Raw genomic sequence first — 56,829 nt, 5'->3', positions numbered from 1 at the left:
CTGCCGCTGGATCCCGCCGTCGCGCTGCGCGAGGTCGCGCTCGGGGATCCCGAGTTCGTGGCCGAGCCCTACGATCTGATCGCGGCGATGCCCGGCTTCTCCTGGCCCACCGCGGTGCTTTCGGGCGGCCGCGACCTCACCACACCGCCCGCGGTCGCGCGCCGGATCGCCGGACTCATCCCGGACGCGACGCTGGTGGACCTGCCGACCGCCGGGCACAGCATGTTGGACACCCGCGAGCGGGCCGCGTTGCGGGTCTGCCGCGCCGTCAGCACGGGCGAGACCGGCGAGCTCACATCCCGGGCAGCCGAACTCGACGCGCTCCCGGCCAATCGCAGCATCCGACTGCTGGTGCGCGGCGTCGAACTGGCCGCCAAGGCAGAAGCTGTGGTGCCCGACGGGGCACCGCGCCTGGCTACTTCATGAAGCCCATCGTCGAGTAGTTGATATCCCCGATGCCGGTCGGGCCGTAATTGGCCAGATTGCTGCGCACCGCCATGTTGCCGGGGGCCTGGAACAGCGGCAGGCTGTGCCCGACGTTCCAGATCAACTTGTCCAGCTCGTTGGCCTGTTCGCGGGCCTTGGCCGGGTCGAGCTCGGCCAGCGTTTCCTCGATCTTGGCATCGACCTCGGGGCTGCCGATCTTGCCGTAGTTGCTCTCACCGCCGGAGGCGTAGATCTGGGTCAGGCTCGCCACCGGGAAAGCATCGCCGCCCCAGGCGAATTGGGCGATATCGAAGTTCCCGGTGGTGACGTACTTGGGGAACAGATCGCCGCCGGCGGCGGGAACCAACTCCAGGTTGATCCCGATCTGGGCCAGCTGATTCTGCGCGATCTGTGCCACGGCGCGGGTGCTCTGGCCGTCATAGAAGACGTTGCGGATCTTGAGCTGGCGGCCGTCCTTCTCCCGGAACTGCCCGTTCATCTTCCAGCCGAGGGAGTCGAGATCGGCCTTGGCCGCCTCCGGATCGAAGGCGATGCTGTTGTCCTGGTAGCCCTCCTGGCCGGCCAGGTAGATGTGGTTGTTCAGCGCCGCCGGGGTGTCGGCCAGCCCGCGCTGGGTGACCTGGGCGATGGCCTGGCGGTCCAGCCCCTTGGCGATCGCGGTGCGCAGTCCGGGGTCGGACAGGATCGCGCCGTCGGCGCCGTTCATCGTGAGGTGGTACCAGTTGGGGGCGGGAGCGCGGCGGATCGTGACACCGGGGGTGCGCCTGGCGTTCTCCAGATCGTCCAGGGAGGCCAGCCCGGCCGCGTCGAGCGCGTTGTTCTGCAGGGCCGGGATCACTGCGGCGTCGTCGAGTACGGAATAGGTGATGGAGTCCAGCAATGGCGGGGTGCCCCACCATTTCGGGTTGCGGGTCAACACGATCCGCTGCGCGGCGCGGTCCACGGTGCTGATCATGAAGGGCCCGGCCGATGCCGAGGGGCCGTTGAGGAAGCCCCGGTTGAATGCCTCCGGGTCGGAGGTGACGGACTTGGGCGCCAGCATGGCGTTACCGGCGAACATCCCGCGCCAGTCGGCGAAATGCTTGCTGAAGGTGATGACGGCCTGGCGGTCGTCGACACCCTTGGTCACCGATTCGACGCGCTCGCTGCCATTGGGGGAGGCGAACAGGAAGCGCTTGTCCTTACCGCTGGTGGCATTGATCTGGGCGGCCATGTCCTCCCAGGTGATGGGGGAGCCGTCGGTCCACTCCGCCTTGGGATTGATCGTGTAGGTCACCACCTGCGGGTCGGTGCTGGTGAGTTCGACGTCGGTGAAGTAGTCGCTGTTGACCGTCATCTGACCGTCGGGCTTGATGACGAAGGCCCGCGGCAGGGTGGCGCGCAGCATCCTGCCGAGCTCGCCGAGGTTGCCGTCGATGTGTAGATAGTTGAAGTTGGGCGGGAATCCGGTCAGCGGAAGACGCAGGTTGCCGCCCTGTTGCAGGGTCGCCGGGTCCTGCGGGTTGATGTCGGCGGTGGCGCCGATCTCGGCATTCCCGCCCGCCGAGGGCACCGAGGTGTCGGGGCTGGAACAACCGGTCAGGGCCAGCGCCGCCACGGACGCCACGGCGAGCAGACGCGAAATCGCACTCATGCGATCTGACTCTAACGGTGATCGGGTGCGGGGCGGGGGACCGCCGACAACAGACGACGCGTGTATTCGTGCTGGGGGTCGGTGAAGACCTGTTCGCTGTCGCCCTGCTCCACGATGCTGCCCCGATGCATGACGGCCACCCGGTGGGCGAGATGACGCACCACCGACAGATCGTGGGAGACGAACAGATACGCCAACCCGAACCGCTCCTGCAGGTCCAGCAGCAGGTTGATGATGCCCGCCTGGATCGACACATCCAGTGCCGACACCGGTTCGTCGAGCGCGAGGATCTTCGGTTGCAAGGCCAGTGCCCTGGCGATGCCGATACGTTGCTTCTGTCCACCGGAGAAGTCGGCCGGGTACCGGCCGGCGTCGGCGCGCCGCAGCCCGACCAGCCCCAACAGCTCGGCGACGCGATCCTGGGTATCGGCTTTGTCGAAGCCGTTGGCACGCAGTGGTTCTGCCAGGACATCGAATACCGGCATGCGGGGATCCAGGGATGCCACCGGATCCTGGAACACCACCTGCAGGTCACCGCGTAGGGCGCGCCGGCTCCGGCGATCCAGGGTGGCGACGTCGGTACCGAGAATCTCGATGCGACCGGACTCCGGTGCGCTCAGGTCGAGGATCTGGTGCAGGGTGGTCGACTTGCCGGAACCGGACTCGCCGACGATGCCCAGCGTGCGGCCCTGCTCCAGGTCGAAGCTGACGCGATCGACGGCGCGCACCTCGCCGATCCGCTTGCGCAGCACCACCCCCTTGGTCAGGGTGTAGGTCTTGGTCAACTCGCGCACCGACAACACGATGTCGCCGACCTCGGCGGGCACCGTCGGGTCGGTCGGCTCGGCAGGCGTGGACACCCCGTAGATCTGCGCGGCGCTGCGGCCGGCGACCTGCTCGTGCCTGATGCAGGCGACCTGATGAGCGGGACCGACGCTGACCAATTCCGGTTCGGCGCTGACGCATTCGTCGACGGCCAGCGGGCAGCGCGGCGTGAACGGGCAACCGCCGGGAAGCGCGGCCAGTGACGGGGGAGCACCCGGTATCGGCACCAGCCGTTCACCCCGTGGCGCATCCAGTCGCGGAACCGATCCCAGAAGTCCTGCGGTGTAGGGCATTCGGCGGTCGCGGTAGAGCCGGTCCACCGGTGCGGTCTCGACCGCGCGCCCGGCGTACATCACCAAGGCCCGGTCGGCGAACTCGGCGACGACCCCCAGGTCATGGGTGATGATCAGCACCCCGGCCCCGGTGACATCACGCGCCGTGCGCAGCACGTCGAGGATCTGCGCCTGCACGGTGACATCGAGGGCGGTGGTGGGCTCGTCGCAGATCAACAGGTCGGGATCGTTGGCGATCGCGATCGCGATGACCACCCGTTGCCGCTCACCGCCGGACAGTTCGTGGGGAAACGCCCTGGCGCGTCGGTCCGGTTGGTTGATCCCGACGAGCTCGAGCAACTCGACCGCACGGCTGCGGGCCTTCCTGGCGTCGGTATCGCGCTGGTGGATCCGGATGGCCTCGGCGATCTGGTCACCGACGGTGTACACCGGGGTCAGGGCCGACATCGGATCCTGGAAGACGGTGCCGATGCGTGCGCCCCGGATCCGCGACATCGCGGTGTCGCCGAGCCCGATCAGTTCCTGGCCCTGCAACCGCACCGACCCCGACACCGCGGCGAATTCGGGCAGCAGCCCGACGACGGCCATCGCACCGGCGGACTTACCCGCTCCCGATTCCCCGACCAGGGCGACGACTTCACCGGCCGCCACCGTGTAGTTCAGGCCGCGCACCGCCGCGACCGTCTCGGTCTCGCCGGGGAATTCGACGCGTAGATCGCGCACCTCCAGCAGCGTCATGCCCGTCGCCTCCCCGGTCGGGCCGCCGGGTCCAGCGCATCGCGCAGACCGTCACCGACCAGGTTCGCGCACAGCACGATCAGTACCAGCACGCCGGCGGGGAACAGGAACACCCACGGGAATGTGGTGACCGACCTGGTGCCGTCGGCGATCAGCGTGCCCAGCGACACATCGGGGGGCTGCACACCGAAACCGAGGAAGCTGAGCCCGGTTTCGGCGAGGATTGCCAGCCCGACATTGAGGGCGGTGTCGATGATCAGGATGGAGGCCACGTTCGGCACGATGTGGCGGACGATGATCCGCCAGTTCGGGACACCCATATAGCGTGCGGCCGCGACGAATTCGCGTTCCCGCAGGCTCATCGTCATCCCGCGCACGATGCGTGAACTGATCATCCAGGAGAAGCACGCCAGCAGCACGATGAGCCACAGGATGGAGCCCGATTCTCGGGTCCGCGGTGTGACGATGGCGATCAGCAGGAAGCTCGGTACCACCAGCAGCAGGTCCACGATCCACATCAGGGTGCGGTCGCGCCAGCCACCGAAGTACCCAGCGATCGCACCGACGGTGGCGGCGATGATCGTCGAGATGAACGCGACCGCCATCCCGATCAGCAGGGACTTCTGCATTCCGCGCAGGGTCTGGGCCAGCAGGTCCTGGCCGATGGCGTTGGTGCCGAACCAGTGCGTGGTGGACGGAGGTTGCTGCAGCGCGTAGTAGTCCAGATCGGTGTGCGAGTAGGGCAGCAACGGCGGCAGCAGCCAGCAGCCCGCGAAAAGCAGGCACAACACGGCGACCGCGACGACGGCGGGCCGGTTGCGCAGGAACCGGCGCAGCACCAGGGTGCGACGTGAGACGAACTGATAGTCGGTATCGGTCACGAGACACGCACCCGGGGGTCGAGGGCGGCGTAGATGATGTCCGAGAGCAGACCGGCCAGCAGGATCGTCACGCCGGTGAACACGGTGATGGCCACCACGATGTTCGTGTCCTGGGTGCTGATGCCCTGAATCACCCACTCGCCCATGCCATGCCAGCCGAAGATCTTCTCCACGAAGACCGCTCCGGTGAACAGTCCGCCCACGCTGTAGGCGAACAGCGTGGCCATCGGGATCAGGGCGGTCCGCAGCCCGTGTTTGAACAGCGCCTGGCGTCTGGTGAGTCCCTTGGCGCGGGCGGTCCTGATGAAATCCTGCCCGAGCACGTCGAGCATGGCATTGCGCTGGTACCGGCTGAAGCCGGCGATGGCGGCCAGCGCGAGGGTGAAGGTGGGCAGCACCAGATGCTGTAACCGGTCGACGAGTTGATTCCAGAATCCGCCCACCGCATCGGACGACGTTTCTCCGGTGTATTCGAACAACTGCACACCCAGCACCGAATTGACCTTGAGAGCGCCCAGGATCAGCAGGTTGGCGACGACGAAGGTGGGCGCGCTGAGGATCAGTAGCGATACGACCGTGATGGCGCGGTCGGAGAATCGGTACTGCCGGATGGCGCCCCACGCTCCGACCACGACGCCGATCACGGTGCCCAGCACCGATCCGATCAGCACCAGCCGCAGGCTCACCCCGATGCGCCGCCACAGTTCCTCGCTGACGGGCTGGCCGGTGACGGTCGTTCCGAAGTCGCCGCGCACCGCACCGGAGACCCAGTCCAGGTAGCGGACCGGGATCGGCTTGTCCAGGTTCAGCTCGGCGGCCTTGGCGTCGATGACGGCCTGCGGGGGGCGCGGGTTGCGTTCCAGCAGGCTGTCCAGCGGGGAGAAGGTCAGCGAGGTCAGCGTGAACGTCAGCACCGACGCCAGGGCCAGCAGGATGGCGTAGTTCAGCAGCCGGCGCATCAGGAAGCGGGTCATGTGGTGGCTCCGCCGCGGTGCTGCATCCCGACAGGTTAGGAGATCTGTCCGGTTCAGGTGCGTTGACCCATGTCCGGCGCGTCGAACGGGTTTTCGCGGGCCGGGCCGCGGGTAGTCCTTGGCGCATGACATCCAACAAGCTGAAGCTGATCTTTGCCGGTGCGGGGGTGGGTGCCGTGCTGGGGATGGCGGGCCTGACGGTTGCCACCCAGATGCCCACCCTGAGCGCCGAGCCCACCGAACCCACGGCCGTCACCACCCCGAGCTCACAGGAGCCGGCCGCGTGGCCGCCCACCGATGGTGCGGCGCCCGAGGTGGGGCCGGTGCCCGAGGAGACGGTCATCCCGACCACGACCACCACGCTGCCGCCCGCGCCCTGACCCGAGGTTTCATAGCGGGCTCACAGGAACGGCACATGTCGCGCCCACCTGGGCGTCGATAATGGAAGGCATGTCCCCCTCAGCCCGCGGGTCGGCCCACGACGCTCCGGTGCGCGCGACGATGCGCAGAGCCGACGGCAAGCCGATCCAGGTGCTGGTTGTCGATGACGAGCCGGTGCTGGCCGAGCTGGTGTCGATGGCCCTGAGATACGAGGGGTGGGACATCGCCACCGCCGGTGACGGTGCCGCGGCGCTCGCCCTCGCGCGTGACAACCCGCCGGACGTCGTGGTGCTCGATGTGATGCTGCCCGATATGAGTGGGCTCGATGTGTTGCGATCGCTGCGCGAACGCCAGCCCGGACTGCCGCTACTGCTGCTGACCGCCAAGGATTCGGTGGAGGACCGCATCGCGGGGCTCACCGCAGGCGGCGACGATTACGTCACCAAACCCTTCAGCATCGAAGAGGTGGTGCTGCGGCTGCGCGCGTTACTGCGCCGCACCGGAGTGGCCGATGATGCCAGCGACGCCCAGCTGGTCGTCGGCGATCTCATCCTCGACGAGGACAGCCACGAGGTCAGCCGGGGTGGCGAGCCGATCACGCTGACCGCCACGGAGTTCGAGTTGTTGCGGTTCATGATGCGCAACGCCAAACGGGTGCTCAGTAAGGCTCAGATCCTCGATCGGGTGTGGAGCTACGATTTCGGCGGCCGGTCCAACATCGTCGAGCTCTACGTGTCCTACCTGCGCAAGAAGATCGACAGCGGTCGCGAGCCCATGATCCACACCCTCCGCGGCGCCGGTTACGTCCTGCGCCCGCCGCGATGAGGCGGATTTTCACCCCCCGGGCTTGGTCGCTGGGTACGCGCCTGGTCGTCAGTCTGGTGACCCTGTTGGCGGTGGTCTGCGTCACCATCGGCGTGGTCAGTGAATTTGCCTTGCAACGCTTCCTGATGCGTCAGCTGGATGGTCAGGTGGTCGAGGCGGCCAATCGCTCGGCGGCCATCCTGGAGCTGCCACCGCCATTCTTCCGCTATCCGCCGCACCCGGGAAGCGTCCCACCCGACCCGGAGGTTTCCGGCGATCCCAATCCGTTCCGGTTCGATCCCGAACGAGGGCCCGGACCCGGTTTTCTCAACGCACCCGGTCAGGCCATTTACACGGTGGGCGTGGTGACCGGCGGGGGGCGGACGGATGCGGGCGTCATCACCGCTGCCGGATCGACCGCCGATATCAGCTCGGCCGCAACAGAACAACTGACGGCGGTTCCTCCGAGCCAGGTGCCCGTGAGCCTGAAGATCGACGGTCTCGGTTCCTATCGGGTGATCGCCATACCTGCCCGGCACGGCCCACAGACTCTCATCGTCGGACTGCCCACCGCCGTCGTCGACGACACCCTGCTGTGGGTGCTGGTGATGTTCTGCGCGGTCTCGGCGATCGCCCTTGCCGCGGCGACCATCGTCGGAAGTGTGATCATCCGACGCCAGATGGCACCCCTGGAGCGGGTGGCGGCGGCGGCCCGCGATGTCGCCGATCTCGAACTCGACACCGGAGAGGTGCGCCTGCCGACGACGATCGTCGCGGTGGACCCGGTCAGCGCGCATACCGAGGTCGGTCAGCTCAGCGCGGCCCTCAACCGGATGCTCAACCGCATCGCCGCGGCGCTGCGGGCGCGCCACGACAGCGAGACCAGGGTGCGACAGTTCGTCTCCGATGCCAGCCATGAGCTGCGCACCCCGTTGGCCGCCATCCGCGGGTATACCGAACTGGCCCAACGCAAGAGCGCCGGGTTGCCGAATGATGTCGCGCACGCGATGAACCGGGTGGAATCCGAGACGCGGCGGCTGACCACGCTCGTCGAGGACATGCTGTTACTCGCCCGCCTCGACGAGGGTCGACCGCTGGAAAGTGAACCGGTGGACCTGGCCCAGGTGGTGCTCGATGCCGCCGGTGACGCGCACGCCGCGGGCCCCGATCACGACTGGACGCTGGACCTGCCCGATGAACCCGTGTACGTCACCGGCGACCGAGCCAGGTTGCATCAGGTCTTGACCAATCTGCTCACCAATGCGCGGGTGCATACGCCGGCGGGAACCACGGTGACCACGTCGGTCGCGACGGACGGTACGGGCGAGGTCGTGCTGACCGTGGCCGATGATGGGCCGGGTATCCCGGATGCATTGCAGCCGGAGGTGTTCGAACGGTTCGCCCGCGGTGACTCCTCGCGGTCGCGCCGGGGCGGCAGCACCGGCCTGGGGCTGGCCATCGTGGCCGCCGTCGTCAAGGCCCACCGCGGTCGGCTGGAATTGCACAGCGTGCCGGGCGATACCCGCTTCGTGGTCACTCTGCCGGCTCATAGCTGAGTCACAGCAGGCTCAAATCGGTCGCGTAGCCATGGTTGCCACGATGAGGGTGATGACTGCCGTCCGGAGTGCCCCGCAACGCCTTGCCCCGCAACGCATTGCCCGGCAACGAATTGCCCTCGGTGCCCTGCTGGTCCTCACCGGCGCGCTCTACCTGTGGAATCTGTCGGTCAACGGCTGGGCCAACACGTTCTACGCCGCCGCGGTGCAGGCGGGCAGTCAGAACTGGACGGCGTTGCTGTTCGGGTCCAGTGATCCCGCCAACGCCATCACCGTCGACAAGACGCCCGCGGCGCTGTGGGTGATGGGTCTGTCGGCGCGGATCTTCGGATTCAACTCGTGGTCGCTGCTGGTGCCGCAGGCGTTGATGGGCGTCGCGTCGGTGGCACTGCTGTACGCGTCGGTGCGTCGGGTCAGCGGCCCGGCGGTCGCCTGGTTGGCAGGCGCGGCCCTGGCGGTGACGCCGGTGGCCACGCTGATGTTCCGCTTCGACAATCCCGACGCCCTGCTGGTGCTGCTGTTGGTGGCCGCCGCCTACTGTGTGCAGCGCGCGTGCGAGCCCGAGGCCGGACGCTGGTGGTTGATGGGCGTCGGTGCGCTGTGCGGATTCGCCTTCCTGGCCAAGATGATGCAGGCATTTTTGGTATTGCCGGCCTTCGCGGTCACCTACCTGGTCTGCGCGGCGGTTCCGCTGCGAACCCGACTGCGGCGGCTGGCCGCGGCAACGGCGACGCTGGTGTTGGCCGGCGGTTGGTATCTGGTGTTGGTGGAATTGTGGCCCGCCGCCGAGCGGCCGTATATCGGTGGCTCACAACACAACAGCATCGTCGAACTCGCCCTCGGCTACAACGGTGTGAGCCGATTGACCGGCGCACAGGCCGGCGGACTGGGCAACCCGAACTTCGATGTGGGCTGGGCGCGACTGGTCGGTCCGGGCATGGGCGCCGAGATCGGCTGGCTGCTGCCCGCGGCGCTGATCGGCATGGTCGCGGGATTCGTGGTGTGCCGACGCGCGCCCCGCACCGACCCGGCGCGGACGGCGCTGATCGTCTGGGGCGGTTGGCTGGTGGTGACGGCCGGGGTGTTCAGCTTTGCCAACGGTATCGTGCACCCGTATTACACCGTCGCGCTGGCGCCCGCGGTGGCCGCCTGCGCCGCCATCGGTGCAGATCTGTTGTGGCGCAAACGAAGCCAACGGTGGTGCCGGTTGGTGATGACCGCCATGGTGGCGGCCACGGCGGGTCTGGCCTTCGTGCTGCTGGCCCGGCTGCCGGATTGGCTGCCATGGTTGCGGTGGCTGATCGTGGTGGCCGGCGCGATCACGGTGGTGCTGGTGATGACGCGCACGCTCGCGCCGGTCGCGGCCGTCCTGGGCGTCGCGTGTGCGCTCGCCGGGCCCGTCGCGTACTCGGTCGCCACCGCGGTCACCCCGCACACCGGTGCGATCCCGACGGTGGGTCCCGCCCACTCCGGCCCGCCGTTCGGCGGACCCTTCCCGGGTCCGCCGCCGGACGGGCCCGGTGACGGTGGTCCCGGCCACGGGGGTCCATCCTTGTTCGAGGGCGGGCCGTTCGGGGGCGGGTTGTTCGCGGCCCCGACACCCGGACCCGATCTCGTCGCCCGGCTGAAGGACGATGCCGACCGTTATACCTGGCCGGCTGCGGTGGTCGGCTCGACCAACGCCGCTGGTTACCAACTGGCCGCCGACGTGCCGGTGCTGGCCGTGGGGGGTTTCAACGGCACCGATCCCGCGCCGACGCTCGACCGTTTCAAACAGCTGGTGGCCGACGGCCGGATTCACTACTTCATCGACGCGCACCTGATGGGCGGCCGCGGTGACCATGCGGGCAGCCACGACGCGGCCGATATCACCGCCTGGGTACACCGCAGTTACACCCCGGTTACCGTTGGCGGCGCCGTCATCTACGACCTGACGGACTCATAGCGTGCACACAGGTCGGTCCCACCGGCGGCACACCCTGAGATCCGACGATGGGGACATGACAGACACCGTCTCCATCGCGCTCCCCAGCGCCGTCCAGGTCGGTCGCGATACCGGCGTCCCCGTCGTCGACGTCGTGGTCCCGGTGTACAACGAGCAGGCAGCACTGCAGAGCTCGGTGCGCAGGCTGCATCAGCACCTACAGGACAGCTTCACCTTCCCCGTCCGGATCACCATCGCCGACAATGCCAGCACCGACGACACCCCGCGCATCGCGGCGGACCTGGCCGCCGAACTCCCCGGTGTGCGGGTCGTCCGGCTCGACGAGAAGGGTCGCGGCCGGGCGCTGCACCACGTCTGGTCACTCTCCGACGCCCCGGTGCTGGCCTACATGGATGTGGACCTGTCCACCGATCTGGCCGCCTTCGCACCGTTGATCGCTTCGCTGATATCCGGGCACTCCGACCTGGCCATCGGCACCCGGCTCAACCGCAGTTCGCGGGTGGTGCGCGGAGCCAAACGCGAGATCATCTCGCGCTGCTACAACCTGATACTCAAATCGACTCTGCGCGCTCATTTCTCGGACGCCCAGTGCGGATTCAAGGCGATCCGCGCCGATGTCGCCCGTCAGCTGTTGCCCCATGTCCGTGACACCGGGTGGTTCTTCGACACCGAGCTGCTGGTGCTCGCCGAACGCAGCGGGCTGCGGATTCACGAGGTGCCGGTGGATTGGGTCGACGATCCGGACAGCCGCGTCGACATCGTGGCGACCGCGAAGGCCGATCTGCTCGGTATCGGTCGACTGCTGCGTGGTTTCGCCGGAGGCAGCATTCCGATCAACTCCCTTGCCGCACAGCTCGGTTCCCGCCGTGCCGCCGCACCGGGATCATTGTTGCGGCAGACGGTCCGATTCGCGGGAATCGGGGTGCTGTCCACCGTCGCCTACCTGGTGCTGTTCCTGGTGCTGCATCCATTGCTCGGTGCGCAACTGGCGAACTTCGCGGCGTTGCTGATCACCGCGATCGGTAACACCGCCGCCAACCGGCGGTTCACCTTCGGCGTGCGCGGATCGAAAGCCGTTGCCCGTCATCATGTCGAAGGGCTGATCGTCTTCGCCGTCGCGTTGGCGATCACCAGCGGTTCGCTGGCCGGGTTACACGCCATCGCCGAGCATCCCGGCAAGGTGCTGGAGACCACCGTGCTGGTGGCCGCCAACCTCATTGCCACCGCTGCTCGCTTCGTCCTGTTGCGCGGCTGGGTGTTCCACCCCCGTCGCTGATCCATTCCACGACCTGAGGAACGCCACAATGACATTGACAGTCGAAGAGCCGAGTGCCACCACCGAGCCGGAAAGCCCGCGCGCCCGCTGGGAGCGCCCGGGCCTGCTGGCCCTGCTGACCGGCACCGCGGTGCTCTACCTGTGGGGGCTGGGATCCAACGGGTGGGGCAACAGCTTCTACGCCGCAGCGGCGCAGGCGGGAACTCAGAACTGGAAGGCCTGGCTGTTCGGTTCGCTCGATGCCGGTAATGCCATCACAGTCGACAAGCCGCCCGCCGCGATGTGGGTGATGGCACTGTCCGGCAGGCTCTTCGGGTTCAACGAGTTCACCATGCTGCTACCGCAGGCGTTGATGGGGGTGGCGGCCGTCGCGGTGCTCTACTTCACGGTTCGCCGCAGCGCCGGTGCGGCCGCCGGCCTGATCGCGGGCGCCGCGTTGGCCATCACTCCGGTCGCAGTGGCGATGTTCCGCTACAACAACCCCGATGCATTGTTGGTCCTGCTGCTGGTGGTCGCCGCATACTGCATGGTGCGGGCCACCGAGGGCGGCAGCACCCGCTGGGTGGCGCTGTCCGGCACCGCTTTGGGATTCGCCTTCCTGACCAAGATGCTGCAGGCCTTCCTGGTGGTCCCAGGACTGGCGCTGGTGTTCCTGATCGCCGCGCCCATCCCGTTCTGGAAACGCGTCACATCGTTGCTCGCGGGTGCGGCAGCCATGGTCGTCTCGGCAGGCTGGTACATCGCGTTGGTCAGCGTGTGGCCCGCGGATTCCCGGCCCTATATCGGTGGCTCGACCGATAACAACCTGCTGCAGTTGGCTTTCGGTTACAACGGCATCGACCGCATCGTCGGTCGGGGTCAGCCGGGCGGCGGACACGATGCAGGTCCGGGCGGTCCCGGTGCCGAGACGCATCAGTTCTTCGGCGGTCAGCCGGGAATCGGCAGATTGTTCGGTTCGGCGATGGGCACCGAGGCGTCCTGGCTGCTGCCGGCCGCCCTGCTCGGGCTTGTCGCCGTGCTGTGGGTGACGCGCCGGGCCGTGCGGACCGATCCGGTGCGCGCCGCGGCGGTGCTGTGGGGTGGCTGGCTGCTGGTCACCGGTGTGGTGTTCAGCTTCATGGACGGCACCATCCATCCGTATTACACCGTGGCGCTGGCCCCGGCCGTGGCTGCGCTGGTCGGGATTTCGGTGGTCCAGTTGTGGCAGCGCCGGGCGCATCTTGCGGCGCGCACCACGCTGGCGCTGGGCCTGGCAGGTACCGGCGGGTGGACGTTCGCGTTGCTGGCCCGGCACGCGGACTGGTGGCCGGCGGTGCGGTGGACGGTGCTCGTCGCCTCGGTGGTGCTCGCGGTCGCCATCGCCGTCGGCGTGCAGAGGTTCGGCCGCGCCGGCGTCGCGGTCGTGGCGGCGGCACTGCTGGCCGGAGCGGGTGGCAGCGTCGCGTGGTCGGTGGCGACGGTCGCCGACGGCGGCAGCGGGGGACCGATGGCCACCGCCGGGCCCGCGCTGCAGCGCGACATGGCCTTCCCGGGTGCACCGGATGGGCCGGGTGGACCGGGCAGGCCGGGTGCGCGCATCGACGACACCGCGCTCGCCCAGATGATGACCGGGCTCGACAACCGTTGGGCCGCCGCGACGGTCGGCTCGATGCTGGCCGGTGACCTGGAACTCAAATCCGGTGCGTCGATCATGGCGGTCGGCGGATTCTCCGGTGGGGACAACTCACCCAACCTGCAGCAGTTCCAGCAGTACGTGGCCGACGGGCAGGTGCGTTACTTCCTCACCGAGCCCTTCGGGATGCACCGGGAGCAGCGCGACGGCGCGGCGACCCAGATCACCGCATGGGTAGAGCAGAACTTCACCGCGGTCGACGTCGACGGGGTGCAGGTGTACGACCTGCAGCCCTGACCCGCGAGCAGACGTGAACCTGCCGGTATCGCGCCGATACCGGCAGGTTTGCGTCTGCTCGCGCGGGGGCGGGAGGCAGGGCGCCGTTGTGGGGCGTTGACAGCACTGGATCGCAGCGGTTTAATACTCAACCATGCTTGCAATTCTGGTCAAATCTACCAACTTTATGGAGATGTGATGACGACCTCCGCCGATCTCGACCCGGCCGCCGCCCGGTACGAGCTGAGCCATCTACGCGCGCTGGAGGCCGAGGCCATCCACATCATCCGAGAGGTCGCCGCCGAGTTCGAGAAGCCGGTGCTGCTGTTCTCCGGCGGTAAGGACTCGATCGTCATGCTGCACCTGGCCATCAAGGCGTTCGCGCCGGGCCGGTTGCCCTTCCCGGTGATGCACGTCGACACCGGCCACAACTTCGACGAGGTCCTGCAGGTTCGCGACGAACTGGTGGCCGAGCACGGGGTGCGCCTGGTGGTGGCCAAGGTGCAGGACGATATCGACGCAGGCCGCGTCGTGGAGACCATCCCGTCGCGCAACCCGATGCAGACCTTCACGCTGCTGCGGGCCATCCGGGAGAACAAGTTCGACGCCGCGTTCGGCGGGGCGCGGCGCGACGAGGAGAAGGCCCGGGCCAAGGAGCGGGTGTTCAGCTTCCGTGACGAGTTCGGCCAGTGGGACCCCAAGGCGCAGCGGCCCGAACTCTGGAATCTCTACAACGGCAGGCACAAGAAGGGTGAGCACATCCGTGCGTTCCCCATCTCGAACTGGACCGAGTTCGACATCTGGTCCTATATCGGGGCCGAGAAGATCACGCTGCCGTCCATCTACTACGCCCACCAGCGCCAGGTGTTCGAGCGCGACGGGATGCTGCTGGCGGTGCACAAGTTCATGCAGCCGCGTAAGGACGAACCGGTGATCGAGAAGACGGTGCGGTTCCGCACGGTCGGCGACGTCACCTGCACCGGCTGCGTGGAGTCGCTGGCCGGCACCGTGGCCGAGGTGATCGCCGAGACCGCGGTGTCCAGGCTGACCGAACGCGGCGCGACCCGCGCCGATGACCGGATCTCCGAGGCCGGGATGGAAGACCGCAAGCGCGAGGGGTATTTCTGACATGGCAACACTGCTTCGCATCGCCACCGCCGGTTCGGTCGACGACGGCAAGTCCACCCTGATCGGGCGGCTGCTGTTCGACTCCAAGGCCGTCATGGAGGACCAGCTGGCCGCCGTCGAGCGGACCTCCAAGGAACGCGGAAACGACTACACCGACCTGGCTCTGGTGACAGACGGCCTGCGCGCCGAGCGGGAGCAGGGCATCACCATCGATGTCGCCTACCGCTATTTCGCCACGGCCAAGCGCAAATTCATCATCGCCGACACCCCAGGCCACGTGCAGTACACCCGCAACATGGTCACCGGTGCCTCGACGGCGCAGTTGGTGATCGTGCTCGTCGACGCCCGCCACGGCCTGCTCGAGCAGTCCCGCAGGCACGCCTTCCTCGCCTCGCTGCTCGGCATCCAGCACATCGTGCTGGCGGTCAACAAGATGGACCTGGTCGACTGGGATGAGGAGCGTTTCAACCAGATTCGCGATGACTTCCACGAGTTCGCCGCGCGTCTGGACATCCACGATGTCACGACCATCCCGATGTCGGCACTCAACGGCGACAACGTCGTCACCAAATCGGACGTGGCGCCTTGGTATGAGGGCCCGGCCCTGCTGAACCATCTCGAAGAGGTGTACGTCGCCGGCGACCGCAATCTGGTCGACGTGCGATTCCCGGTGCAGTACGTGATCCGGCCGCAGACCCGTGAACATGCCGATCACCGCAGTTACGCGGGCACGGTGGCCGGTGGAGTCATGCGCGTCGGCGACGAGGTCGTGGTCCTGCCCGCCGGGAAGTCCAGTCGCATCACCGATATCGCCGGCCCCTCCGGACCGGTGGAGGAGGCGTTCGCGTCGATGGCGGTGTCGATCAGCCTCGCCGACGATATCGACATCTCCCGCGGCGACATGCTCGCCAGGCCCAACAATCAGCCCGATGTCACCAGTGAGTTCGATGCGACGGTGTGCTGGATGGCCGACGGATCGGCGCTGGAGCCCGGCCGCGACTACATCATCAAACACACCACCCGCACCACGCGGGCCCGGGTGTCGGCGCTGGACTACCGACTCGATGTCAACACGCTGCACCGGGATAAGAGTGCAACGGCGTTGAAGCTCAACGAACTCGGCCGCGTGACGCTGCGTACCCAGGTGCCGCTGCTGCTCGACGAGTACTCCCGCAATCCGGCGACCGGTTCGTTCATCCTGATCGACCCGGACACCAACGGCACCGTCGGGGCAGGCATGGTGCGCGATACCACCCCGGCCGCCAACCGGGCCGCCAGCCCGAACGCGGTGCGCCACCAGAACCTGGTCACCGCCGATGACCGACTGTCGAAGGGGTCGACGGTCTGGTTCACCGGATTGTCCGGCTCCGGGAAGTCCTCGGTGGCAATGCTCGTGGAGCAGAAGCTGTTGGCGGCAGGCCGTCCGGCCTATGTGCTCGACGGAGACAACCTGCGCCACGGGCTGAACGCCGATCTCGGTTTCTCGATGGACGACCGGGCCGAGAACCTGCGCCGGTTGGCCCACATCGCGACGTTGCTCGCCGATTCCGGTCAGATCGTGCTGGTGCCGGCGATCAGCCCGCTGGAAGCGCACCGTGAGCTCGCCCGCACCGTGCACGCCGAGCAGGGTTTCGACTTCTTCGAGGTGTTCTGCGACACCCCGCTCGAGGACTGCGAGCGCCGGGACCCGAAGGGTCTCTACGCTAAAGCTCGCCGTGGTGAAATCACCCACTTCACCGGCATCGACAGCCCCTACCAGCGGCCGAAGAACCCCGATCTGCGGCTCACGCCCGATCAGTCGCCGGAGGAGTTGGCCCAACAGGTGGTCGACCTGCTAAGCAGTCGGTCGTGACCGATCACGAGTTGGCGGCTCGGCTCGCCACCGAAGCCGGCGAACTGCTGCTCAGGGTTCGGGAGGAGTTCGCCGAGGCCGAGGCCAAGGATCGGAAGGCCGCAGGGGACAAGCGGTCCCACGACTTCCTGATGTCCGCGCTGGCCGAGCACCGGCCCGGTGACGCCGTTCTTTCCGAGGAGGGCGCCGATGACCTGGTCCGGCTGAACTCCGAACGGGTGTGGATCGTCGATCCGCTCGACGGGACCCGCGAGTTCTCCGAGCTCGGGCGCACCGACTGGGCCGTGCACGTGGCGCTCTGGGAGGGCGGTGAGCTGGTCGCCGGCGCGGTCGCGCTGCCCGCACAGGGTGTCACGCTGGCCACCCCGACGGTGGACACCCCGGCCGCCGAGCCGGGTCCGCCCCGGGTGGTGGTCTCACGCACCCGTCCGCCTGCGGTGGCGCTGGCGGTACGCGACGCACTGGGCGGAGTGCTCGTCGAAATGGGTTCGGCAGGAGCCAAAGTCGCCTCGGTGGTGCAGGGCATCTCCGATGTGTACGTGCACGCAGGCGGACAGTACGAGTGGGATTCGGCGGCCCCGGTTGCGGTCGCGCGGGCCGCCGGGCTGTTCACCTCCCGCATCGACGGTTCACCGTTGGTCTACAACCAGTCCGATGTCTCGCTGCCCGACCTCATCGTGTGCCGGCCCGAGTTGGCCGAGGCGGTGCTGACGGTCACCAAGCTCGAGTGAGATTTGGCCTGCGGCGACGCTCTCCGGGCAACAAAGCGAGTTGAACCGTGGTACTGCCGGTAGTACTGGCCCGCCAGTGATACTGCCGGTAGTACCACGCCTCGCAACGCATTCTGCTCCGGGGGTTACCGGCCGGTCGAACCGTCGATCAGCTCACGCAGGATGTCGGCATGCCCGGCGTGCCTGCCGGTCTCCTCGATCATGTGGGTCAGCGCCCATCGCGCGCTGGGCGACTTCTTACCGGTCACCACCGATTCGGTGAGGTCGGCGCATCGGTCGAGCACGTCGTTGGCCTGCGCCACCGTCGCCCGGTAACGCTGCACCACGTCGGCGACGGTGTCATCGGAGGCGGCGGTGAAGGTCGCCGACCAATCGGAGACGTTGGCGCCGAGGAAGATCCACCGCTCCACGAAGATCAGGTGGTTCAGCAGACCCAGCAGGTTGGTGCCCGAGGGCACCAACGCGGTGCGCACCTGCGGTTCGGGAGCGCCGTCGACCTTGGCCGCGATGGAGGTGCGCAGATAGTCGAGGAACCCCCGTAACACCTCGATCTCACTGCCGCCGGTGCGCGGTGGTGGGGTATCGGTCATCGTCCGAGTCTTGCAGAGGCGGGACGGACCATGCCGCGAAACTAGCCGTTGAGGGAGTACTACCGCGGAACGCACCTCACTAGGCTGAGGCCATGAGTCGCCCCACCCTGCGCAACCTGGAAGATCTGCCCGCCGCACCGCGGCCGCTGAAGGACTCGGCGCTGGTGCTGGTCGACTGCCAGAACACCTATACCTATGGCGTGATGGAGCTCGACGGTGTACAGGCCGCGCTCGAGCAGACCGCGGTACTGCTGGATCGCGCCCGCAGCGCGGGCATCCCGGTGATCCACATCCAGCACAACGGCGGGGTGGGTTCGCCCTACGACATCACCGCCGAGGTCGGCGCGATCGTCGACGCGGTCGCGCCTCGCGACGGTGAGCCGGTGGTGGTCAAGCAGTACCCGAACTCGTTCGTCCAGACCGATCTCGACGACCGGCTCAAGGCCGTGGGCGCCACCGATCTGGTCGTGGCCGGGTTCATGACGCACATGTGCATCAACTCCACCGCGCGCGGCGCATTCAACCTCGGATACGCGCCGACCGTGGTGGCCGCCGCGACGGCGACCCGGTCGCTGCCGGGTCCCGACGGCGCAGACGTGCCCGCCGCGGCACTGCAATCGGCAAGCCTGGCCGCGCTGAGCGACCTGTTCGCGATCGTCGTTCCCGACGCCGCAGCCATACCTGACTGAGAAAACCCGGTGCGAAACCCGCCCGGACCGGCCAAGCTGTGCAGCGTGAGCACCGAAACGCCCTCCACCACGGTCACCCGGTTGCGGGAGAAGCAGCGCACCGACCGCGCCGGTCTGGATCAATTGCTCGACAGCACACCGCTGGCCACGGTGGCATTGATCCGCGACGGACACCCCGTGGCGTTCCCCATCGGATTCGCCCGCCTCGGTGACGATCTGGTGATCCACGGGTCCACCGGGTCACCGTGGCTGCGCGCGCTGTCCGCCGGCGTACCCGCCGCCGTCTCGGTGACGACGCTCGACGGCGTCGTGATCGCCCGCAGCGGCTTCGAATCCTCGTTCCACTACCGCAGCGCCGCCCTGTACGGCAGCTTCGAACCGATCGCCGACGCCGACAAGCTGCCGGTGTTGGAGGCGCTGACCGACGCGTTCATCCCCGGCCGGGTGTCCGAGCTGCGCGTCAGCACGCGCCGCGAACTCGCCGCGAGTCTGGCGCTGCGGTTGCCGATCACGGCCGACAACTGGTCGCTCAAGGTCAGCGATGATTGGCCGGAAGATCCGGACGAGGACATCGCCGCCGGGGCGTGGGCCGGTGTGGTGCCGCTGTCGGTCACCTACGGCACCCCGCAGCGTGCGCCCGACTGCGATCCGGGGATCCCCGAACCCGCGTCGGTCCGGTCGATGACCGGCGAGCTGCGGAGCTGGGCCAACCCGGTATGACATTACGGTCGATCGGGTAGCCGCGCCGCCAACAGTTGCGCAAGGTGCAGTCCGCGCCGGTCGGACAGATCCGAGAGCTGGGTGCGGCACGAGTAACCGTCGGCCAGTACCGCGGTATTGGGGTCCGCGGCCCGCACGGCGGGGAGCAGTTGCTGCTCGGCGACCGCGACCGACACCTCGTAGTGTCCCTTCTCCACACCGAAATTGCCGGCCAGGCCGCAACATCCGCCGAGTCGGACCACCTCGGCACCGGCGGTGGTCAACAGCGCGGCATCGTCGGCCCACCCCATCACGGAGTGGTGGTGACAATGCGGCTGCGCCACGACCCGGCTGCCCTGCATCGACGGCGGCGCCCAGCCGCGCGCGGTCAGCAACTCGGCCAGCGTGCGCGTCGCCCCCGCAACGGTGGCGGCGGCGGGGGAGTCCAGCAGTTCGGCGGCATCGGCGCGCAGTACCGCGGTGCACGAGGGCTCCATGCCGACCACCGGCACACCGCGATCGGCGAAGGGCCGCAACGCCGCCACGGTGCGTCCCAGCACGCGGCGCGCGGTATCGAGTTGGCCGGTCGATATCCAGGTCAGCCCGCAGCATTGCCGTCGGCGGGTCAGGCGGGGCGAGTAACCGGCGTCCTGCAGCACCCGCACGGTGGCGACCCCGACCTCCGGGGTGAAGTGGTCGGTGAACGTGTCGACGAAGAGCACCACCTCGTCACCGGGAGCGTCGGCGGGCACGTTGGCGGCGAACCAGGACCGAAAACTCCTGGGCGCGAACGCCGGGATATGCCTGCGATGGTCGACACCGGCGGCGGCCAGCCCCGCCCGGCCGCCCCAGCGGGCGGCGGTGTTGACCACACCGGGAGCGATGCGGGCCAGCGCCGCCCAGCGGGGCAGCCAGCCCAGTGAGTAGTGCGACGCCGGGCGCAGCCGACCCCGGTAGCTCTGGTAGAGGACCTCGGACTTGTAGGAGCCCATATCCACACCGGTCGGACAATCGGAGGCACATCCCTTGCAGGACAGGCACAGGTCCAGTGCCGCGTGCACCTCGGGTGCGCGCCATCCGCCGCGCACGTCGGTGCCGTTGATCATCTCCTGCAGCACCCTGGCCCGCCCGCGGGTCGAGTCCTTCTCCTCACGGGTGGCCAGATACGACGGGCACATCACGCCGCCGGTGCCGGTGTTGTCGGCGCGGCACTTGCCGACTCCGGTGCAGCGGTGCACGGCCTGGGTGAAGTTTCCTCCGTCATGGCGGTAAGCCAATGCCAGCTTCTGGCGCACCAGCGGGGCCGCCGGGATGCGCAGGTCGGCATCCAGCGGTGCCGGATCGACGATCACCCCGGGATTGAGCAGGTTGCCCGGATCGAAGGCCCGCTTCACCGCGGCCTGCAAGGCCAGCGCCTCCGGGGAGTACATCTTGTCCAACAGTTCCGAGCGGGCGCGGCCGTCGCCGTGCTCTCCGGACAGCGATCCGCCGTAACCGACCACCAAATCGGCTGCTGCGAGCAGGAATTCACGGAACACCGCGGTGCCGCCGGGGCGGTCCAGCGGCAGGTCGATGCGCACGTGCATGCAGCCGTCGCCGAAATGACCGTAGGGCATTCCCGTCACGTCGAACTCGGTCAACAGGGCGTCGAAATCGCGCAGGTAGGCGCCGAGTCGCTCGGGCGGGACGGCGGCATCCTCCCAGCCCGCATGCGCGGGCCGGTCCCGCACGCTGCGCGCCGACAGGCCGGCGCCGTCCTCGCGGATGCGCCACAGCGCCGCCGCCTGCACCGGATGGTCGACCACAAGGAAATCGGTTGCTGCACAGCTGGTTCCCACACGTGCGGCTCGCTGTTCGACCTCGGCGTGGGTGTCACCCACGACCTCGACGAAAACCCAGGCCGCCCCGCCGGGTAACGGCGGCACGGCGCGGGGGCCCTTGCGTTCCCTGACGATGTCGACGATGCGCGAGTCGATTCCCTCACAGGCGGTGGGGCGGTGCTCGAGGATGGCCGGTGTCGCGTCCCCGGCGGTCGCGATATCGGGGTAGCCCAGCACGACAAGCATGCGGTGGGCGGGTTCGCCGACCAGTCGCACCGTGGCCTCGGTGAGCACCGCCAGGGTGCCCTCGCTGCCGGCCATCAGCCGCGCGACGTCGAAGGTGTTCTCCGGCAGGAGGTTTTCCAGGGCATAGCCCGAAACCTGCCGACCGAACCGGCCGAATTGGGTGCGGATGGTCGACAGGCCGGCGCGGGTGATCGCGGCCAGCTCGTCGAGCGCCGGCGATGTCGACTGTCCGGGGCCCAGGACGAGTTCGTCACCGGCGGCGGTGAGCACCCGTAGCCCGGCGATGTTGTCGGAGGTGCGGCCGTAGCCCAGCGCCCGTGACCCGCAGGCGTTGTTGCCGATCATGCCGCCGATGGTGCAGCGGGTGTGGCTCGACGGATCGGGGCCGAAGCGCAACCGGTGTGGTGCGGCCGCCCGTTGCAGCGCGGCCTGCACGACACCGGGTTGCACGACGGCGATACGGCTTTCCGGGTCGACCGAGACGACCTTGTTGAGGTGGCGGCTGAAGTCCAGCACCACGCCGGGCCCGACGGCATTACCGGCGATGGATGTGCCGGCGCCGCGGGCGGTCAGCGGAACACCTCGATCGCGACATACCGACAGGGCCGCGGCGACCTCGTCGGGGTGGGCGGGGAAGACCACGGCCTGCGGGGTGACGCGGTACAGCGAAGCGTCGGAGGAGTACAGGGCTCGTGAGGTGCCGTCGACACGGACGTCTGCGATGCCCGCCGCCCGCAGAGCGTCCCGTAGCATGCTACAAACACTAGCATGCTACGAACTGGCGGATCGGGGGAAGACATGGCCGTGGCCGGGTGCCGATGACCGGCCCGCCGCCGCTGGATCTGGCGCCGCTGCCCGCTTCCGACGGCCGTCGGGCCGAGCAGGTCATGGAGGCCGTTCGGGAGGCGCTCGACGCCGGGGTCATGCAACCGGGGGTGAAGTACTCGGTGTACCAGCTGGCCGCCGCCCTGGGCGTGTCCCGCACTCCCGTGCGCGATGCGCTGCTGCGCCTGGAGGAGGTCGGCTTGATCGGCTTCGAAGCGCGCCAGGGCTTCCGTGTCCGGCTGCCCGACCCTCGCGAGATCGCCGAGATCTTCGCCATCAGGTTGGCACTGGAACCCCCGGCCGCGGCCCGCGCCGCGAGTGGCTGCGACGACGCCCTGGCCGGCCGGTTACGCGACCGGATGGCGGCGATGCAGGCCGCCGCCGACAGCGGCGACGCGCGGATCTTCGCCCACCAGGATCAGCTGCTCCATGACGACATCCTGGTCGCCGCGCACAACGGGCGTGCCCGCGCCATCGTCCGGTCGCTGCGCGAGACGACACGGCTGCTCGGCGCGACGACCGAACGCACGATGTCCGATATCGACGCCGAGCATCGGCCCGTCGTCGACGCGATCATCGCGAATCGACCCTCGGATGCACTGCGCGCCATGCGCTCTCACCTGACCTCGACCGGAGTGCTGCTCGTCACGCAGGCGGTGCGCGATCAGCGTTATCCCATCGACGCCGAGCAGATCTGGGCCGGCGCGGTCGGGGAACCGCAGTAACCGATCACGCAGATGGCACAATTCGCGGTATGCGGATGTCGGCGAAGGCGGAGTACGCCGTCCGTGCCATGATCCAGCTGGCCACTGTGGACGCCGGTGAGCTGGTCAAGACCGACGACCTGGCCAAGGCGCAGGGCATCCCCGCGCAGTTCCTCGTCGACATCCTCTCCGACCTGCGCACCGACCGGCTGGTGCGCAGCCACCGCGGCCGCGATGGCGGCTACGAGCTGGCCCGCCCGGCCGCCGAGATCAGCATCGCTGATGTGCTGCGCTGCATCGACGGACCGCTGGCCAGCGTGCGCGATATCGGTCTCGGGGACCTGCCGTACGCCGGGCCCACTGCCAAGCTCACCGACGTGTGGCGGGCGCTGCGCGCCAGTATGCGTGCAGTTCTCGAGGAGACCAGCCTCGCCGATGTGGCATCGGGTGCGCTTCCCGATCATGTCGCTGCGCTGGCCGGAAGCTACCTCAACCAGGAGGCCCAGCGCGGCCACGGCTGATCGTCGACCGACGGGAGCGCACTGGTGGTCTCGATGGTCACCGCGCCGTTCTCGGTGCCGGCGTTGACCTCGGCCACCGCGGCTGCGGCATCGGTGGTCTCGGGCACGCGCACCCGGGAGGGCCCGTTGGCCGACTGCGCATGCACCAGATAGGGCCCCGGCGCGGGCAACGCGACGGAGACTTCACCGTTGCGGGTGGTGGCGCCGATACGTGGCGGAGCATCGGCGAAGCGGACCTCGACACTGCCGTCGACGGTGCTGGCATCGAACGATTCGGACACCGAGATCGGTTGGCGAGCAAGGACGTCACCGTTCTGGGTGCGAATCTCGCTGCGTCGCAGCGTCCCGCGCAGGAGCACCGACGCGTCCGTCGCGGTGGCCGTCAGTTCGTCGAGATCAGCGTCGACCATGAGCATTCCAGTTTCCTGGCGCACGGTGACGGCCAACCGCCGCCCCAGCTCGGGGGGTAACGTCACGGTGACCTCGCCGGGGTCACCCCAGGCCAGAAAGCTCGTCTGGCCCTCGACGCGCAACACCGTGCCGCCCGGCTCGTCGGTCACGGTCAGTTCCTGCCGGTCGGCGCGGTCGGTGGTGAGCATCCGCACGTCGGCCCGCGGTTCGGTGGCATTGCTGTCGGCGATGATGCGCACGGCCACCGGCGAATCCGCCGTGTCGACGGTCAGCACCCGCATGGCGGCGGGCAGGCTCCGGTGGTCGGTCACCAGGCGGAAGGCACTCAGGCCGGCCGCTCCGGTGGCCAGCAGCGCCAGGGTGCCGGCCAGGATGGTGACACCCGTGATCACCAGCATGGCGCGTACCGCGGTGCGGCCGCCGGGTGACAACTGCGGTGGTGCGGGTGCGGGTGCGGGCGGATCGGTCAGGGTGGTGGTCACGATGTCCCTCTCGGGTCGGGCGGAGCGGATCAGGATTCCAGGTAGCGCAGCACGGCCAGAACGCGCCGGTTCTCGCTGTCATCGGGCGCCAGTGCCAGCTTGGTGAAGATCGACGCGATGTGCTTCTCGGCAGAACCCACCGAGATGTACAGGGCCGCAGCGATCGCCGAGTTCGTCTTGCCCTCGGCCATCAGCTGGAGCACCTCACGTTCGCGAGGGGTCAAGGCGTCCAGGGTCGCGCGCCTGCGGGAGCGGACCAGGATCTGGGACACCACCTCCGGGTCGAGCACCGTGCCGCCTGCCCCGACCACCTCCACCGCGTCGAGGAAGGCGGGGACGTCGGCGACCCTGTCCTTGAGAAGATAGCCGAAACCCTTTGTGTCCGAGGCGATCAGATCGGCGGCGTAGCGTTCCTCGACATAGTGTGAGAGGACGAGCACCGGTGAGTCCGGGTTCTGCGAACGCAGCAACGCGGCGGCGCGTATTCCCTCGTCGGTGAAGGTCGGTGGCATCCGGACATCCAGGATGGCCAGTTGGGGGCGATGCTCGTTGACGATGCGCAGCAGTTCGGTGGCATCGGGCACCCCGGCGACGATCTCGTGGCCGGCGTCGGCCAGGATGCGTTCGATCCCGGCCCGCAACAGCGCCGAATCCTCGGCGATCACGATGCGCATGGCAGCACCGCCGTCACGATCGTGGGACCCGTTGCGGGGCTGGAGACCTCGAACGTGCCGCGGGCGGCTCGCACCCGCTCGGCCAGGCCGCGCAGCCCGGTGGCATCCTCGTCGACACCGACCTGGGCGCCGCCGCGCCCGTCGTCGAACACCGTGACATACAGCGCATTCGATATCGGGTCGAGGCGGACCGTGACGACAGCCTGGCCGGCGTCGGCGTGTTTGGCCACGTTGGTCAGTGCCTCGGCCACCACGAAGTAGGCGCACGCCTCGACCTCGGCGGGCAGACGGTGCGGCAGGCTGATGTCGAGTGTGGTCGGCACACCGGCGATCTCGGTGCGCTGGACCACCGCGGATAGTGCGGCGTCCAGGCCGCGGTCGGACAGGATGGTCGGCGCGATGCCCCGGACCACATTGCGCAGCTCTGCCAGCGCGCTCATCGCCTCGGTGTGGGCTTCGGCGATCAGCGTGCGCGCCGCCGGGGGATCGCTGTCGAGCTTCGTCTGTGCCAGCCCGATCGTCATCGCCAGCGACACCAGCCGGGGCTGCACGCTGTCATGCAGATCGCGTTCGATGCGATGCCGTTCGGTCTGCGCCGAGGTGAGTGCTCCCTGCCGGGCTCGAGACAGCGCCCGCACCTCGTGCTTGAGCGCCGCGGTGGGTGAAGCGGCCAGCAGCCAGCGGTCGATTCGCGCGTCGAGGGTAGGCGCCAGCACCAGGATGGCGACCGCGGCGACGGCGGCGAGGATGGCGAGCACCCAGGACAGCGGGGGCGAGATGAATCCGAGTCCGGCGTCGGCATCGCTGCGCTGGACGGCCGTTGCCGCCGCAGGCCCGAGGAAGGCAAAGCCCAGCAGTGCGGTTGCCATACCCACCGCGATCAGGTCGTAGGTCATGCGCAGGAAGTGCTGTGCGGTGGCCTTCCAGAAGCGGATACCGCTGAAATCGAGCCACAGCTGATGGGCCCATCCCTGTATTCCGGTGTAGCCGGTGATCGGCCGCGGCGGCACCGGGATCTGCATGCCGAACACCGCTTCGCTGCGTATGCGCTCGACCCACTCGACCGCACGCATCAGGTAGACGAAGACGACCGCCGATATCAGGAAGCCGATGATCGAGAAGATCGACGACACCCCGATGATGACGATCGTCACCGGGACCCAGAACCACACGATGGCCAGGAAGGCGTTGGTGAGCATCGAGGCCGTCGGGACGATCCCGATGTGCTCGATGCGACGGCGGGCCGGTGGTTCCACGACATCGGTGACCGGTTGCTCGGGGCTTATTGCGACCATGGGAACAACCTATGGACTGCCGAGCCGGGAGGACACCGCGTTTCCCCGCCGGTCCGGTGGGGGATAACCCCCGGTTTTCGCCTTCCGGGATGGCACCGCGTGCCAGAATCGCCGACGTGCGAGTCGGAATGACGATGCCGGTGATGGAACCGGACCTGAATGCGGCAACCCTGCGGACGTGGGCCGAGGTGATCGACGAGGGTCCGTTCTCGTCACTGTGCTGGGGTGAACGCGTCGCCTTCGACAACCCGGATTCGCTGACGCTGCTCGGCGCGGTGGCGGCCTGGACCGAACGGGTGCGACTGGTGACGACGGTGATCGTGCCGCAACTGCACAATCCGGTGGCACTTGCCAAGGCCCTGGCCACCGGTGATGTACTCAGCGGCGGGCGGTTGACGGTCGGTCTGGGTGTCGGGGGTCGGCATGAGGACTATCTCGCCGCCGGCGCCGATCCGGCGACCCAGACGATCCGGGGGATGAACGAGCGGATCGCGGTGATGCAGCGGGTCTGGGCGGGGGAGAAGGTCACCGATTCGGTGCTGCCGGTCGGCCCGGCCCCGGTGCAGATCGGTGGCCCGGAGTTGATGGTCGGCACCATTGGGCCGAAAACCGTGCGCAGCGCCGCCGGTTGGGCGGCCGGTCTGGCCGGAACGACGCTGGACCTCGACGTCGACAAGCAGAACGAGTTGTTCGATGTCGCCCGGACCGCGTGGGCCGAGGCCGGCAAGCCCAAACCCCATCTGGCGACGTCGTTCTGGTTTGCCATCGGCGAGCGCGAGGCGGCCCGTGCGCAGGTGCGCCGCCATCTACTGCGGTATATGAATTGGATCCCGGCGGAGTTCGTCGATGCGATGGCGCCGACGACTGGTTGGTCGGGTAGTCCTGAGGAGTTGTCGGAAGTCTTGCGTCGTTTCGCGGCGATCGGCACCGACGAGGTGCACCTCATCCCGACCTCGGATGACATCGAACAGGTGCACCGGGTCGCCGAGGTCGTCGCCGCGTTGTGACACGGTGCGGCCGCGCCGTGCTCGTGCACACCGCGGCCGCACCGTGAATCGGTCAGTGTTGCGTCTCGTCCCAGTTGCCCATCGGCGGGTTCTGCATGAACTTGGCGTTCTTGCCGACCCCGAACGGGGTGGCCTTCGTCGAGCCCTCCGCGGCCTGGACGGTGTCGCCGACCTTGCCGTCTGCGCACACCACGTCGATCTTGCAGTCGATCACCGAACCTTGGGCCGTCACTTCACCGATCGGGGCATTGCGCACCGCGTTCTGGCCTTTGAACGCCGGCGTGTCGACGGTGACGTTCGGGCTGGGCGATACCTGGTTGATGCTGGCGCCGGCCACGCCGCCACCGAGGCTGAGCAGCGCGCCCGCACCCAGTACGCCCAGTGCCGAGAGGACGAGGTGTTTGGTCATTGATGCTCCGATCATCGTGTGTCGTGGGACTGATAACGGAAAGTACGGACACCGATGGGCTCACAGCGACCCGAGACGGCGCTTTTCAACGATCTGGCAAGAAACCGTCGGTTAAGGATCAGAAAACAGTGTTCTCCCTGTGTGTTCCACGTCGCTCCTGGTACAGGAAAGGGCTGCCCACGATGGCCATAAGGCACCGTCTGCGGTGACGAACAAACTTCCACAGCAACGCTTTTGACGTTGCTCCCGAGCTGCTGAGCGGAATTGCGTGTCCGGCACCCCGGGTGGCGTGTCCCAGGGCACACCACAGTGGGCCAGACCGTTTCATGTCAGGACACTGGGATGAACCTGAGGCCATTCGGTGGCCGCCATGCTCTACCTGGATGTGGGTCATCTCGGGTAGAACAGACCCATGATGCGAGCGCTGGTGCTGGCCATGGTGATGGTGGGCGGCGGCCTGCTCGCGTCGCCGCAGGCGCAGGCCGATGCGGTGCCGGTGATCGTCCCGACCGTCGTCTCGACCATGCCGCATGATCCCGGCGCCTACAGCGAGGGTCTGGAGTTCGACGGCCCGGCGCTCTACGAGGCCACCGGTGAGGTGGGCAAGTCCCAGCTGCGCCAGATCGATCCCGACACCGGGGCGGTGCTGCGTTCGACGGCGCTGCCCGACGACTATTGGAGCGAGGGCATCGCCATCGTCGGCGACACCATCTGGCAGCTGACCTACCGCGACGGCGTCGTCCTCGAATGGGACAAGGCCACCCTGACCGTGCGCCGCGAGATCCCGCTGGCAGGCGAGGCATGGGGGCTGTGTCGCGACGGCAATCGATTCGTCGTCAGCGACGGCAGCGACCGGCTCCGCTTCTTCGATCCGTCGTTCACCGAGATCGGCAGCGTGCAGGTCACCCGCGACGGTCAGCCCGTGCGGGGCCTCAACGAACTCGAATGTGTCGACGGTCAGGTGTGGGCGGCCGGCTGGCCGCAGGACACCTTTCTGCGCATCGATCCGGGCAGCGGCGCGGTGAACCTGGTGGCCGACGTATCCAACCTGTGGAACTCCGATCAGCGCGACCGCAACAGGCAGGTGGTCAGCGGTATCGCACATATCGCCGGCGACGAGTATCTGATCAGCGGCAAGGACTGGCCGCAGAGTTACCGGGTGCTACTGGGGTAGGGCGCGTTCACGGGCGATCTGCGCTCGCCGCGACCAGCCGCATGCTGGTGTCCCACAGGTCCCTGGCTTTGTCGACGTCGTAGGAGTCGGCCGAGGACCTGATCGCCTTGGTGCCCTCGAAGTAGGCCCCGGTCACCCCGTCATAGCGCGCATCGATGGCCAGCGCGGCCAGCCGTGCTCCAGAGGTCGCCAGCGAGTTCACGTTTGGCAAGACCCGCAGCAGGGGAGAGACGATGCGCCACAAGATCTTCTGCCCCCTGGTGTAGTCACGGGACAATCCCGACGACGGCATCAGACCGGGGTCGAACGCGGTCACGGTGATGCCGTGCGCGCCGTGATCGAGCCGGCGGTCGAGTTCGTAGGCGTGCAGCACATTGCACAGTTTCGAGGTGGTGTAGCGGCGGCGCCCGTCGACCGGGGCGCCGGGCTGCGGGTGGGCCAGCTCCTCGGCGCTGGTGTAGTTGGGGTGCGGCATTCCGGTGAACTTTTCGGGATCGTGGGTGCCGCTGGCTACCAAGATGATTCGCCCCGGAACGACGAGGTGCTCGCGGAGACCTTCGATCAGGGCGAAGTGACCGAGATGGTTCACCCCGAAGGTCGCCTCCACTCCGTCCTCGGTGGTGTGCAGACCGGAGACCATCTGGAGTCCGGCATTGGCGACGATCGCGTGCAACGGCGGGAGGCCGGCGGCCGGGAACGCCGCGGTGAACGCGCGCACCGAGCGCAGCGACGCGAGGTCGCAGGTCAGTATGGTGCAGCGGTCGGGGGCGCCGAGATCGGCGACGGCCGCCTGCCCGCGGCCGACATCGCGGACGGCCAGCACGATATGCCAGGAATCATCGGCGGCGAGAATGGCGCGCGCGCACTCCAGCCCGAGGCCGGCGCTGGCGCCGGTGATGATGACGGTTCGGGTGGTCATTGTTCCTCCAACAGGATCGGTATCAGGGCCCGGACGGCCTGGATCAGCCGTACGTACATGCGGTCGACGTCGGTGACGTCGGGCTCGAGGTGATCGGCGAAGAAGATGCCGTCGGACATGGCGGTGGCGACCGCGGCGAGTTCGCCGACCACCCGGTCGACTCGTGCGGCGGGGACGTCGGCGGGCAGCATCGGCCGGATCACCGCGGCGAATCCGTCGATCGCGGTGTCGCGTACCCGCCGGATCGCGCCGGCCACCGCGGGGTCGTCGCTGCGTTCCAGCGACAGCATGTACATCAGCCGGAAGAAGTCGGTGTTGGCCACCATGAGCTTGGCGACCGCCGCGCGCTGCGTCTCGACATCCGGGCTCTCGCGCGGTATCTGGGCGAAGTACCGCTGCGCGCCGCGTTCCATGACGGCCGCCAGCACGCCTTCCTTCGAGCCGAAATGCCAGTAGATCGAGCTGGCAGGCAGACCGGTCTCGCGGCGAATGTGGGTGATCGAGGTGGCGGCGTAACCCTGTGTGGACATCAACCGTTCGGTGGCGTCGAGGATCCGCTCGCGGGAGTTCTCGCCCTGACGTTGTTTCTGACTGGGGGGCACCGGCCGCTCCTATGTCTGGAATGATCCTTACAGACAAAGTAGCAGGATGTCTGGCAGGCCGCTCGACGCACCGCAGGGTCATCGCCGAGTTCGCGGGTGCAAAAAAGAAGACCGCGGTCCCGAGGGGGGCGCGGTCTTGGGTGTCGTGGAAGTGTGGTGCCCCCGGCAGGATTCGAACCTGCGGCCTTCTGCTCCGGAGGCAGACGCTCTATCCCCTGAGCTACGGGGGCGCGAGCAACTGGTGCTGCGCCGTTGGGCGTGCATAGCGTAACCCATCTCCAACCGGTAATGGATTCGGGACCTGAGGACCCCGCACCATAGGATGGTCCCTCGTGACACCTGCCGATCTGGCCGCCCTGCTCAAGGCCACCGCCGCCGCGGTCCTGGCCGAGCACAGCCTCGACACCAGCGCGCTGCCCGACACCATCACCGTCGAGCGCCCGCGCAACCCCGAACACGGCGATTACGCCACCAACATCGCACTTCAGCTGGGCAAGAAGGTCGGGGTCAACCCGCGTGAGCTCGCCGGCTGGCTGGCCGCCGCGCTGGCCGACGCCGACGGTATCGCCGCGGCCGAGATCGCCGGACCGGGATTCGTCAACCTGCGCATCGAGGCGTCGGCCCAGGGCGTCGTCGTCACCAACGTGCTGGCCGCCGGCGCCGATTACGGCCACTCGACCGAGCTGGTCGATCAGGTGATCAACCTGGAGTTCGTCTCGGCCAACCCGACCGGGCCGATCCATATCGGCGGCACCCGCTGGGCCGCCGTCGGTGACGCGCTGGGCCGGCTGCTGAGCACGCAGGGTGCCGCGGTCACCCGGGAGTATTACTTCAACGATCACGGCGCGCAGATCGACCGGTTCGCGCGTTCGCTGGTCGCCGCCGCGAAGGGCGAGCCCGCGCCCGAGGATGGCTATGCGGGGAGCTACATCAGCGATATCGCCGCCGCGATCGTGGCGCAGGCCCCCGATGTGCTGAGCCAGCCCGCTGAGCAGCAGCAGGAGACCTTCCGCTCCATCGGCGTGGACCTGATGTTCGCGCACATCAAGAAATCCCTGCACGAATTCGGCACCGACTTCGACGTCTACACCCACGAAGACTCGATGCACACCTCGGGCCGGGTGGACCAAGCCATCCAGCGGCTGCGTGACAACGGCGCCATCTACGAGAAGGACGGCGCAACCTGGTTGCGCACCACCGAATTCGGTGATGACAAGGACCGGGTGGTCATCAAGAGCGACGGTAACCCGGCTTACGTCGCCGGTGACCTCGCCTACTACCTGGACAAGCGCGAGCGCGGCTTCACCCTGTGCATCTACATGCTCGGTGCCGATCACCACGGCTACATCGCACGGCTGAAGGCTGCCGCCGCCGCACTCGGTGACGACCCGGCCACCGTCGAGGTGCTCATCGGGCAGATGGTCAACCTGGTCCGCGACGGCCAGCCGGTGCGGATGAGCAAGAGGGCCGGCACCGTCATCACCCTCGACGACCTGGTCGACGCGATCGGTGTCGACGCCGCGCGCTATGTGCTGATCCGGTCCTCGGTGAACAGCCCGATCGATATCGACCTCGGGCTGTGGGCCAGCGCGTCCAACGAGAACCCGGTCTATTACGTGCAATACGCGCACGCGCGGCTGTCGGCATTGGCCCGCAGCGCGGCCGAACTGGGTCTGTCCGCCGATACCTCGCATCTGGATCTGCTGACCCACGACCGCGAAGCCACCCTGATGCGTAACCTCGGCGAGTTCGGCCGGATCCTGAAAACCGCTGCCACCCTGCGGGAACCGCACCGCGTGTGCCGCTACCTGGAAGACCTGGCCGGCGACTACCACCGGTTCTACGACTCTTGCCGGGTGCTGCCCCAGGGCGACGAAGATCCCAGCGACCTCAACGCTGCGCGGTTGGCGCTGTGCGAGGCCACCCGGCAGACGATCGCCAACGGCCTGGCCATTCTCGGGGTCAGCGCGCCGGAGCGCATGTGAGCGGCCACCCCGGCGCCGGTGCGCCACCCCGACCGCAGACCGCCGACGAGGTGATGCTGCTCGCCCCGAACGTCTGGCCGAAGAACCTGATTCGCGACGACCATGGCGTCGTCTCCGTCGCAGGGGTCAGCGTCGCCGAGTTGGCCGCCGAGTTCGGCACTCCGCTGTTCGTGATCGACGAGGACGACTTCCGGTCCCGCTGCCGCGAGATCGCCGCGGCCTTCGGAGGCGGCGAGCACGTGCACTACGCATCCAAGGCGTTCCTGTGCGCCGAGATCGCGCGCTGGGTGCACCAGGAAGGTCTGTCGCTGGACGTGGCCACCGGCGGCGAGCTCGCGGTGGCCCTGCACGCGGGCTTCCCGGCCGAGCGGATCACCGTGCACGGCAACAACAAATCGGTCGATGAACTGACCGCCGCGGTCGCCGCCGGTGTCGGGCACATCGTGGTGGACTCCGAGATCGAGATCGAACGCCTGGAAGCCGTCGCCGGTGCGGCCGGCGTGGTCCAGGATGTCCTCGTGCGTGTCACGCCCGGCGTCGAGGCCCACACCCACGAATTCATCTCCACCGCCCACGAGGACCAGAAGTTCGGGCTGTCACTTGCCAGTGGCGCCGCGCTGGAAGCGGTCCGCCGCGTCTTCGCCACCGAGAACCTGCGTCTGGTCGGTCTGCACTGTCACGTCGGATCGCAGATCTTCGATGTATCGGGTTTCGAGATCGCCGCGCGCCGGTTGCTCGGGCTGCTGCGCGATATCGTCGCGGAGTTCGGTGTCGAGAAGACCGCGCAGATGGACATCCTGGACCTCGGTGGGGGACTGGGTATCTCGTACCTGCCGAGCGACAATCCGCCACCGATGCAGGAACTCGCCGACAAGCTCAAGGCCATCGTCGCCAACGAATCGGCCGCCGTCGGCCTGCCGACCCCGACGCTGGTGGTCGAGCCGGGGCGCGCGATCGCCGGTCCCGGCACCGTCACGCTCTACGAGGTGGGCACGGTCAAGGATGTCGCCGTCTCGGCTGATGAGCACCGCCGTTACGTCAGCGTCGACGGCGGGATGAGCGACAACATCCGGCCTGCCCTCTACGACGCCGAATACGACGCCCGGCTGGTGTCGCGCACCAGCGACGCACCGGCGGTGCTGGCACGGATCGTCGGAAAGCACTGCGAGAGCGGCGATATCATCGTGCGCGATACCTGGGTATCCGAGGACCTGGTGCCCGGTGACCTGCTGGCAGTGGCCGCCACCGGCGCGTACTGCTACTCGATGTCGAGTCGCTACAACTTGCTGCGGCGCCCGGCCGTGGTCGCAGTCAAAGACGGAAGCGCACGGCTGATCCTGCGCCGGGAAACCGTCGAGGATCTTCTGAGCCTGGAGGTGGGTCAATGAGTGAGAAGCCAATCGGAGTAGCCGTTCTCGGACTCGGCAATGTCGGCACCGAGGTGGTGCGCATCATCGAGGAGAGCGCGGCAGATCTGGAGGCGCGCATCGGCGCGCCGCTGCAGCTGCGCGGGATCGGCGTCCGGCGGGTCGCGAATGACCGCGGGGTTCCCGAGGAACTTCTCACCGATGACATCGAAAAGCTGGTCTCCCGCGACGATGTCGACATCGTCGTCGAACTGATGGGCCCGGTCGAGCCCGCCCGCAAGGCCATCATGGCCGCCCTGGAGCGGGGCAAGTCGGTGGTCACCGCCAACAAGGCGCTGATGGCGCAGTCCACCGGTGAGTTGGCCCAGGCCGCCGAAAAGGCCCGCGTCGACCTCTATTTCGAGGCGGCCGTGGCCGGTGCCATCCCGGTCATCCGACCGCTGACCCAGTCCCTGGCCGGTGACTCGGTGGTGCGGGTGGCCGGAATCGTCAACGGCACCACCAACTACATACTCTCGGCGATGAACGACACCGGCGCGTCGTATGAGAGTGCGCTGGCCGATGCCAGCGCGCTGGGCTACGCCGAAGCCGACCCGACCGCCGATGTGGAGGGTTACGATGCCGCGGCCAAGGCCGCGATCCTGGCGTCGATCGCCTTCCATACCCGGGTGACCGCCGACGACGTCTACCGCGAGGGCATCACCAAGGTCAGCGCCGAGGATTTCGCCTCGGCCAAGGCTCTCGGCTGCAATATCAAGCTGCTGGCGATCTGTGAACGGCTGGTCAGCGGTAAAGGCAAGCACCGCGTCTCGGCGCGGGTCTACCCGGCGCTCGTCCCGCTGGATCATCCGCTGGCCTCGGTCAACGGCGCCTTCAATGCCGTGGTCGTCGAGGCGGAGGCCGCCGGCCGGCTGATGTTCTACGGCCAGGGTGCCGGCGGCGCCCCGACCGCGTCGGCGGTGATGGGCGATCTGGTGATGGCCGCGCGCAACCGCGTGCAGGGCGGCCGAGGGCCGCGGGAATCCAAATACGCCAAGCTGCCGATCGCCTCCATCGGCGCCATCCCGACGCGCTACTACGTGAACATGAACGTCAAGGATCAGCCCGGTGTGCTGTCGGCGGTGGCTGCCGAGTTCAGCAGGCACGAGGTCAGCATCGCCGAGGTGCGCCAGGAGGGCATGACCGATCCCGAGGGCGAACCCTGTGGCGCGCGCATCGTCGTCGTGACCCACCGGGCCACCGACGCCGCCCTGTCGGACACCGTCAAGGCACTCGCCGAGCTCGACGTGGTGCAGGACATCAACAGCGTGCTTCGCATGGAAGGTTCCGATTCGTGAGCAACCCCGTTCACCGCCCCTGGCCCGGCCTGATCGCCGCCTACCGGGATCGGCTCCCGATCGAGGACCACTGGACCCCGATCACCCTGCTGGAGGGCGGAACTCCGCTCATCCACGCCAAGCGCCTGTCCGAGCAGACCGGCTGCACGGTGCATCTGAAGGTCGAGGGGCTCAACCCCACCGGCTCCTTCAAGGACCGCGGTATGACGATGGCGGTCACCGACGCGCTGGCCCGCGGACAGCAGGCGGTGCTGTGTGCATCGACCGGTAACACCTCGGCCTCGGCCGCGGCCTACGCCGCTGTCGCCGGGATGACCTGTGCGGTGCTCATCCCGCAGGGCAAGATCGCGATGGGCAAGCTGGCCCAGGCAGTCATGCACGGCGCCAAGATCATTCAGGTCGAGGGCAACTTCGACGATTGCCTGGAGCTGGCCCGCAAGCTCACCGCCGATTACCCGACGATCGGGCTGGTCAACTCGGTCAACCCGGTCCGTATCGAGGGGCAGAAGACGGCCGCCTTCGAGATCGTCGACGCGCTGGGCACCGCACCTGATGTGCACTCGCTGCCGGTCGGCAACGCAGGCAACATCACCGCCTACTGGCGCGGCTACCGCGAATACCATCACGACGGAGTGTCTGATCGGTTGCCGCGCATGCTCGGAACGCAGGCGGCCGGTGCCGCGCCGCTGGTGTCCGGTGAGCCGGTCGCCAACCCGGAGACCATCGCGACGGCCATCCGCATCGGGTCGCCGGCGTCCTGGAACTCCGCGGTCGCCGCGCAGCAGGAGTCCGACGGTCGCTTCCTGGCCGCCACCGACGAGGAGATCCTGGCCGCCTATCGCCTGGTGGCGGCGGCCGAGGGTGTGTTCGTCGAGCCGGCGTCGGCGGCCAGCATCGCCGGTCTGCTCAAATCGATCGAGGACGGCTGGGTCAAGCCCGGCTCGACCGTGGTGTGCACGGTGACCGGCAACGGACTCAAAGATCCCGACACCGCGCTCAAGACCATGCCCGACGTCACCCCGATCCCGGTCGACCCCGCCGCCGTCGTCGCGGCGCTGGGCCTGGGCTGACAGGCGGCGATCTGACGTGTCCCACACCCTGCCCTCTGGACTGCGGGCCGGAGCAGTCGTCGCGGCGTCCAGTGCCAACCTGGGCCCGGGCTTCGACAGCCTGGGTCTCGCGCTGAGTCTGTATGACGAAATCGAAGTCGAGACAACCGATTCCGGGTTGGTCGTCGATGTCGAAGGACAGGGTGCCGGACAGGTGCCGCTGGATGCCGACCACCTGGTGGTGCGGGCGATCCGGCGCGGTCTGGATGCTGCCGGTCTGCACGCCGACGGGATGAAAGTGCTGTGCCGCAATGTCATTCCGCATTCGCGAGGGCTCGGCTCATCCGCAGCGGCAGTGGTCGGTGGTCTCGCTGTCGCCAACGGCTTTGCCGCCCAATCGGGTTCACCGGAGTTGACCCGCGACCAACTGGTGCAACTGTCCTCGGAGTTCGAAGGTCATCCGGACAACGCCGCGGCCGCCGTCCTCGGTGGGGCAGTGGTGTCGTGGACCGTCGACGGAAGTGATCCCGCCCGCTACGACGCCGCCCAATTGCAGCTGCACCCGGATATCCGACTGTTTCCGGCGGTGCCCGAAACCCGGTCCTCGACCGCGACCACCCGCGGTCTGCTGCCCGATGAGGTGAGCCATACCGACGCCCGGTTCAACGTGGCGCGGGCGGCGATGCTGGTGGTGGCACTCACCCAGCGACCGGACCTGCTGCTGGAGGCAACCGGTGACCGTCTGCACCAGACCCAGCGCGGTCCGGCGATGCCCGCCTCCGCGGAATACCTGGCCGTGCTGCGGCGTTGTGGGGTGGCAGCGGTGCTATCCGGTGCCGGACCTGCAGTGATCGCCCTGACCGATGGTCGCGATCTGCCGGCGGAAGCACTGGACTACGGCGCCGCCAACGGGTTCACCGTGACCGAGATGTCCGCCGGCGACGGCGTTCGGTGGAGTTCAGGGACGTAACGAGCGAGACAACACGCAAAGTGTCGCGTTTCTTGCAACCGCGCCTGATGCGGGTTATTCTCGCTTTTGTCCAGCAATCGCAGCATTTCTACCTGCGCCGACACTAGGACGACACCCAATCTTCTCGTGTTTCACTCGTGGACTCATGGTCTGCCGAACCTCGGCCGACCCTGACGATCGCCGTCGCGCACGTGGCGGTGGCGTTGCGAGAAACCACGCGCCCGGCCGCTTGGCTGAGCGCAGCTGACCTCCGGGGATCCCCTCGCGCAACGTCATATGCGGGGGAAAGAAAGGAAATCCGTGACTGATACGGACCTCATCACGGCAGCCGACAGTGGCAGTGCGCCCTCGGAAGCCGTGAACTCGACCAATGCCGCGCCGAGCGCAAGCGCCAGCCGCAGCCGTTCCGGGTCGCTGACGTCGATGCTGCTCCCAGACCTGCGGGCACTGGCCAGCGAAGTAGGTGTCAAGGGCACCTCGGGCATGCGCAAGAGCGATCTGATCGCCGCCATCAGGGAGCAGCGCGGCGAGTCCGCCGGCGCCAAGGCCGCACCCGCCGAGAAGGCGGAGAAGGCACCCAAGGCCGCTCCGGTGGAGCAGCCGACGCTCGATTCGGCCCCTGACCAGCCCGCCGCGGCGGACGCCGGCCAGGGCGGCGACGCCCCGCAGCAGAGCCCGCAGCGCCGTGAGCGCCGCAGCGCCGGCCGCCAGTCCGGTGCGCCGGACAACCGCCAAGACGGTGACGCCGGCGAAGCCAAGGACACCACGGACAAGGGTGGCGAGACCGACAACGCCAAGTCCGGTGGTAACCAGCAGGGCAACCGCAACGAGAACGCCAACCGCAGCGAGAACGCGAACCGCGACAACGCGAATCGGAACGACAACTCGGGTCGCAACGAGAACTCGAACCGCAACGACCGTAATGACAGCGGCGGGAACAACCAGAACGCCAACAATCAGAACGCCAACAATCAGAACAATGCCGACGATGACGACGGCCGCGGTGGCCGTCGCGGTCGGCGGTTCCGGGACCGCAGGCGGCGCGGCGAGCGCTCCGGTGGCGGCGAGGGCGGCGGTCAGGGCGGTGGCGGCGGCGAGCGCGATACCGAACTGCGCGAGGACGATGTCGTGCAGCCCGTGGCAGGCATCCTCGACGTGCTCGACAACTATGCGTTCGTCCGAACGTCGGGTTACCTGGCCGGCCCCAACGACGTGTACGTCTCCATGAACATGGTCCGCAAGAACGGCCTGCGCCGCGGTGACGCCGTCACCGGTGCGGTGCGCGTCGCCCGCGAGGGTGAGAGCAGCGGCGGTGGCAACAACCCGCGGCAGAAGTTCAACCCGCTGGTCCGGCTGGACACCGTCAACGGTGGACCGGTCGAGAATGCGAAAAACCGGCCCGATTTCACCAAGCTGACGCCGCTCTACCCCAATCAGCGGCTGCGCCTGGAGACCACTCCGGATCGCCTCACCACCCGCGTGATCGACCTGATCATGCCGATCGGCAAGGGGCAGCGCGCCCTGATCGTGTCGCCGCCCAAGGCCGGTAAGACCACGATCATGCAGGACATCGCCAACGCGATCACCACCAACAACCCGGAATGTCACCTCATGGTCGTGCTCGTCGACGAGCGCCCCGAAGAGGTCACCGACATGACGCGCTCGGTCAAGGGTGAGGTCATCGCCTCCACCTTCGATCGGCCGCCGTCAGATCACACCCAGGCCGCCGAGCTGGCCATCGAGCGGGCCAAGCGCCTGGTCGAGCAGGGCAAGGATGTCGTCGTCCTGCTGGACTCGATCACCCGTCTGGGACGTGCGTACAACAACGCCTCGCCCGCTTCGGGACGCATCCTCTCCGGTGGTGTCGATTCGACCGCGCTCTACCCGCCCAAGCGGTTCCTGGGTGCGGCCCGCAACATCGAGCACGGTGGTTCGTTGACGATCATCGCCACCGCGATGGTCGAGACCGGCTCCACCGGTGACACCGTGATCTTCGAGGAGTTCAAGGGCACCGGTAACGCCGAGCTCAAGCTCGATCGCAAGATCGCCGAGCGTCGGGTGTTCCCGGCCGTCGACGTCAACCCGTCGGGCACCCGCAAGGACGAGCTGCTGCTCGGCGCCGACGAATTCGCCGTCGTGCACAAGCTGCGCCGCGTGCTGTCCGGGCTGGACAGCCACCAGGCCATCGACCTGCTGATGAGCCAGCTGCGCAAGACCAAGACCAATTACGAGTTCCTGGTCCAGGTGTCCAAGACCACCCCGGGTGGCATGGACAACGACTGATCAGCCCCAACGATTTCGGCGCGGAAACGCTCGCTCAGCGAGCGTGACCGCGCCGAAGTCGTTTCTCAGACGTTCGGATCGGCCTTCAGCGCCGGAATGACGTACCGGCGGACGTGCACGAGCAGCTGCGCGGCGTCTTTCGGGTCCAAGGTGTCACCGGGAACGGTCGCCATCGAAATCACTACGCGCGCAACCCATTCCGAGGCTTCGTCGATCACCACGTCCGGATGGATCTCACCGGCTTCGCGGGCGGCCACCAGATAGCGCGACCAGAAGCCCGCTAGATCCGGCACCAGTCCCTGCACACCGGCCCCCGCACACGCCGCGAACTCCTCCGGTTCGGCGATCCGTAGCTTCATCAGCAGTGCGCCCGGATCGTCATAGGCGGTGCGGCCGTGCCGGATCCCCGCCACGATCTGTCGGTCCAGGCCCGTCACCGACGCGAGCACGGCGTGCGCCTGCGACCAGTACACCTCGTTGAGGCGCACGATCGCCGCGCCGAGCAACGTCACCTTGTCCGGGAAATGCCGGTACAGCCAGCCGCGGGACACCCCGGCGGTCTCGGCGACCTCCGAGACCGTGGTGGCCCGGATGCCCTTGGCGCGCAGACAGACCTCCGCCGCGTCGATCAGGCGGTCGCGAACGGTGGCCGTGGCGGTCGGCAAGGGTGGTCTCCTCGGATTCGGTTCTTCGAGCACGTGTTGTGCTGCATTCTGCCAACAAGCGCGTCGGTGCCGCGGGGGAGTCGACGATGGTAGACAGTTGAGGAAATCTGTTCACCGACGAGAGGTGTCTGCGCATGGCGGAGACGTTGCAGCAGCTGTTGCGCAGCAGGGCCGACGATGACGGCACCGCCGTCAAGCACGCGGACGCCACCATCAGCTGGCGCACGCACATCGAGGATGCCGCCCGCCAGGCTGCCGCCGTCATCGCCGTCGCCGACCCGAAGCGCCCGCTGCACGTCGCCGCGCTGCTGGGCAACGCCCCGCCCATGCTCACCGCGCTGGCCGCCGCCGGCCTGGGCGGATACGTGCTGTGCGGACTCAACACCACCCGCCGCGGTGCGGCGTTGGCCCGCGATATCGCCAAGGTCGACACCCAGATCCTGCTGACCGACGCCGACCACCGTGTGTTGCTCGAGGGTGTCGACCTGCCCGGGGTCACCGTCTACGACGTCACCGACGAACAGTGGGCGAAACGACTGGCCGCCGCCCCCGCCCTGCGTCCACATCGCGAGGTCGCCCCCGACGACACCTTCATGATGATCTTCACCTCGGGCACCAGCGGTGAGCCCAAGGCCGTCGAGGTGCCGCACTCGACCGTGTTGTTCGCCGGCGGCGCGCTGGTCCAACGCTACGGACTCGGCCCCGCCGACACCTGCTACCTGGCGATGCCGCTGTTCCACTCCAACGCCGTCTACGCGGGCTGGAGTGTGGCCGTCGGTGCCGGGGCCGCGATGGCACCCGCCACGTTCTCGGCATCGGCGTTCCTGCGCGACATCCGGCGCTACGGCGCCACCTACATGAACTACGTCGGAAAGCCGCTGGCCTACATCCTGGCGACCGCCGAGCAACCCGACGATGCGGACAACCCGCTGCGCATCGCCTTCGGCAACGAGGCCGCCGACCGTGATATCGAGGCGTTCGGACGACGTTTCGGATGCACGGTGTGGGACGGTTTCGGGTCGACCGAGACCGCCATCATCATCACCCGCCCCGAGGACACCCCGCCGGGATCGATCGGGCAGGGCTTTCCCGGCGTGGCGATCTACGACCCGGAGACCATGCAGGAATGCGCCGTCGCGCAGTTCGACACCGCCGGCAAACTCCTCAACGCCGACGCCGCCACCGGCGAATTGGTCAACACGACCGGCAGCGGACTGTTCCGCGGCTACTACAACGACCGGGCCGCGACCGACGAGCGCCTGCGGGGCGGCATCTACTGGTCGGGGGATCTGGCCTACCGGGACGCCGAGGGCTGGATCTACCTGGCCGGGCGAACCGCCGACTGGATGCGGGTGGACGGGGAGAACCTGACCACCGCCCCGATCGAGCGGATCCTGCTGCGGCTGCCGCAGGCCAACCGCGTCGCGGTGTACCCGGTGCCCGACGAGTATGTCGGCGATCAGGTGATGGCCGCCATCGTCCTGCAGGATGGCGCCGAGCTCACCCCGGACGACTTCGCCGAGTTCCTCGCCGCGCAGTCCGACCTGGCGACCAAGGCCCGCCCGCGCTATGTCTGGATCGCCGAGGACCTGCCGAGCACCGCGACCAACAAGATCCTCAAACGCGAGCTGGTGGCCCTCGGAGTCGAGCCGGCGGGCCGATTGATCTGGCGTCGCGAGGGCGCCACCTATGTGCCGATCGGCCGGGAATAGTTGCCGCTGGTCACGCGTTTTCGCAACTGGCGGTTGACCTGGCATAATGGACCGTCGACCCTCGGTTCCGGTTCACGCTCGAAGACTCCCAGGTCTGGGCTCGGGCGACCCGGCGGCCAACGATTGAAGAGGAAAACCATGAAATCGGGTATCCATCCCAACTATGCCGAGACCACCGTGGTCTGCGGTTGCGGTAACAGCTTCACCACCCGCAGCACCAAGGACAGCGGCCACATCGTGGTCGAGGTCTGCTCGCAGTGCCACCCGTTCTACACCGGCAAGCAGAAGATCCTCGACAGCGGCGGCCGCGTCGCCCGCTTCGAGAAGCGCTACGGCAAGCGCAACACGAAGGCCGCAGCCGAAAACTAGTTGTCCGATCGGCGCCCGTTCCTGTCCACGTGTCAGGCCGGGCGCCGATCTGCGTTTGCAGGGAGGTTTGCCGGTGACTGACACCGCGCCCATGATCGAGGCGTTGCTCGCCGAGCACGCCGACCTCGAGCGCCAACTCGCCGACCCTGCGCTGCACGCAGACGCCGGTGCCGCCCGCAAGGTCGGGCGCCGTTTCGCCCAGATCTCGCCGATCGTGTCGACCCATCGCAAGCTGGAGGCTGCCCGCGGCGACCTGGAGGCCGCCCGCGAGCTGGCCGGCGAGGACGAGACGTTCGCGGCCGAGGTGCCCGAACTGGAAAAGACCGTCGCCGACCTGGACGCCAAGCTGACCGACCTGCTGGCCCCGCGCGACCCGCACGACGCCGACGATGTCGTGCTCGAGGTGAAATCCGGTGAGGGCGGCGAGGAATCCGCGCTGTTCGCCGCCGACCTGGCCCGGATGTACATCCGCTACGCCGAACGCCACGGCTGGACGGTCACCTTGCTCGACGAGACCTGGTCAGACCTCGGCGGCTACAAGGACGCCACCATCACCATCGCCAGCAAGGGCGACTCGGCCGACGGTGTCTGGTCGCGGATGAAGTTCGAGGGCGGCGTGCACCGCGTGCAGCGGGTGCCCGTCACCGAATCGCAGGGCCGGGTCCACACCTCGGCCGCCGGCGTGCTCGTCTACCCCGAGCCCGAAGACGTCGAGGCCGTCCAGATCGACGAATCCGATCTGCGTATCGACGTCTACCGCAGCTCCGGTAAGGGCGGTCAGGGCGTCAACACCACCGACTCGGCGGTGCGCATCACCCACCTGCCCACCGGCATTGTGGTCACCTGCCAGAACGAGCGCAGCCAGCTGCAGAACAAGGCCCGCGCCATGGTCGTGCTGGCCGCGCGACTGCAGGCGCTGGCCGAAGAGCAGGCCTCGGCCGACGCCTCGGCCGACCGGGCCAGCCAGATCCGCACCGTCGACCGCAGCGAGCGGATCCGCACCTACAACTTCCCCGAGAACCGCATCGCCGACCACCGCATCAACTTCAAGTCCCACAACCTCGACCAGGTGCTCGACGGTGACATGGATGCGCTGCTCGACGCCCTGGCCGCCGCCGACAAGCAGGCCCGACTCCAGCAGGCGTGAACCGATGAGCGGACTGCGGCGGGAGATCTCCGACGGTGCCGCCATCCTGGCCGCCGCCGGGATCGACTCGGCGCGCGCCGACGCCGAACAGCTGGCCGCCCACATCGCCGGTGTGGACCGCGGGCTGCTCGCGTTCGTCGAGCCCGAACCCGACTTCGGACAGCGGTACCGGGCCCTTGTCGACCAGCGGGCGCGGCGCGTCCCGCTGCAACACCTGATCGGCACCGCGGCGTTCGGCCCGGTAACGCTGACGGTGGGTCCGGGGGTGTTCATCCCACGGCCCGAGACCGAGGCCCTGCTGGAATGGGCGCACACCGTGCCGGTGTCCGCCGGTGGCGTGATCGTCGATCTCTGCACCGGGTCGGCGGCATTGGCATTGGCGTTGGCCGCGCACCGTCCCGATGCCCGCGTCATCGCCGTGGAGCGCTCGGCGGAGGCGCTGCGCTATGCCCGGATGAACACCGAAGGATCCGGGGTGGAGCTGGTACATGCCGACGTGCGGCAGCCCGGTCTGCTCGCCGAACTCGACGGAACCGTCGAACTGATCGTCGCCAACCCGCCCTATATTCCCGACGGCGCCGTGCTGGAACCCGAAGTCGCCGAACATGATCCGCACCAAGCGCTGTTCGGTGGACCCGACGGGATGGATGTCATCGTGCCGATAGTCGGACTGGCCGCGCGGCTGCTGCGTCCCGGCGGCCGGGTCGGCGTCGAGCACGACGACACCACATCGGCGGCCACCGCCGACGTCTTCGCCGGACACGGGGCCTTCGACGGCATCGCGGCGCGCCGCGACCTGACCGGCCGTCCGCGTTTCGTGACCGCGGTGAGAAGCTGAACATCATGAGCGCAACCTTCGACTGCTCCGATCCCGACCAGCGGGCCAGCGGTCTGGCCTCGGCGATCAGCGCGGCCAAAGGCGGTCGACTGGTCGTGATGCCCACCGACACGGTCTACGGGATCGGTGCGGATGCCTTCGACAACGCCGCGGTGGGCGCCCTGCTGGCGGCCAAGAACCGGGGTCGCGATATGCCGGTCGGCGTGCTGGTCGGGTCCTGGCACACCATCGACGGTCTGGTCTACGCCGTGCCCCCCGCGGCGCGCGAGCTGATCCAGGCCTTCTGGCCGGGAGCCCTGAGCCTCGTCGTCCGGCACGCTCCGTCACTGCAATGGGATCTCGGCGACGCCAACGGCACCGTGATGCTGCGCATGCCGCTGCATCCGGTGGCCATCGATCTGCTGCGCGAGGTCGGACCGATGGCGGTGTCGAGCGCCAACGTCTCGGGATTCCCGGCCGCGCTCACCGCCACCGATGCCAAGGCACAACTGGCCGACCGGGTCGAGGTCTACCTGGATGCCGGGCCGTCCCCGCAGGGTGCCGCGTCGACCATCGTCGACGTGTCCGGGCCGGAGCCACGGGTGTTGCGCGAGGGCCCGGTCCCGGTCGCCGACATCGCCCGCGTGCTCGGTATCGACGCCGCCGCCCTCGCACCCGAGGACGCCGATGGTTCTGCTGGCTGACCGACTGCCGGCCGACGGACTGCTGGCGCTATCGGACCGCGGCGCCGGCGTACCCCTGCGCGAGCTCGCGCTGGTGGGGCTGACCGCGGCGATCATCACCTATTTCGCGACCGGATGGGCGCGGGTGCTGGCCACCCGGATCGGTGCGGTCGCCTACCCGCGCACGCGCGATGTCCACGTCCAGCCGACCCCGCGGATGGGCGGGCTCGCCATGTACATCGGGGTGGTGGCCGCGGTGTTGCTGGCCTCCCAACTGCCGGCGTTGAACCGGGGTTTCGTGTACTCCACCGGCATGCCTGCCGTCGTCGTCGCGGGCGGGCTCATCATGGTCGTCGGCCTGATCGACGACCGGTGGGGCCTCGATGCGCTGACCAAGTTCGCCGGTCAGATCACCGCGGCCAGTGTGCTGGTCACGATGGGCGTGGCCTGGAGCGTTCTCTACATCCCGTTCGGCGGTGTCGGCACGATCGTGCTCGACCAGGTCACCTCGATCCTGCTGACGCTGGCGTTGACGGTCTCGATCGTCAACGCGATGAACTTCGTCGACGGCCTGGACGGGTTGGCCGCCGGTCTCGGGCTGATCACCGCGCTGGCGATCTGCATCTTCTCGGTGGGGCTGCTGCGCGACCACGGCGGTGATGTGTTGTTCTACCCGCCGGCGATGATCTCGGTGGTGCTCGCCGGTGCCTGTCTGGGTTTTCTGCCGCACAACTTCCATCGCGCCAAGATCTTCATGGGCGACTCGGGCTCGATGCTCATCGGGCTCATGCTGGCCGCCGCGTCGACGACGGCAGCAGGCCCGATATCGCAGAATGCCTACGGCGCCCGCGACGTCTTCGCGTTGCTCTCGCCGTTCCTGCTCGTGGTCGCGGTGATGTTCGTGCCCGCGCTGGACATGTTGCTGGCCATCGTGCGCCGCACCCGGGCGGGCAAGAGCCCGTTCAGCCCCGACAAGATGCATCTGCACCACCGACTGCTACAGATCGGCCACTCGCATAGACGCGTGGTGTTGCTGATCTACATGTGGGTGGGCATCGTCGCCCTCGGCGCCGCCAGCACGATCTTCTTCGACCCGCGATACACCGGGGCGGTGATGCTGGCCGCGATCGTCGTCGCCGGGGTCGTCACCGTCATTCCGCTGCTCCGGGGCCGCAACGGTCCCATCGAGGAGCCGTGAACGCAGGTGTACGACGAAAAGTAGTAGGCCTGTATTTGTGCCTCCTACCTTGTGGTACCGTTCGCCTCATAACCCGAAAAACCTCGCGGGTTGCCGGCCCGGCCCATCGGTCGAACAGACCGATCGGTGCCGATACACGACCGACAAAGGGAGCTTCCCCTTGGGTGAGTTCAGCGAGCCTGCTGCCCTCCGATATTCTCGGCGGGCACGCACAGGGATTTTGCAGTTTTCAGTGTTTTTGACGGACCAGACGACCACGCCCCTCGACGCCGCGGGATTGAGGTGAACCAGGTGACGACACCAGCGCATGATGCGCCCTTGGTGTTCCCCTCAGTCGCTTTCCGTCCGGTGCGTCTGCTGGTGGTATGCGTCGCCCTCACCGCATTGGCCGTCGCCGCGGCAGGCTTCGTCGGCCACATCTTCTTCGGCGTCTTCTTCGGTATCGGTCTCGGTCTCGGTTTGCTCAACGCACTCATGGTGCGCCGGGCCGTCGAGTCGATCACGATGGAAGACCATCCGCTGAAGAAGAAGATGGCCGTAAACTCCGCCACGCGACTGTTGGTCATCACCGCGGTCGGGTTGGCAATCGCAATCTTTTTCAAGGGTCACGGCGGTATCGCCGTGCTGTTCGGGCTGGCGATCTTCCAGGCGTTGCTGGTGATGAGCACCAGCATCCCGGTACTGCGGAAGATCCGCGCCAACGGTTTGGACGTCGAAGACGTCCCTGCATCGGATTCGAAGGGCTGAGCGCACGGGCATGACTGAAACCATTCTCGCCGCCGAAGAGGGTGGCGCCGCCATCCACGTCGGACACCACGTCATGGTGTTCGAACTCTTCGGCATGACCTTCAACGGCGACACCATCATGGCGACCGCCATCACGGCGCTGATCATCATCGGGCTGGCGTTCTATCTGCGCTCCAAGGTCACCTCGACCGGTGTCCCCGGTGGCGTGCAGCTGTTCTGGGAGGCACTGACCATCCAGATGCGCCAGCAGATCGAGAGCTCGATCGGAATGAAGATCGCGCCGTTCGTCCTGCCGCTGGCCGTGACGTTGTTCGCGTTCATCCTCATCTCGAACTGGCTGGCGGTCTTCCCGTGGCAGTACGGCGGGTCCGACGGTGCCGCGGGCGAGATCTACAAGCCGCCTGCCTCGGATATCAACTTCGTGCTGGCACTGGCTCTGTTCGTGTTCCTGGCCTACCACGCGGCCGGTATCTGGCGTCGCGGCATCGTCGGTCACCCGGTGGCCGTCGTGAAGGGCCACGTGGCCTTCCTGGCGCCGATCAACATCGTCGAAGAGATCGCCAAGCCGATCTCGCTGGCCCTCCGTCTTTTCGGCAACATCTTCGCCGGCGGCATCCTGGTCGGCCTGATCGCGATGTTCCCCTGGTACATCCAGTGGGCGCCCAACGCCATCTGGAAGACCTTCGACCTGTTCGTCGGCCTCATCCAGGCGTTCATCTTCAGCCTGCTGACCATTCTGTACTTCAGCCAGGCGATGGAAGTTCACGACGATCACGACTCCAAAGAGCACGCGCACTAACACGACCCGCACGACCCGAATGAAGCAGTCCTGGTGGCACCGCCGCCAGTTACAAGGAGGAAGAAAGTAATGGAACTCGATCCCAACGCCATCATCACTGCTGGCGCTCTGATCGGTGGCGGTCTGATCATGGGTGGCGGTGCCATCGGCGCCGGTATCGGTGACGGTATCGCCGGTAACGCGCTGATCTCGGGCATCGCCCGCCAGCCCGAGGCCCAGGGCCGGCTGTTCACGCCGTTCTTCATCACCGTCGGTCTGGTCGAGGCCGCGTACTTCATCAACCTGGCCTTCATGGCGCTGTTCGTCTTCGCCACGCCCGGCCTCCAGGGTTAAGAACCTGCCACATGGGTGAAGTCACCACGACCATTCTCGCGGCCGAAGAGGGCGGGGGGACCAGTAACTTCCTGCTCCCCAACGGCACCTTCTTCGCAGTGCTGCTCATCTTCCTGATCACGCTCGGCGTGATCTGGAAGTGGGTGGTGCCGCCGATCAGCAAGGTGTTGGCCGAGCGCGAGGCCATGCTGGCCAAGACCGCGGCCGACAGTCGCAAATCCGCCGAACAGGTGGCTGCTGCGCAGGCCGACTACCAGGAGGCGATGGCCGGCGCACGCGCCGAGGCATCGGCTCTGCGTGACGAGGCGCGCAACGAGGGCCGCCAGGTCGTCGACGCCAAGCGCGCCGAGGCCAGCGGAGAGGTCGCCGAGACGGTACGCCAGGCCAATGAGCAACTGTCCCAACAGGGCACCGCTGCTCAAGCCGAGTTGTCCTCGTCAGTGGATGGCCTTTCGGCCACCCTGGCCAGCCGCATCCTCGGCGTCGACGTGAATTCGGGACGGAAATAGGTAGATGTCGATATTCATCGGACAGCTGATCGGCTTTGCCGTCATCGTGTTCATCATCAGCAAATGGGTGGTTCCCCTGATCAAGGGGCTGATGGTCAAGCAGCAGGAGGCCATCCGCGTCGCCCTTGCCGAAAGTGCCGAGGCGGCAAAGAAGCTCGCTGATGCCGATGCGATGCACGCCAAGGCGCTCGCCGACGCCGCCGCTGAGTCCAGCCACGTCACCGACGAGGCACGCCACGACTCCGAGCGGATCAAGGCGCAGCTGGCCGAACAGGCCGTCCAGGATGCCGAGCGCATCAAGGCCCAGGGCGGCCAGCAGGTGCACTTGTTGCGCCAGCAGGTCGTCCGCGAGCTGCGGATGGGTCTCGGTGAGGAAGCCGTGACCAAGGCAGCCGAACTGGTTCGCGCCCATGTCGCCGACCCGGCCGCGCAGGCAGCCACGGTCGACCGCTTCCTCGACGATCTCGACCAGATGGCTCCCTCGGAAGCCAACTTCGAGACCGGCGTGACGGTGGGTCTGCGGGCCGCCAGCCGTGCGGCCCTGGCCGAGCTGGTCTCCGAATTCGATTCGGTGGCAAGCGGTCTGGATGCCAACGGTCTGACAACACTGGCCGATGATCTGACCGCGGTCGCCAAGTTGCTGCTCGGCGAGTCGACGTTGAAGAAGCATCTGGCCGAACCGACCGACAACCCGACGGCCAAGCTGGCACTCGCCGACAGGCTGCTGGCCGGCAAGATCGGCGACCCGGCTCTCAAGCTCGTCCGCACCGCAGTCGCACAGCGCTGGTCCACCGAGGCCAACCTGATCGACGGTATCGAGCACACCGCTCGGCTGGCCCTGCTCCAGCGCGCCGGCGTCGCCGGTGAGGTCGACGAGGTCGAGGATCACCTGTTCCGCTTCGGTCGCGTCCTGGACACCGAGCCGCGCCTGAGCGCGCTGCTCAGCGATTACACGGCTCCTGCCGACGGTCGAGTCGCGCTGTTGGACAAGGTCGTCGGAGACGCGACCAACTCCACCGCGGCTGCGCTGCTGGCGCAGACGGTCACCCTGCTGCGTGGTGAGCGTGCCGACGAGGCCGTCATCGACCTCGCCGAGCTGGCAGTCGCCCGTCGCGGTGAGATCGTCGCTCATGTCAGTGCCGCGGCGGACCTGACCGATGCCCAGCAGGAACGGCTCACGTCCGTGCTGACCCGCATCTACGGACATCCGGTGTCCGTGCAACTGCATGTCGATCCGGAACTGCTCGGTGGTCTCTCGATCACCGTCGGTGACGAGGTGATCGACGGTTCCATCGCGTCCCGCTTGGCTGCAGCGCAGACCCAGCTGCCGGACTGATCCAGAAGACTTATCACCCAGATCAAAGGTAGGAAGACGAAAAACCATGGCAGAGTTGACAATCTCCGCTTCTGATATCGAAGGTGCCATCGAGGGCTACGTATCCTCGTTTTCCGCCGACACCGAGCGGGAAGAGGTCGGCACCGTCGTCGATGCCGGTGACGGCATCGCCCACGTCGAGGGCCTGCCCTCGGTCATGACCCAGGAATTGCTCGAGTTCGAGGGCGGCGTGCTGGGCGTGGCGCTCAACCTCGACGAGCACAGCGTCGGCGCCGTGATCCTGGGCGAGTTCAACAAGATCGAAGAGGGTCAGCAGGTCAAGCGGACCGGCGAGGTCCTCTCGGTGCCCGTCGGCGACGCCTTCCTCGGCCGCGTGGTCAACCCGCTCGGCCAGCCGATCGACGGCCAGGGCGATATCGCCTCGGACACCCGTCGCGAACTGGAACTTCAGGCCCCCTCGGTGGTTCAGCGCCAGGGTGTCGGCGAGCCGCTGCAGACCGGTATCAAGGCCATCGACGCCATGACCCCGATCGGTCGCGGCCAGCGTCAGCTGATCATCGGCGACCGCAAGACCGGTAAGACCGCGGTCTGCGTCGACACCATCCTGAACCAGCGTCAGGCGTGGGAGACCGGTGACCCGAACCAGCAGGTGCGTTGCGTGTACGTCGCGATCGGCCAGAAGGGCACCACGATCGCCTCGGTCAAGCGTGCGCTGGAAGACGGCGGCGCGATGGAGTACACCACCATCGTCGCGGCCCCGGCGTCCGACCCCGCCGGCTTCAAATGGCTTGCCCCCTACACCGGTTCGGCCATCGGCCAGCACTGGATGTACGACGGCAAGCACGTCCTGATCGTTTTCGACGATCTGTCCAAGCAGGCCGACGCCTACCGCGCCATCTCGCTGCTGCTGCGTCGCCCGCCGGGCCGCGAGGCATTCCCCGGTGACGTGTTCTACCTGCACTCTCGCCTGCTGGAGCGTTGCGCCAAGCTGTCCGATGAGCTCGGTGGTGGTTCGATGACCGGGCTGCCGATCATCGAGACCAAGGCCAACGACATCTCGGCGTTCATCCCGACCAACGTCATCTCGATCACCGACGGTCAGTGCTTCCTGGAGTCCGACCTGTTCAACCAGGGCGTGCGACCGGCCGTCAACGTCGGTGTGTCGGTCTCCCGCGTCGGTGGCGCCGCGCAGATCAAGGCGATGAAAGAGGTTGCGGGTTCGCTGCGTCTGGACCTGTCGCAGTACCGCGAGCTGGAGGCCTTCGCGGCCTTCGCCTCCGATCTGGATGCGGCCTCCAAGGCGCAGCTGGACCGCGGTGTGCGCCTGGTCGAGCTGCTCAAGCAGCCCCAGTACAGCCCGCTGGCCGTCGAGGACCAGGTTGTCGCCATCTTCCTCGGTACTCAGGGCCACCTCGATTCGGTTCCCGCTGAGGACGTTTCGCGCTTCGTCGACGAGCTGCTCGAGCACGTGAAGGCCAGCCACTCCGACATCCTCGACGGCATTCGGGAGACCAAGAAGCTCTCCGAGGAGGCCGAGCAGAAGCTGGTCAACGTCATCAACGACTTCAAGAAGGGCTTCTCGGCGAGCGACGGTAGCTCCGTCGTCGTCAACGAGGCCGACTCCGAAGCTCTGGATCCCGAGGACCTGGAGAAGGAATCGGTCAAGGTCCGTAAGCCTGCTCCCAAGAAGGCCTAGGTAACCAATGGCAGCCACACTGCGCGAGCTACGCGGACGTATCAAATCCGCTTCGTCGATCAAGAAGATCACGAAGGCCCAGGAACTGATCGCCACGTCGCGGATCGCCAAGGCGCAGGCCCGGGTCGACGCGGCCCGGCCCTACAGCACCGAGATCACCAACATGCTCACCGAGCTGGCCAGTGCCAGCGCGCTGGACCACCCGTTGCTCGTGCCGCGGGACAACCCGAAGCGGGCCGCCGTGTTGGTGGTGTCCTCGGATCGCGGTCTGTGCGGTGGGTACAACGCCAACGTGCTGCGTCGCGCCGAAGAACTGTTCTCGCTGCTGCGCGACGAGGGCAAGGATCCGGTGCTCTACGTCATCGGGCGGAAGGCGCTGGGTTACTACAACTTCCGCCAGCGCAATGTCGCCGAGTCCTGGACCGGCTTCTCCGAGCGTCCGACCTATGAGCACGCCAAGGAGATCGCCGACACCCTGGTGACGGCGTTCATGTCGGGCGCCGACGATGACGAGGACGGCGCCGGCGCTGACGGTGTTCTCGGCGTCGACGAGATTCACATCGTGTCGACCGAGTTCCGCTCGATGCTGTCGCAGACCGCGGTGGCACTGCGGGTCGCCCCGATGGTCGTCGAGTACGTGGGGGACGAGGAGCCCGAGGACGGCCCGCGCACGCTGTTCTCCTTCGAACCGAACGCCGAGACGCTGTTCGACGCCCTGCTGCCGCGCTACATCGCCACCCGCGTGTACGCCGCATTGCTGGAGGCGGCTGCCTCGGAGTCGGCCTCGCGCCGGCGCGCCATGAAGTCGGCCACCGACAACGCCGACGATCTGATCAAGGCACTCACGCTGGCGGCCAACCGCGAGCGTCAGGCGCAGATCACCCAGGAAATCAGCGAGATCGTCGGTGGCGCCAACGCGCTGGCCGACGCCAAATAGGCCGACGTAAGAGCGAAAGCGAAGAAGAGATATGACTGCCGTAGAGACCAAGACCACGACGGGTCGCGTTGTCCGCATCACGGGCCCCGTGGTCGACGTCGAGTTCCCGCGTGGCGCCGTGCCCGGACTGCTCAACGCCCTGCACGCCGAGATCACCTTCGGCGCGCTGGCCAAGACCCTGACCCTCGAGGTCGCCCAGCATCTCGGCGAGAGCCTGGTCCGCTGCATCTCCATGCAGCCCACCGACGGCCTGGTCCGTGGCCAGGAAGTCACCGACACCGGTGCGTCGATCTCGGTGCCCGTCGGCGACGGCGTCAAGGGCCATGTGTTCAACGCCCTCGGCGACTGCCTCGATGAGCCGGGCTACGGCAAGGACTTCGAGCACTGGTCCATCCACCGCAAGCCGCCGGCCTTCGCCGACCTGGAGCCCCGCACCGAGATGCTGGAAACCGGTCTGAAGGTCGTCGACCTGCTCACGCCGTACGTGCGTGGTGGAAAGATCGCCCTGTTCGGTGGCGCCGGCGTCGGCAAGACCGTTCTGATCCAGGAGATGATCAACCGCATCGCCCGTAACTTCGGTGGCACCTCGGTGTTCGCCGGCGTGGGGGAGCGCACCCGTGAGGGTAACGACCTGTGGGTCGAGCTCGCGGACGCCAACGTGCTCAAGGACACCGCCTTGGTGTTCGGCCAGATGGACGAGCCGCCGGGCACCCGTATGCGCGTCGCCCTGTCCGCGCTGACCATGGCGGAGTTCTTCCGCGATGAGCAGGGCCAGGACGTGCTGCTGTTCATCGACAACATCTTCCGGTTCACCCAGGCCGGTTCCGAGGTCTCGACCCTGCTGGGTCGTATGCCTTCGGCCGTGGGTTACCAGCCGACGCTGGCCGACGAGATGGGCGAGCTGCAGGAGCGCATCACCTCGACCCGTGGTCGCTCAATCACCTCGATGCAGGCCGTGTACGTGCCCGCCGACGACTACACCGACCCGGCGCCGGCCACCACGTTCGCCCACCTCGATGCCACCACCGAGCTCTCGCGTGCGGTGTTCTCCAAGGGCATCTTCCCCGCGGTGGATCCGCTGGCATCGTCTTCGACGATCCTGCACCCCAGCGTGGTCGGCGACGAGCACTACCGCGTCGCCCAGGAAGTCATCCGGATCCTGCAGCGCTACAAGGATCTCCAGGACATCATCGCCATCCTCGGTATCGATGAGCTGTCCGAAGAGGACAAGGTGCTGGTGTACCGCGCCCGTAAGATCGAGCGCTTCCTGAGCCAGAACATGATGGCGGCCGAGCAGTTCACCGGTCAGCCGGGTTCGACCGTTCCGCTCAAGGAGACCATCGAGGCCTTCGACAAGCTGGCCAAGGGCGAGTTCGATCACCTGCCCGAGCAGGCGTTCTTCCTCATCGGTGGTCTCGACGACCTGGCGAAGAAGGCAGAGTCGCTCGGCGCCAAGCTGTGATGCAGGTACGGCTGATCCGAAAGGTGGTGTCCAATGGCTGAACTTGACGTCGAGATCGTCGCCGTCGAGCGCAAGCTGTGGTCCGGCAAGGCGACGTTCGTCTTCACCCGCACCACCGCGGGCGAGATCGGCATCCTGCCGCGGCATATTCCGCTGGTGGCTCAGCTCGTCGACGACGCGATGGTGCGCGTTGAGCGTGAGGGCGAGGATGACCTGCGGATCGCGGTCGACGGCGGATTCCTGTCGGTGACCGAGGGCGGGGTCAGCCTGCTGGTGGAGAACGCCCAGTTCGAGTCGGAGGTCGACGCCGACGCCGCCAAGCGGGATTCCGAATCCGACGACGAAGCCACCGCGGCGTGGGGCCGTGCCCGGCTACGCGCCGTCGGCCAGATCGACTAGTAGGCAACGCCGATGAGCGCGTCCATGTTGTTCATGGTCGCGCTCGTCGGCGTTTTGCTGCTTGCCGTCGCCGCGCTGGGATATCGGCTGTGGAAGCTGCGCCAGGTGGGCGGCACCGCCGCAATCCTTCGGGACTTCCCTGCCGATGGCGGCCACGGTTGGCGCCACGGGGTGCTGCGCTACCGGGAGGCCGAGGCCGAGTTCTATCGACTCTCGAGTGCCCGCTGGTGGCCGGACCGGCGGCTGAGCCGGCTGGGCCTGGAAGTGGTCTCCCGCCGAGCCCCTCGTGGCGACGAGTTCGACATCATGAGCGACGAGATCGCGGTGCTGCAGCTGCGTGACAGCGACCGCAGTTTCGAGATCGCGCTGGATCGCGGAGCGCTGACCGCGTTCACCTCGTGGCTGGAGTCACGACCGTCGCCACGCGCGCGGCGCCGGAACTGAGCTGAGCGCGCCGTCACGGCCGGGTGCGTTGACCGCCCGGCTGCCACTTGACGTCGCCGGCCGGATTGGCCACCCGCGACAGGATGAACAGCAGGTCGGATAGCCGGTTGAGGTACTTCGCCGGCAAGACGTTGACCGAATCGCCATGCTCGTCGACCGCACGCCAGGCAGCCCGCTCGGCCCGACGAGTCACCGTCCGCGCCACGTGCAGCAGTGCGGACAGCGGTGTTCCGCCGGGCAGGATGAACGAGTCCAGGTTCGGCAGGCCCTCGTTGAATTCGTCGCACCAGCCCTCGAGGCGGTCGATGTAGTCCTGGCGCACCCGCAGCGGGGGATATTCCGGATCCTCGACGACAGGCGTGGAGAGGTCCGCGCCGGCGTCGAACAGGTCATTCTGAATCTGCAGCAGGACGTCCCGGATGCGGTCGTCCGGATCGCCCATCGACACGGCGACACCGATCGCCGCGTTGGCCTCGTCACAGTCGGCGTAGGCCTCCAGCCGGGCGTCGTTCTTCGACACGCGGCTGAAATCACTCAACCCGGTGGTGCCGTCGTCTCCGGTCCGGGTGTAGATGCGGGTGAGGTGCACAGCCATGGCTAAACGGTACCGGCCGGTCATGGCCGCAGCGTTCTGAAACTGGGTCACCATCTGCTTACACTGACCGCGTGAGCGATCGTTTCGTGGTGACGGGCGGAAGCCGGTTATCTGGCGAGGTCGCCGTCGGGGGAGCAAAGAACAGTGTCCTGAAACTGATGGCGGCCGCGTTGTTGGCCGAGGGCACCAGCACGATCACCAACTGTCCGGACATCCTGGATGTGCCGTTGATGGCGGAGGTGCTCAGGGGACTGGGCGCCACCGTGGAGTTGGACGGTTCGACCGTGCGGATCACCTCACCCGATGAGGTCAAGTACGATGCCGACTTCGCGGCGGTGCGGCAGTTCCGTGCGTCGGTCTGTGTGCTCGGACCGCTGGTGGGGCGGGCCCGGCGGGCCAAGGTCGCCCTCCCCGGTGGCGACGCCATCGGATCACGGCCCCTGGACATGCACCAGGCCGGCCTGCGTCAACTGGGTGCCAGGTGCAATATCGAGCACGGCTGCGTCGTCGCCGAAGCCGACCATCTCCGGGGAGCCGAGATACAGCTCGAGTTCCCCTCGGTGGGGGCGACCGAGAACATCTTGATGGCCGCGGTGCTCGCCGAGGGCGTGACCACCATCCACAACGCGGCGCGCGAACCCGATATCGCCGATATCTGCATGATGCTCAACCAGATGGGGGCGCAGGTCTCCGGTGCGGGGTCGTCGACCTTGACGATCACCGGGGTGGACCGGCTCTATCCGACCGAACATCGCGTGATCGGCGATCGCATCGTCGCCGCCACGTGGGGGATTGCCGCGGCGATGACCCGGGGGGACATCTCGGTGACGGGGGTCGATCCCGCGCACCTGCAGCTGGTGTTGCACAAGCTGCACGATGCGGGGGCGACGGTCACGCAGAACGACAACGGCTTCCGGGTCGTGCAGTACGAACGGCCGAAGGCGGTCAATGTGGCGACATTGCCGTTCCCAGGCTTTCCGACCGATCTGCAGCCGATGGCGATCGGGCTGGCGTGTATCGCCGACGGCACCTCGATGATCACCGAGAACGTGTTCGAGGCGCGGTTCCGTTTCGTGGAGGAGATGATCCGGCTCGGGGCCGACGCGCGGACCGACGGCCACCATGCGGTGGTGCGGGGGATCCCGCAGTTGTCCAGCGCCCCGGTCTGGGCATCGGATATCCGGGCGGGAGCCGGATTGGTTCTCGCCGGCCTCGTTGCCGACGGCGAGACCGAGGTGCACGACGTCTATCACATCGATCGCGGGTATCCGATGTTCGTCGAAAACCTGGTCAGCTTGGGCGCCGGGATCGAGCGCGTACACTCGTAAGAGACCGGTCAAGCGCGACATTATGGCTCTGACCAGCGGATTTGACTTCCGAAGGCACAAAGTTCTAATCTTTTGAAGTCGCCGCGGAGACGCGAGACAGAGAAGCTTGACTCGCCAGACAAGATAGTTTAAGCTGGCAGGGTTGCCCCGAAACGGATGGCTTCGATACAATCTGGTCTGTTGTTTGAGAACTCAATAGTGTGTTTGGTGGTTTTTGTTTGTTGTTTTTTGCCATCTTGGTGG

53 protein-coding genes and 1 tRNA gene (1 of these 54 only partly in view) are annotated in these 56,829 nt (G+C 67.6%); 39 read left to right on the top strand and 15 right to left on the bottom strand.

The annotated features are described in order from the left end of the window. Positions 1 to 426: the end of an alpha/beta hydrolase gene (locus tag G154_RS17140; RefSeq protein ID WP_019510533.1), read on the top strand. 822 nt of this gene lie to the left of the window's left edge; 426 of the gene's 1,248 nt are visible here — the last part of the coding sequence; the start codon falls outside the window, past its left edge; it ends in the stop codon at positions 424 to 426. Here the strand turns inward: G154_RS17140 and G154_RS17135 are convergent. The 4 genes from G154_RS17135 to G154_RS17120 are packed head-to-tail and all read right to left on the bottom strand — an operon-like array spanning position 416 to position 5,791. Further along, positions 416 to 2,080 (bottom strand): ABC transporter family substrate-binding protein, encoded by a 1,665-nt coding sequence (locus G154_RS17135; RefSeq protein ID WP_019510532.1) that lies wholly within the window; start codon positions 2,078 to 2,080, stop codon positions 416 to 418. The genes G154_RS17140 and G154_RS17135 overlap by 11 nt on opposite strands. A gap of 11 nt (positions 2,081 to 2,091) precedes the next feature. Continuing rightward, positions 2,092 to 3,936: an ABC transporter ATP-binding protein gene (locus tag G154_RS17130; RefSeq protein ID WP_019510531.1), complete on the bottom strand. Its 1,845-nt coding sequence runs from the start codon at positions 3,934 to 3,936 to the stop codon at positions 2,092 to 2,094. After that, entirely contained in the window at positions 3,933 to 4,817 is an 885-nt protein-coding gene (locus tag G154_RS17125) for an ABC transporter permease (RefSeq protein ID WP_019510530.1), read from the bottom strand. The genes G154_RS17130 and G154_RS17125 overlap by 4 nt, the downstream gene beginning before the upstream one ends. Further along, positions 4,814 to 5,791, bottom strand: a complete 978-nt coding sequence (locus tag G154_RS17120; protein WP_019510529.1) for an ABC transporter permease — start codon at positions 5,789 to 5,791, stop codon at positions 4,814 to 4,816. The genes G154_RS17125 and G154_RS17120 overlap by 4 nt, the downstream gene beginning before the upstream one ends. Positions 5,792 to 5,916: 125 nt before the next feature. Between G154_RS17120 and G154_RS17115 the strand changes: the two genes are divergently transcribed. From G154_RS17115 to G154_RS17075, 9 genes are all read left to right on the top strand, one after another. Beyond that, positions 5,917 to 6,171, top strand: a complete 255-nt coding sequence (locus tag G154_RS17115; RefSeq protein WP_019510528.1) for a hypothetical protein — start codon at positions 5,917 to 5,919, stop codon at positions 6,169 to 6,171. 121 nt (positions 6,172 to 6,292) lie between these two features. Beyond that, positions 6,293 to 6,997, top strand: coding sequence for a response regulator transcription factor (locus G154_RS17110; RefSeq protein WP_023986104.1), 705 nt, complete (start codon positions 6,293 to 6,295; stop codon positions 6,995 to 6,997). Continuing rightward, complete coding sequence (locus tag G154_RS17105; RefSeq protein WP_019510526.1) at positions 6,994 to 8,532, top strand: cell wall metabolism sensor histidine kinase WalK; 1,539 nt, start codon at positions 6,994 to 6,996, stop codon at positions 8,530 to 8,532. The genes G154_RS17110 and G154_RS17105 overlap by 4 nt, the downstream gene beginning before the upstream one ends. A 52-nt stretch (positions 8,533 to 8,584) precedes the next feature. Then, on the top strand, positions 8,585 to 10,477 hold the full coding sequence (locus G154_RS17100) for a glycosyltransferase family 39 protein (RefSeq protein WP_019510525.1): 1,893 nt from the start codon (positions 8,585 to 8,587) through the stop codon (positions 10,475 to 10,477). Between the two features lie 55 nt (positions 10,478 to 10,532). Then, positions 10,533 to 11,753 (top strand): bifunctional glycosyltransferase family 2/GtrA family protein, encoded by a 1,221-nt coding sequence (locus tag G154_RS17095; RefSeq protein WP_019510524.1) that lies wholly within the window; start codon positions 10,533 to 10,535, stop codon positions 11,751 to 11,753. Positions 11,754 to 11,781: 28 nt separating this feature from the next. Continuing rightward, complete coding sequence (locus tag G154_RS17090; protein WP_019510523.1) at positions 11,782 to 13,662, top strand: glycosyltransferase family 39 protein; 1,881 nt, start codon at positions 11,782 to 11,784, stop codon at positions 13,660 to 13,662. 177 nt (positions 13,663 to 13,839) lie between these two features. Further along, entirely contained in the window at positions 13,840 to 14,769 is a 930-nt protein-coding gene (gene cysD, locus G154_RS17085) for a sulfate adenylyltransferase subunit CysD (protein ID WP_019512479.1), read from the top strand. A 1-nt stretch (position 14,770) separates the two neighbouring features. Then, a complete protein-coding gene (gene cysN / locus G154_RS17080; protein ID WP_019512478.1) occupies positions 14,771 to 16,621 on the top strand; it encodes a sulfate adenylyltransferase subunit CysN in 1,851 nt (616 codons plus the stop codon). Then, complete coding sequence (locus tag G154_RS17075; RefSeq protein WP_019512477.1) at positions 16,618 to 17,352, top strand: 3'(2'),5'-bisphosphate nucleotidase CysQ; 735 nt, start codon at positions 16,618 to 16,620, stop codon at positions 17,350 to 17,352. The genes cysN and G154_RS17075 overlap by 4 nt, the downstream gene beginning before the upstream one ends. Positions 17,353 to 17,477: 125 nt before the next feature. On the opposite strand, the gene G154_RS17070 is transcribed toward G154_RS17075, so the two are convergent. Further along, positions 17,478 to 17,942, bottom strand: coding sequence for a DinB family protein (locus tag G154_RS17070; protein WP_019512476.1), 465 nt, complete (start codon positions 17,940 to 17,942; stop codon positions 17,478 to 17,480). Between the two features lie 92 nt (positions 17,943 to 18,034). Here G154_RS17070 and G154_RS17065 point away from each other — a divergent pair, with 92 nt between their 5' ends. Both G154_RS17065 and G154_RS17060 read left to right on the top strand, forming a co-directional pair. Then, positions 18,035 to 18,631 carry a cysteine hydrolase family protein gene (locus G154_RS17065; protein ID WP_019512475.1) on the top strand — a complete coding sequence of 199 codons (597 nt, stop codon included), beginning with the start codon at positions 18,035 to 18,037 and terminating at the stop codon, positions 18,629 to 18,631. Positions 18,632 to 18,676: 45 nt separating this feature from the next. Then, entirely contained in the window at positions 18,677 to 19,351 is a 675-nt protein-coding gene (locus tag G154_RS17060; RefSeq protein WP_031601625.1) for a pyridoxamine 5'-phosphate oxidase family protein, read from the top strand. Between the two features lie 2 nt (positions 19,352 to 19,353). On the opposite strand, the gene G154_RS17055 is transcribed toward G154_RS17060, so the two are convergent. Continuing rightward, on the bottom strand, positions 19,354 to 22,149 hold the full coding sequence (locus tag G154_RS17055; protein ID WP_019512473.1) for an FAD-binding and (Fe-S)-binding domain-containing protein: 2,796 nt from the start codon (positions 22,147 to 22,149) through the stop codon (positions 19,354 to 19,356). 65 nt (positions 22,150 to 22,214) lie between these two features. Between G154_RS17055 and G154_RS17050 the strand changes: the two genes are divergently transcribed. Together G154_RS17050 and G154_RS17045 are read left to right on the top strand one after the other, a co-directional pair. Beyond that, positions 22,215 to 22,946 carry a GntR family transcriptional regulator gene (locus tag G154_RS17050; RefSeq protein WP_031601624.1) on the top strand — a complete coding sequence of 244 codons (732 nt, stop codon included), beginning with the start codon at positions 22,215 to 22,217 and terminating at the stop codon, positions 22,944 to 22,946. A 29-nt stretch (positions 22,947 to 22,975) separates the two neighbouring features. Beyond that, positions 22,976 to 23,446, top strand: coding sequence for an RrF2 family transcriptional regulator (locus tag G154_RS17045; protein WP_019512471.1), 471 nt, complete (start codon positions 22,976 to 22,978; stop codon positions 23,444 to 23,446). On the opposite strand, the gene G154_RS17040 is transcribed toward G154_RS17045, so the two are convergent. From G154_RS17040 to G154_RS17030, 3 genes are read right to left on the bottom strand one after another with little or no spacing between them, the layout of a single operon-like run. Further along, a complete protein-coding gene (locus G154_RS17040; protein WP_019512470.1) occupies positions 23,410 to 24,339 on the bottom strand; it encodes a hypothetical protein in 930 nt (309 codons plus the stop codon). The genes G154_RS17045 and G154_RS17040 overlap by 37 nt on opposite strands. A gap of 29 nt (positions 24,340 to 24,368) precedes the next feature. After that, positions 24,369 to 25,013, bottom strand: a complete 645-nt coding sequence (locus G154_RS17035; protein WP_019512469.1) for a response regulator transcription factor — start codon at positions 25,011 to 25,013, stop codon at positions 24,369 to 24,371. Next, positions 25,001 to 26,308 (bottom strand): sensor histidine kinase, encoded by a 1,308-nt coding sequence (locus tag G154_RS17030; protein ID WP_019512468.1) that lies wholly within the window; start codon positions 26,306 to 26,308, stop codon positions 25,001 to 25,003. Before G154_RS17030 ends, G154_RS17035 begins: the two co-directional genes overlap by 13 nt. Positions 26,309 to 26,436: 128 nt before the next feature. Between G154_RS17030 and G154_RS17025 the strand changes: the two genes are divergently transcribed. Then, complete coding sequence (locus G154_RS17025) at positions 26,437 to 27,315, top strand: LLM class flavin-dependent oxidoreductase (RefSeq protein WP_023986098.1); 879 nt, start codon at positions 26,437 to 26,439, stop codon at positions 27,313 to 27,315. Between the two features lie 52 nt (positions 27,316 to 27,367). Here the strand turns inward: G154_RS17025 and G154_RS17020 are convergent, their stop codons facing one another. Beyond that, positions 27,368 to 27,724 carry a hypothetical protein gene (locus G154_RS17020; RefSeq protein WP_019512466.1) on the bottom strand — a complete coding sequence of 119 codons (357 nt, stop codon included), beginning with the start codon at positions 27,722 to 27,724 and terminating at the stop codon, positions 27,368 to 27,370. Between the two features lie 412 nt (positions 27,725 to 28,136). Between G154_RS17020 and G154_RS17015 the strand changes: the two genes are divergently transcribed. Continuing rightward, the gene (locus G154_RS17015; protein ID WP_019512465.1) at positions 28,137 to 28,898 is read left to right on the top strand and encodes a glutaminyl-peptide cyclotransferase; all 762 of its coding nucleotides are present in this window, start codon (positions 28,137 to 28,139) and stop codon (positions 28,896 to 28,898) included. Between the two features lie 7 nt (positions 28,899 to 28,905). On the opposite strand, the gene G154_RS17010 is transcribed toward G154_RS17015, so the two are convergent. From G154_RS17010 to G154_RS17000, 3 genes are all read right to left on the bottom strand, one after another. Continuing rightward, positions 28,906 to 29,817 carry an SDR family NAD(P)-dependent oxidoreductase gene (locus G154_RS17010; RefSeq protein ID WP_019512464.1) on the bottom strand — a complete coding sequence of 304 codons (912 nt, stop codon included), beginning with the start codon at positions 29,815 to 29,817 and terminating at the stop codon, positions 28,906 to 28,908. Next, complete coding sequence (locus G154_RS17005) at positions 29,814 to 30,419, bottom strand: TetR/AcrR family transcriptional regulator (RefSeq protein ID WP_019512463.1); 606 nt, start codon at positions 30,417 to 30,419, stop codon at positions 29,814 to 29,816. The genes G154_RS17010 and G154_RS17005 overlap by 4 nt, the downstream gene beginning before the upstream one ends. 154 nt (positions 30,420 to 30,573) lie before the next feature. After that, positions 30,574 to 30,649 (bottom strand) — tRNA-Arg (locus tag G154_RS17000). A 102-nt stretch (positions 30,650 to 30,751) separates the two neighbouring features. Between G154_RS17000 and argS the strand changes: the two genes are divergently transcribed. The 6 genes from argS (at position 30,752) to rho (ending at position 39,410) form a co-directional block, all read left to right on the top strand. Beyond that, a complete protein-coding gene (gene argS, locus G154_RS16995) occupies positions 30,752 to 32,404 on the top strand; it encodes an arginine--tRNA ligase (protein ID WP_019512462.1) in 1,653 nt (550 codons plus the stop codon). A gap of 53 nt (positions 32,405 to 32,457) precedes the next feature. Then, positions 32,458 to 33,792 (top strand): diaminopimelate decarboxylase, encoded by a 1,335-nt coding sequence (gene lysA, locus G154_RS16990; RefSeq protein ID WP_081650047.1) that lies wholly within the window; start codon positions 32,458 to 32,460, stop codon positions 33,790 to 33,792. Next, positions 33,789 to 35,108 (top strand): homoserine dehydrogenase, encoded by a 1,320-nt coding sequence (locus G154_RS16985; RefSeq protein WP_019512460.1) that lies wholly within the window; start codon positions 33,789 to 33,791, stop codon positions 35,106 to 35,108. Before lysA ends, G154_RS16985 begins: the two co-directional genes overlap by 4 nt. Further along, a complete protein-coding gene (thrC, locus tag G154_RS16980) occupies positions 35,105 to 36,178 on the top strand; it encodes a threonine synthase (protein ID WP_019512459.1) in 1,074 nt (357 codons plus the stop codon). Before G154_RS16985 ends, thrC begins: the two co-directional genes overlap by 4 nt. A 16-nt stretch (positions 36,179 to 36,194) precedes the next feature. Continuing rightward, complete coding sequence (gene thrB / locus G154_RS16975) at positions 36,195 to 37,127, top strand: homoserine kinase (RefSeq protein WP_019512458.1); 933 nt, start codon at positions 36,195 to 36,197, stop codon at positions 37,125 to 37,127. Between the two features lie 300 nt (positions 37,128 to 37,427). Further along, the gene (rho, locus tag G154_RS16970) at positions 37,428 to 39,410 is read left to right on the top strand and encodes a transcription termination factor Rho (RefSeq protein ID WP_023986097.1); all 1,983 of its coding nucleotides are present in this window, start codon (positions 37,428 to 37,430) and stop codon (positions 39,408 to 39,410) included. 65 nt (positions 39,411 to 39,475) lie between these two features. Here the strand turns inward: rho and G154_RS16965 are convergent, their stop codons facing one another. Then, positions 39,476 to 40,075 carry a TetR/AcrR family transcriptional regulator gene (locus tag G154_RS16965; protein WP_019512456.1) on the bottom strand — a complete coding sequence of 200 codons (600 nt, stop codon included), beginning with the start codon at positions 40,073 to 40,075 and terminating at the stop codon, positions 39,476 to 39,478. A 134-nt stretch (positions 40,076 to 40,209) separates the two neighbouring features. Here G154_RS16965 and fadD1 point away from each other — a divergent pair, with 134 nt between their 5' ends. From fadD1 to G154_RS16885, 16 genes are all read left to right on the top strand, one after another. Then, entirely contained in the window at positions 40,210 to 41,787 is a 1,578-nt protein-coding gene (gene fadD1, locus G154_RS16960; RefSeq protein WP_019512455.1) for a fatty-acid--CoA ligase FadD1, read from the top strand. A gap of 138 nt (positions 41,788 to 41,925) precedes the next feature. Further along, positions 41,926 to 42,156 carry a 50S ribosomal protein L31 gene (gene rpmE / locus G154_RS16955; RefSeq protein WP_019512454.1) on the top strand — a complete coding sequence of 77 codons (231 nt, stop codon included), beginning with the start codon at positions 41,926 to 41,928 and terminating at the stop codon, positions 42,154 to 42,156. A 91-nt stretch (positions 42,157 to 42,247) separates the two neighbouring features. Continuing rightward, the gene (gene prfA, locus G154_RS16950; protein WP_192817335.1) at positions 42,248 to 43,303 is read left to right on the top strand and encodes a peptide chain release factor 1; all 1,056 of its coding nucleotides are present in this window, start codon (positions 42,248 to 42,250) and stop codon (positions 43,301 to 43,303) included. Positions 43,304 to 43,307: 4 nt separating this feature from the next. Further along, the gene (prmC, locus tag G154_RS16945) at positions 43,308 to 44,141 is read left to right on the top strand and encodes a peptide chain release factor N(5)-glutamine methyltransferase (protein ID WP_019512452.1); all 834 of its coding nucleotides are present in this window, start codon (positions 43,308 to 43,310) and stop codon (positions 44,139 to 44,141) included. A gap of 5 nt (positions 44,142 to 44,146) precedes the next feature. Then, positions 44,147 to 44,824, top strand: a complete 678-nt coding sequence (locus G154_RS16940) for an L-threonylcarbamoyladenylate synthase (protein ID WP_019512451.1) — start codon at positions 44,147 to 44,149, stop codon at positions 44,822 to 44,824. Continuing rightward, positions 44,808 to 46,001 carry a glycosyltransferase family 4 protein gene (locus tag G154_RS16935; RefSeq protein ID WP_019512450.1) on the top strand — a complete coding sequence of 398 codons (1,194 nt, stop codon included), beginning with the start codon at positions 44,808 to 44,810 and terminating at the stop codon, positions 45,999 to 46,001. Before G154_RS16940 ends, G154_RS16935 begins: the two co-directional genes overlap by 17 nt. Before the next feature lie 291 nt (positions 46,002 to 46,292). Beyond that, positions 46,293 to 46,748 (top strand): ATP synthase subunit I, encoded by a 456-nt coding sequence (locus G154_RS16930; RefSeq protein WP_023986096.1) that lies wholly within the window; start codon positions 46,293 to 46,295, stop codon positions 46,746 to 46,748. A gap of 10 nt (positions 46,749 to 46,758) precedes the next feature. Continuing rightward, a complete protein-coding gene (gene atpB, locus G154_RS16925; protein ID WP_019512448.1) occupies positions 46,759 to 47,547 on the top strand; it encodes a F0F1 ATP synthase subunit A in 789 nt (262 codons plus the stop codon). Between the two features lie 69 nt (positions 47,548 to 47,616). Beyond that, complete coding sequence (locus tag G154_RS16920) at positions 47,617 to 47,880, top strand: F0F1 ATP synthase subunit C (RefSeq protein ID WP_019512447.1); 264 nt, start codon at positions 47,617 to 47,619, stop codon at positions 47,878 to 47,880. 11 nt (positions 47,881 to 47,891) lie between these two features. After that, entirely contained in the window at positions 47,892 to 48,389 is a 498-nt protein-coding gene (locus tag G154_RS16915) for a F0F1 ATP synthase subunit B (protein WP_019512446.1), read from the top strand. A gap of 4 nt (positions 48,390 to 48,393) precedes the next feature. Beyond that, positions 48,394 to 49,725 carry a F0F1 ATP synthase subunit B/delta gene (locus tag G154_RS16910; RefSeq protein ID WP_019512445.1) on the top strand — a complete coding sequence of 444 codons (1,332 nt, stop codon included), beginning with the start codon at positions 48,394 to 48,396 and terminating at the stop codon, positions 49,723 to 49,725. 46 nt (positions 49,726 to 49,771) lie between these two features. Next, positions 49,772 to 51,421: a F0F1 ATP synthase subunit alpha gene (atpA, locus tag G154_RS16905; RefSeq protein WP_019512444.1), complete on the top strand. Its 1,650-nt coding sequence runs from the start codon at positions 49,772 to 49,774 to the stop codon at positions 51,419 to 51,421. Positions 51,422 to 51,428: 7 nt separating this feature from the next. After that, positions 51,429 to 52,358, top strand: coding sequence for a F0F1 ATP synthase subunit gamma (locus tag G154_RS16900; protein WP_019512443.1), 930 nt, complete (start codon positions 51,429 to 51,431; stop codon positions 52,356 to 52,358). 31 nt (positions 52,359 to 52,389) lie between these two features. Next, entirely contained in the window at positions 52,390 to 53,820 is a 1,431-nt protein-coding gene (atpD, locus tag G154_RS16895; RefSeq protein ID WP_019512442.1) for a F0F1 ATP synthase subunit beta, read from the top strand. A 33-nt stretch (positions 53,821 to 53,853) separates the two neighbouring features. Further along, entirely contained in the window at positions 53,854 to 54,219 is a 366-nt protein-coding gene (locus G154_RS16890) for a F0F1 ATP synthase subunit epsilon (protein WP_019512441.1), read from the top strand. Positions 54,220 to 54,231: 12 nt separating this feature from the next. Further along, entirely contained in the window at positions 54,232 to 54,663 is a 432-nt protein-coding gene (locus tag G154_RS16885) for a DUF2550 domain-containing protein (protein WP_019512440.1), read from the top strand. 13 nt (positions 54,664 to 54,676) lie between these two features. Here the strand turns inward: G154_RS16885 and G154_RS16880 are convergent, their stop codons facing one another. Beyond that, entirely contained in the window at positions 54,677 to 55,258 is a 582-nt protein-coding gene (locus G154_RS16880) for a cob(I)yrinic acid a,c-diamide adenosyltransferase (protein ID WP_023986095.1), read from the bottom strand. 71 nt (positions 55,259 to 55,329) lie between these two features. Here G154_RS16880 and murA point away from each other — a divergent pair, with 71 nt between their 5' ends. Continuing rightward, the gene (murA, locus tag G154_RS16875) at positions 55,330 to 56,586 is read left to right on the top strand and encodes a UDP-N-acetylglucosamine 1-carboxyvinyltransferase (protein ID WP_019512438.1); all 1,257 of its coding nucleotides are present in this window, start codon (positions 55,330 to 55,332) and stop codon (positions 56,584 to 56,586) included. Positions 56,587 to 56,829: the final 243 nt, after the last annotated feature.

The organism is Mycobacterium sp. VKM Ac-1816D (assembly GCF_000416385.1).
In the GTDB taxonomy this organism is placed as follows: Bacteria; Actinomycetota; Actinomycetes; order Mycobacteriales; family Mycobacteriaceae; genus Mycobacterium; species Mycobacterium neoaurum_A.
The sequence above is the reverse complement of the archived record's forward strand: the minus strand, read 5'-3'. Positions and strand labels throughout refer to the sequence as shown.

What these genes read in the sequence shown, in the direction of transcription:
- G154_RS17135 (WP_019510532.1), bottom strand. Translation starts at nt 2,080, where the DNA reads ATGAGTGCGATTTCGCGTCTGCTCGCCGTGGCGTCCGTGGCGGCGCTG.
- G154_RS17130 (WP_019510531.1), bottom strand. Translation starts at nt 3,936, where the DNA reads ATGACGCTGCTGGAGGTGCGCGATCTACGCGTCGAATTCCCCGGCGAG.
- G154_RS17120 (WP_019510529.1), bottom strand. Translation starts at nt 5,791, where the DNA reads ATGACCCGCTTCCTGATGCGCCGGCTGCTGAACTACGCCATCCTGCTG.
- G154_RS17115 (WP_019510528.1), top strand. Translation starts at nt 5,917, where the DNA reads ATGACATCCAACAAGCTGAAGCTGATCTTTGCCGGTGCGGGGGTGGGT.
- G154_RS17110 (WP_023986104.1), top strand. Translation starts at nt 6,293, where the DNA reads ATGCGCAGAGCCGACGGCAAGCCGATCCAGGTGCTGGTTGTCGATGAC.
- G154_RS17105 (WP_019510526.1), top strand. Translation starts at nt 6,994, where the DNA reads ATGAGGCGGATTTTCACCCCCCGGGCTTGGTCGCTGGGTACGCGCCTG.
- G154_RS17100 (WP_019510525.1), top strand. Translation starts at nt 8,585, where the DNA reads ATGACTGCCGTCCGGAGTGCCCCGCAACGCCTTGCCCCGCAACGCATT.
- G154_RS17095 (WP_019510524.1), top strand. Translation starts at nt 10,533, where the DNA reads ATGACAGACACCGTCTCCATCGCGCTCCCCAGCGCCGTCCAGGTCGGT.
- G154_RS17090 (WP_019510523.1), top strand. Translation starts at nt 11,782, where the DNA reads ATGACATTGACAGTCGAAGAGCCGAGTGCCACCACCGAGCCGGAAAGC.
- cysD (WP_019512479.1), top strand. Translation starts at nt 13,840, where the DNA reads ATGACGACCTCCGCCGATCTCGACCCGGCCGCCGCCCGGTACGAGCTG.
- cysN (WP_019512478.1), top strand. Translation starts at nt 14,771, where the DNA reads ATGGCAACACTGCTTCGCATCGCCACCGCCGGTTCGGTCGACGACGGC.
- G154_RS17070 (WP_019512476.1), bottom strand. Translation starts at nt 17,942, where the DNA reads ATGACCGATACCCCACCACCGCGCACCGGCGGCAGTGAGATCGAGGTG.
- G154_RS17065 (WP_019512475.1), top strand. Translation starts at nt 18,035, where the DNA reads ATGAGTCGCCCCACCCTGCGCAACCTGGAAGATCTGCCCGCCGCACCG.
- G154_RS17055 (WP_019512473.1), bottom strand. Translation starts at nt 22,149, where the DNA reads ATGCTACGGGACGCTCTGCGGGCGGCGGGCATCGCAGACGTCCGTGTC.
- G154_RS17050 (WP_031601624.1), top strand. Translation starts at nt 22,215, where the DNA reads ATGACCGGCCCGCCGCCGCTGGATCTGGCGCCGCTGCCCGCTTCCGAC.
- G154_RS17045 (WP_019512471.1), top strand. Translation starts at nt 22,976, where the DNA reads ATGCGGATGTCGGCGAAGGCGGAGTACGCCGTCCGTGCCATGATCCAG.
- G154_RS17035 (WP_019512469.1), bottom strand. Translation starts at nt 25,013, where the DNA reads ATGCGCATCGTGATCGCCGAGGATTCGGCGCTGTTGCGGGCCGGGATC.
- G154_RS17030 (WP_019512468.1), bottom strand. Translation starts at nt 26,308, where the DNA reads ATGGTCGCAATAAGCCCCGAGCAACCGGTCACCGATGTCGTGGAACCA.
- G154_RS17025 (WP_023986098.1), top strand. Translation starts at nt 26,437, where the DNA reads ATGACGATGCCGGTGATGGAACCGGACCTGAATGCGGCAACCCTGCGG.
- G154_RS17020 (WP_019512466.1), bottom strand. Translation starts at nt 27,724, where the DNA reads ATGACCAAACACCTCGTCCTCTCGGCACTGGGCGTACTGGGTGCGGGC.
- G154_RS17015 (WP_019512465.1), top strand. Translation starts at nt 28,137, where the DNA reads ATGATGCGAGCGCTGGTGCTGGCCATGGTGATGGTGGGCGGCGGCCTG.
- G154_RS17010 (WP_019512464.1), bottom strand. Translation starts at nt 29,817, where the DNA reads ATGACCACCCGAACCGTCATCATCACCGGCGCCAGCGCCGGCCTCGGG.
- lysA (WP_081650047.1), top strand. Translation starts at nt 32,458, where the DNA reads ATGCTGCTCGCCCCGAACGTCTGGCCGAAGAACCTGATTCGCGACGAC.
- G154_RS16985 (WP_019512460.1), top strand. Translation starts at nt 33,789, where the DNA reads ATGAGTGAGAAGCCAATCGGAGTAGCCGTTCTCGGACTCGGCAATGTC.
- fadD1 (WP_019512455.1), top strand. Translation starts at nt 40,210, where the DNA reads ATGGCGGAGACGTTGCAGCAGCTGTTGCGCAGCAGGGCCGACGATGAC.
- rpmE (WP_019512454.1), top strand. Translation starts at nt 41,926, where the DNA reads ATGAAATCGGGTATCCATCCCAACTATGCCGAGACCACCGTGGTCTGC.
- prfA (WP_192817335.1), top strand. Translation starts at nt 42,248, where the DNA reads ATGATCGAGGCGTTGCTCGCCGAGCACGCCGACCTCGAGCGCCAACTC.
- prmC (WP_019512452.1), top strand. Translation starts at nt 43,308, where the DNA reads ATGAGCGGACTGCGGCGGGAGATCTCCGACGGTGCCGCCATCCTGGCC.
- G154_RS16940 (WP_019512451.1), top strand. Translation starts at nt 44,147, where the DNA reads ATGAGCGCAACCTTCGACTGCTCCGATCCCGACCAGCGGGCCAGCGGT.
- G154_RS16935 (WP_019512450.1), top strand. Translation starts at nt 44,808, where the DNA reads ATGGTTCTGCTGGCTGACCGACTGCCGGCCGACGGACTGCTGGCGCTA.
- atpB (WP_019512448.1), top strand. Translation starts at nt 46,759, where the DNA reads ATGACTGAAACCATTCTCGCCGCCGAAGAGGGTGGCGCCGCCATCCAC.
- G154_RS16920 (WP_019512447.1), top strand. Translation starts at nt 47,617, where the DNA reads ATGGAACTCGATCCCAACGCCATCATCACTGCTGGCGCTCTGATCGGT.
- G154_RS16915 (WP_019512446.1), top strand. Translation starts at nt 47,892, where the DNA reads ATGGGTGAAGTCACCACGACCATTCTCGCGGCCGAAGAGGGCGGGGGG.
- G154_RS16910 (WP_019512445.1), top strand. Translation starts at nt 48,394, where the DNA reads ATGTCGATATTCATCGGACAGCTGATCGGCTTTGCCGTCATCGTGTTC.
- atpA (WP_019512444.1), top strand. Translation starts at nt 49,772, where the DNA reads ATGGCAGAGTTGACAATCTCCGCTTCTGATATCGAAGGTGCCATCGAG.
- G154_RS16900 (WP_019512443.1), top strand. Translation starts at nt 51,429, where the DNA reads ATGGCAGCCACACTGCGCGAGCTACGCGGACGTATCAAATCCGCTTCG.
- atpD (WP_019512442.1), top strand. Translation starts at nt 52,390, where the DNA reads ATGACTGCCGTAGAGACCAAGACCACGACGGGTCGCGTTGTCCGCATC.
- G154_RS16890 (WP_019512441.1), top strand. Translation starts at nt 53,854, where the DNA reads ATGGCTGAACTTGACGTCGAGATCGTCGCCGTCGAGCGCAAGCTGTGG.
- G154_RS16885 (WP_019512440.1), top strand. Translation starts at nt 54,232, where the DNA reads ATGAGCGCGTCCATGTTGTTCATGGTCGCGCTCGTCGGCGTTTTGCTG.
- G154_RS16880 (WP_023986095.1), bottom strand. Translation starts at nt 55,258, where the DNA reads ATGGCTGTGCACCTCACCCGCATCTACACCCGGACCGGAGACGACGGC.